Consider the following 42,711-nt stretch of genomic DNA (forward strand, 5'->3'; position numbering starts at 1 on the left):
AGAATGTTTAGGATGGTGCTACGACGGGATTCGAACCTGTGACCCCATCATTATGAGTGATGTGCTCTAACCAGCTGAGCTACGTAGCCATCTTTTGGAGCGAGACAATATAACTATTCTCTCTCTCAGTGACAACCCCTTTATGAAAGGTTTTCACTTAAATAGTTGGCAGGTCTACCTGGATTCGAACCAGGGAATGGCGGCATCAAAAGCCGCTGCCTTACCGCTTGGCGATAGACCTACTGAAAACATGGTGCGGAAGGAGAGACTCGAACTCTCACACCTTGCGGCGCCAGAACCTAAATCTGGTGCGTCTACCAATTTCGCCACTTCCGCAACTATTCCTAATAACTCTTTAAAAAAGTTCTTAGGGATGGTGGCTACGACGGGATTCGAACCTGTGACCCCATCATTATGAGTGATGTGCTCTAACCAGCTGAGCTACGTAGCCAAAACCATGTTTTCCGTTCCTTTCGTTTCATCGCTGTCTCGTTGGGAACGGGGCGCATTATGAGGAGTTGCGTCACAACCGTCAACAGTTTTTTTAAATAAATCGGGACAAATAAATCGTTCGCTTTCTTTTTAAACAAAGAGGCGTGTTTGTGATCGAAAAGTGCTAACAAATTGACTTGGTTTGAATAACTTAATGTGAACTTTTTTCTCAGCCAATAAAAAAAGCCAGCGATCTGGCTGGCTTTGTATTCGATTGAGTTGTTTAAAGTTTAAACAAATAATTAAACGTTGAAACGGAAATGAACCACATCGCCATCTTTAACGATGTACTCTTTGCCTTCTAGACGCCACTTACCTGCGTCTTTTGCTCCGTTTTCACCTTTAAATTGAATGAAATCATCGTAGGCAATAACTTCTGCACGGATGAAGCCTTTCTCAAAATCGGTGTGGATCTTACCTGCAGCCTTTGGTGCAGTCGCACCGATAGGGATAGTCCATGCACGAACTTCTTTCACACCCGCAGTAAAGTAAGTGTGTAGGCTCAGCAATTCGTAACCTGCACGGATGACGCGGTTTAGACCCGGCTCTTCAATGCCCATATCCGCTAGGAATTCTGCACGCTCGTCGTCTTCGAGCTCAGCCATCTCTGATTCGATCGCGGCACAAACTGGAACAACCACGTTGTTCTCTTTCGCTGCAAACTCGCGAACGGCGTCTAGGTATGGGTTGTTTTCGAAGCCATCTTCATTCACGTTAGCGATGTACATAGTTGGCTTCAGTGTTAGGAAGTTTAGGTAACCAACGGCGGCAAGTTCTTCTTTAGACAGTTCTACAGTACGTGCAGAGCCACCTTCAGTGAGGACAGGAAGCAGCTTTTCTAGAACAGTCAGTTCGAATTTGGCGTCTTTATCGCCGCCTTTTGCTTTCTTCGCTTGGCGCTGAATGGCGCGCTCGCAAGAATCAAGGTCAGCCATGGCAAGTTCAAGATTGATCACTTCAATATCTTCGATTGGAGAGACTTTGCCTGCAACGTGAACAATATTTTCGTTTTCAAAACAACGAACTACGTGACCAATTGCGTCCGTTTCACGGATGTTGGCTAGGAATTTGTTGCCCAGACCTTCGCCGCGAGATGCGCCAGCTACTAGACCTGCAATGTCAACGAATTCCATCGTTGTTGGCAGAATACGTTGTGGGTTTACGATTTTTGCCAATTCGTCTAAACGCAAATCTGGCACTGGTACCACGCCAGTGTTTGGTTCGATTGTACAGAACGGGAAGTTAGCGGCTTCAATACCCGCTTTAGTCAGTGCGTTAAACAGAGTTGATTTACCAACGTTTGGCAAGCCAACGATGCCACATTTAAAACCCATGATTGTAACCTTATTCAGCTTTGAACGTGTGGAGGCGGTTTTGTGCTTTGGATAGACCATCTTTGATCAAAATATCCAAGCAGCGAACAGATTCGTCGACGGTAGCGTCGAGTAAGGATTGTTCACTGGCAGGTGCTTTACCCAGTACAAAACCCGCTACTTTATCTTTGTGTCCAGGATGGCCAATGCCGATCCGTAGACGGTAGAATTCTTTATTGTTGCCCAGTTTACTAATGGTATCTCGCAAACCATTGTGGCCACCATGGCCACCACCTTTTTTGAACTTTGCGATACCAGGAGGAAGATCCAGCTCGTCATGCGCGACCATGATCTCTTCTGGTTGAATCTGATAAAACTTTGCCAATGCGGCAATGGCTTTGCCAGAAAGGTTCATAAAAGTAGTAGGAATCAGTAAACGCAGTTCCTGACCATTCATCACAATACGTCCTGTTAAGCCATAGAACTTTGCTTCATTCTTTAGCGTAATGTTGTGAACGCGTGCCAGTTCTTCTACTACCCAAGCGCCCGCATTGTGGCGAGTTTTGGCATATTCAGGCCCAGGATTAGCAAGGCCGACAAGAAGTTTGATCTGTTGACTCAAGGTTAGGATCTCTTTGGAATCTTCAAAAGCGCGGTATGATAGCACAGAAAAGTAACGATGGGCGAGGCTAAGCCCATCGCAAATAAAAACACCCCAATCAAGGGGTGTTCTAAAAATGGACTAATCGAAAAGGGTGATTAGTTAAACATCGCAGAGATAGACTCTTCGTTGCTGATACGACGAATCGCTTCAGCCAACATGCCAGATAGAGTCAGTTGAGTCACTTTACCGGTTGCGGCCATCTCTTTGCTCAACGTGATTGAGTCAGTGACGATCACTTGGTCAAGCACAGAGTTTTTAATGTTTTTCGCTGCGTTGCCTGAGAACACGGCGTGAGTTGCGTAAGCAAATACACGTTTTGCACCACGCTCTTTTAGCGCTTCAGCTGCTTTACATAGCGTGCCGCCAGTGTCGATCATGTCATCCACGATCACACAGTCACGACCTTCAACATCACCGATAAGGTTCATCACTTCAGAAACGTTGGCACGTGGACGACGCTTATCGACGATAGCGATGTCGATATCACCGAGCGCTTTTGCCGTTGCACGAGCACGAACAACACCACCAAGGTCTGGAGATACGACAACAGGATCTTCTAGGCCACGCGCGTGCATATCTTCAAGAAGCACTGGCGTACCGAAGATGTTGTCTACTGGCACATCGAAGAAGCCTTGAATTTGCTCTGCGTGTAGGTCAATCGTCAAAACGCGGTCAACACCTACGTTTGAAAGGAAGTCTGCGACTACTTTTGCAGTGATTGGCACACGCGCTGAACGCACGCGGCGGTCTTGACGAGCGTAACCAAAGTAAGGAATAACTGCTGTAATACGGCCCGCTGAAGCGCGGCGCATTGCATCAATCATTACGACCAGCTCCATTAGGTTGTCGTTGGTCGGCGCACAGGTTGATTGAATAATGAAAACGTCACTACCACGTACATTTTCGTTGATTTGTACCGCTACTTCACCGTCAGAGAAACGAGAAACAGTGGCATCACCAAGAGAGATGTAGAGACGATCAGCAATACGTTGGGCTAGTTCAGGTGTTGCGTTACCAGCAAATAGCTTCATATCAGGCACGGTGGAAACCTCAGGGTTGCGTCCAGTTTTTAAATAGGTCGGTTTTGGGCTGAAAGATGATCAGCCAACGTCTCTTTTAGCGGCGAAATATTGCGCCCTTGAGCGACAAATGCCGAGACATTGTCAGAGAGTTGGGCAAGGATTGATTCCGCTTCAGATCTGCTGTTAAATTCAGCGAAAACGCAAGATCCGGTCCCCGTCAATCTTGACGGCGCGTATTGTAGCAGCCATGAAAGTTGCTTATCAACCTTTGGGTGGATCATTCGGACAATTTTTTCGCAATCGTTTCCGTATTCGCTGTCAAGAAGCGTTTCCAGAGAACGCTTTGGCGTATTTCTCGTCAATTGTGGATGCGTGAAAATATCGACGGTGGCGATGTGCACATCGGGTCTCACCACCAAATACCACTTCTCTTCAGGTTGTGCTGGCGTCAGTTTTTCGCCAACGCCTTCAGCAAATGCCGCATGGCCGCGCACAAAAACGGGCACATCCGCGCCCAGTTTTAAGCCAATGTCGGCTAATTCATCATCAGAAAGACCAAGTTGCCAAAGAAAATTCAGCGCAACCAATGCCGTTGCTGCATTGGAAGAACCACCACCAATACCGCCGCCCATCGGCAATATTTTGTTCAGATGAATGTGGGCACCCAACGTACATCCGGTCTTTTGTTGAAGCGCATTAGCGGCTTTCCAAATAAGATTATCTTCAACAGGAAGCTCGGCTATCTCGGGTGTGATGGTGATGGCTCCGCTTTGGTTGGCGCTGATGGTCAGTTCATCGCCGTAATCGAGGAACTGAAATAACGTTTGCAGTTCGTGATAACCATTGTCAGTACGGCCATTGATGTACAAGAAAAGATTGAGTTTGGCAGGTGAGGGCCAAGTTGTTGGGCTGGTGATCATTATTTTAGCGTCCACTTACTCACAACGATGTTTAATTTGATGTCTTGCTGGGTCAGGCTAAGCTTGGCTGGCAGCGGTACAACTTGCTGATGAAATTCCACATCACGATACTGCGTGTAGGCGATATGCCAACGCTGGAAATTGAGATCTTTCTCTAATGAGCCGAGTGTATTTTGCTCATTGAGTTGAAAGTCGTCAGCGCCATTCGGCAAGCCGATGATCCAGTCACTCAGTTGTTCGACAGGTATAACCAACCCGGTTAACTGTTGAACCAAAGCAGTCGCATTCTCGGCGGTTAAAATTTGGTCATCGTAGGTTTCAACTCGAGCACCTTGCGGCGTCATGGTGAGATTTAATGCGGTTTGGCCAAGAAATGTCGTAAAACGCAGGTTGCTTTGCGCTGGTGAGTGTTTCCAGTAGAAGTTGAGGTTTTGTCGTTGTTCTGGCGAGATGTAACCCAGTTTGCCGACGGCTTGAAATGATTGAATTTGTGACAGTTTTGCTTGATGACTTTGCCACTCAACGCTGGTGGGATGTTCCGGAAGGCCAGTACAGCCAACCATAAACAGCGGCAAGAGCATTAACCAAAAATAAGTTCGTCGAAACATGGCGGATACTTTCTGTCTGATTTAAGTCTTTGAGCGCTCAACTATAGCATCGAACTCACGAAGTAAGGAAAACAAATCCGCTACACCCTTTTAATAAAGTCGTGCATAAAGTAAAATTCGCCTCCTAATTTTCCATTCTGTACAGAGAAAGCACTATCGATGTCTTTGCTTGCTATTGGCATAAATCACCACACCGCGTCGGTTGACTTGCGAGAGAAAGTGGCGTTTGGTCCAGACAAACTGGCCAATGCACTACAGCAGCTCAGCCAGCATGAAGCAGTCAATGGCAGCGTGATTCTCTCTACCTGTAACCGCACCGAGGTGTATTGCGATGTTAAATCGGGTGCACGCAGCAAGGTGATTGATTGGTTGAGTCAGTTTCATCAAATCGGTTTAGAAGAGCTCAAACCGAGTTTGTATGTGTACGAAGAACAAGCGGCAATTCGCCATCTGATGCGCGTTTCTTGCGGCTTGGATTCTTTGGTGCTGGGTGAACCACAAATATTAGGGCAGGTGAAACAGGCGTATTCCGACTCGCGTGAGCAGCAGGCGCTGGATGCGTCTTTGGAAAAATTGTTTCAGAAAACCTTTTCCGTTGCTAAGCGCGTCCGCACGGAAACCGATATTGGCGGTAACGCCGTTTCGGTCGCGTATGCCGCTTGTACGTTAGCCAAACACATTTTTGAATCGTTAGAGAAATCGACGGTTCTTTTGGTCGGCGCTGGTGAAACCATCGAATTGGTGGCGAAGCACCTTCACGCAAACGGGTGTAGTAAAATGATTGTTGCAAACCGTACTCGTGAGCGTGCACTGACCTTAGCAGAGCAATTTGATGCTCAGGTGATCAGCTTGCAAGAGATTCCCAATCACCTTGCCAAAGCAGACATCGTGATCAGCTCCACGGCGAGCCCGCTGCCGATCATAGGGAAAGGCATGGTGGAAACGGCGCTCAAGCAACGTCGCCATCAGCCAATGTTGTTGGTGGATATTGCAGTGCCGCGTGATGTGGAAGCGCAAGTGGGCGAATTGAATGATGCTTACTTGTATACTGTTGACGATCTGCAATCGATTATTGACAGCAATATTGAGCAGCGCAAAGTCGAAGCGATTCAAGCAGAAGCGATCGTGGCGGAAGAAAGTGCCGCGTTTATGAGCTGGCTTCGCTCGCTCCAAGCGGTGGACAGTATTCGTGAGTATCGTCAGTCGGCCAATGAAATTCGTGAGGATTTACTCAGCAAAGCGCTGTTGTCACTCGAAAGCGGTAGTGACCCAGAGAAAGTACTGCGTGAGCTGAGTAATCGCCTGACAAATAAACTCATCCATGCACCCACACGTGCGCTACAATTGGCCGCAGAGCAGGGTGAGCCCGCAAAATTAACCGTCATTCGCCAAAGCTTAGGGCTGGATGAACTCAAATAATTCTATCAATCAGTAAGATATATAAATGATGAAAGCCTCGATTCTAACCAAGCTAGAAATGCTGGTTGAGCGTTATGAAGAAGTGCAGCACCTTCTTGGTGATCCGGGAGTAATCGGTGACCAAGACAAATTCCGTGCACTGTCAAAAGAGTATTCTCAACTTGAAGAAGTCACCAAGTGCTTTACTGCCTATAAACAAGCGCAAGAAGATTTAGTTGCTGCGGAAGAGATGGCCAAAGAAGACGACGCAGAGATGCGTGAAATGGCACAAGAAGAAATCAAAGCGGCAAAAGTGGCCATTGAAGATTTGGCTGCAGAGCTGCAAATTCTTCTGCTACCGAAAGATCCGAATGACGATCGCAACTGTTTCCTGGAAATTCGTGCGGGTGCGGGCGGTGATGAAGCTGGTATCTTTGCTGGTGATCTGTTCCGTATGTACAGCAGGTTTGCAGAAAAACGTGGTTGGCGTATTGAAGTCATGTCAGCGAATGAAGCAGAACATGGCGGTTACAAAGAGATGATCGCGAAAGTGAATGGCGATGGCGCTTACGGTTTCTTGAAGTTTGAGTCGGGCGGTCACCGTGTTCAACGTGTGCCTGCAACCGAATCGCAAGGTCGCGTACACACCTCAGCGTGTACCGTGGCAATCATGCCTGAAATTCCTGAAGCGGAAATTCCAGAGATCAAAGCAAGCGATCTAAAAATCGATACCTTCCGCTCTTCTGGCGCGGGCGGTCAGCACGTTAACACCACTGACTCAGCAATCCGTATTACCCACTTACCAACCGGTACCGTGGTGGAGTGTCAGGACGAGCGTTCACAGCACAAAAACAAAGCCAAAGCGATGGCCGTTCTAGCGGCACGTATTGTTCAAGCTGAAGAGGCTAAGCGTGCAGCCGAAGTGTCTGATACGCGTCGTAACCTGCTTGGTTCGGGCGATCGTAGTGACCGTATTCGTACTTACAACTACCCACAAGGCCGAGTGTCAGATCACCGCATCAACTTGACGATTTACCGTCTTTCTGAAGTGATGGAAGGCGATCTTCAGTCTTTGATCGATCCTGTGATTCAGGAACACCAAGCGGATCAATTGGCTGCTTTGGCGGAAAACAACTGATCCCATGTCTGAGTTGATGACACTAGATGCCGCTGTTAAACAGGCGGCATCTCGCTTTTCTGAGTTAGGCAATGATTCGCCGTCTTTAGACGCCGCGGTATTGCTTTGCCATGTGCTTGATAAGCCGCGTAGCTATCTGTTTACTTGGCCAGACAAAATACTGACCGAACAAGAGCTGCAGCAGTTTGAAGCTTTAGTGGCACGTCGATTATCCGGCGAACCAGTGGCGTACATCATTGGCGAACGAGAATTTTGGTCTTTGCCTTTCAAAGTCGCGCCATCGACGTTAATTCCTCGCCCCGATACCGAGCGTTTAGTGGAGTTAGCGTTAGAAAAAACCGCTACGCAAACGGGCTCCATCCTCGACTTGGGTACCGGTACGGGCGCGATTGCCATTGCACTGGCGTCTGAACTGCCACATCGCACTGTGATGGGCGTGGATTTACAACAGGAAGCGAAGCTGCTTGCTGAGTCGAATGCGCTTGCGTTGAATATCAAAAATGTGACCTTTAAACAGGGCAGCTGGTTTGAACCTGTGGCTCAAGGCACAAAGTTTGCTTTAATCGTTTCCAATCCGCCTTATATTGATGAGAATGATCCCCATCTTAATCAAGGCGATGTGCGATTTGAGCCCAAAAGTGCTCTGGTTGCCGAAGAGTCTGGCCTGGCTGACATCCGTTATATCGCGCAACAGGCGCGCGACTATCTTGAGCCTCATGGCTGGTTGATGTTTGAACATGGCTACGATCAAGGTATCGCTGTTCGAGAAATCCTAGAAACGTTGGGATATCAAGAGGTAGCAACCGAGAAGGATTACGGTGGCAACGATCGAGTGACTTTGGGTTGCTTTGTTGCTTTACCAGAAAACACGGATCACTAGATCCAGATATCAAAGAGAACACTATGTACGAAGCTTTGAAATACTTTCATTTACTGACCATTGCCATTAGTGCATTGCTGCTTTCCGTTCGTTACGCATTAATGATGATGAACTCAAGTAAGCTGAAGCACCCATTTTTACAACGTTTTCCTCATATCAACGACTCGTTGTTGTTGCTCTCAGGTATTGCGCTGATTGTGATCACTGGTTTCATTCCTTTTACCCCATCAGCGCCTTGGTTAACTGAGAAGCTCACTTGTGTAATGGCTTACATTGCTCTTGGTTTCTTTGCGCTTAAATTGGGTAAAAATAAGCTGCTACGTACTTTCTCTTTCTTCGGTGCGCTCGGTTGGCTGGCGATGGCAGGCAAATTGGCGGTTTCGAAGACACCGATGTTTTTCGGTTAAGAATATTTAGTGTGAATTAAGGAAACGGATAACAAGTAATGCTGGAATTGTTTGACGAAGATTTTGACAACATGGAGCTGGTGGAAGGGGCGTTAGAGCTCAATAAAGCCATTAATCCAGAAACAGAAGATCTTTGGGTAAAGCATGAGTTGGCTCGTTTGTTAAAAGAAGCGGAAAACGAACTGTTTGTCGAGCGAGATGAAAAGCAACGCTTTGACGCCTTTCTACGCTTGTTTTTCATCCAATGGCAGTTTCAAGGTGATCGTGAAGCCTATTTTGATTCAGATAACAGCTTTATTGATAAAGTATTGCAGCGTCGGAAAGGCATCCCGGTCAGTTTGGGCGCGATACTGCTTTATCTAGGTCGCCAGCTTGGCTTCGATTTACATGGTGTCACCTTTCCAACCCAGTTTCTTTTGCGAGTGGATTGGTGCGAAGGGGGCGTTCAATACATTAACCCATTTAATGGTGAGTTTGTTGGCGAGCGCCTTTTACAAGCTTGGTTGATTGGCCATGAAGGGCCGTTAGCAAGATTGAAGCCTGAGCATCTTGAGGTGGCGGATAACCCCACAGTGATTGGCCGCTGGCTTGCCTTGTTAAAAGGCGCACTACTTCGAGAAGAGCGCTATACTCTGGCTTTACGTTGCACCAATTTGGCGTTAACGTTTGTGCCAGATGACCCTTATGAAATTCGTGATCGCGGCTTTATCTATCAACAACTAGAGTGTCATCAAATTGCGGTGTCTGATTTTCAGTATTTTATTGATCAGTGCCCAGATGACCCAGCGGCAGAGCTGCTAAAAAAACAAGTTAACGTTATGAGTGGCAAAGCGGTCACTCTACATTGATCAAATAAGAGACATAATGATGGAACAGAAAATTGTTCAGATTGGTGATATCCCAGTTGCCAACGATAAGCCATTTACTTTGTTTGCTGGCATGAACGTACTAGAGTCACGTGATTTGGCGATGCAGATCTGTGAGCACTATGTGAAAGTGACCGATAAGTTGGGTATTCCTTACGTATTCAAAGCGTCTTTCGATAAAGCCAACCGCAGTTCTGTTCACTCATACCGTGGCCCTGGTCTTGAAGAAGGGATGAAAATCTTCCAAGAGCTGAAAGACACGTTTGGCGTGAAGATCATCACAGACGTTCACACAGAAGCACAAGCGCAGCCAGTCGCGGATGTGGTGGATGTTATCCAGCTACCTGCGTTCTTGGCTCGTCAGACTGACCTTGTGGAAGCGATGGCCAAAACGGGCGCGGTCATCAACGTGAAGAAACCTCAGTTCATGAGTCCAGGTCAAGTGGGTAACATCGTTGAGAAATTTGCCGAGTGTGGCAACGATAAGATCATTCTTTGTGAGCGTGGTTCTTGTCATGGTTACGATAACCTAGTTGTAGATATGCTGGGTTTTGGCGTCATGAAAAAAGCATCAAAAGGCAGCCCAATCATTTTTGATGTGACCCATTCACTGCAAATGCGCGACCCATCAGGCGCGGCATCAGGCGGTCGCCGTGAACAGACTGTTGAGCTAGCGAAAGCGGGTTTGGCAACGGGTATTGCTGGTCTGTTTATTGAGGCGCACCCAAATCCAGAACAAGCACGTTGTGATGGTCCATCGGCATTGCCACTCGATAAACTAGAGCCGTTCCTTGCGCAAATGAAAGCACTGGACGATCTGGTGAAAAGCTTTGAGAGCATCGACATCCGATAATATTTGCGTGTTATCAAGATCAAAAAGGACCGAGAAAACGGTCCTTTTTTTGTTTTATCTGTTGGCTTCTTTTTTGTGAGGTGGTGGCTTTTTATTCTGACTCTGTTTAATTAGTGAACTGAATCACAACTTCAATCGATATCATCATTTCTTAGTCAAACGTTTGCCTGTGATCGCATGAGTTTTGTCACTGTAACTCTCAGGCTTTGTTACAGTTTTTCGTGGTTTTTATAGTGATCAATGCATCATAAATATGAAAACGCGCTGAAATGGTTTGGCCAGTTACTTTAAACTGTATCAAGTTTTACAGCCAACCTAACTCGGTTTAATAAATTGAGCTTATGTTTAAAAAGGCCTGTAGATATTTGCAGTGGAATCCCCAAAAAGTTCAAAAGGTATGACAATGAAGCAACGCCTGATTGTAAAAACCGCGCTTAGCGCAGCTATTCTGGCAACTCTGGCGGGTTGTGCAACTCAGCCAACTCAAGAATGGGCAGCAGATACAACTTACAAACTGACAGTACTGCACACGAACGACCACCACGGCCGTTTCTGGCAAAACAAATACGGTGAGTACGGTATGGCAGCTCGCAAAACTCTGATCGATGAGTTGCGTGCTGAAATCCAAGCGGAAGGCGGCAGCGTACTGCTACTTTCAGGCGGTGATATCAACACAGGTGTTCCTGAGTCAGATCTTCAAGATGCTGAGCCTGATTTCAAAGGCATGAGCAAAATCGGTTACGACGCAATGGCGCTGGGTAACCACGAGTTTGACAATCCTTTAGACGTACTGATGAAGCAGAAAGAGTGGGCTAACTTCCCAATGCTGTCTGCCAACATTTACGACAAGAAAACCGGCGAGCGCATGTTCCAAGCTTACGAGATGTTCGATAAGCAAGGTATCAAAATTGCGGTTATCGGTCTAACAACTGAAGACACGGCTAAGCTAGGCAACCCTGAATTCATCGGCGCCATTGACTTCCGCGATCCGAAGGAAGAAGCGAAGAAGCTGATTGCTGAGCTGAAAGAAACAGAAAAACCAGATTTGATTTTCGCAGTGACGCACATGGGCCACTACGAAGATGGTAAGCGTGGCATCAACGCTCCTGGCGATGTTGCATTGGCTCGTTACCTAAACGAAGGTGACCTAGACATGATCGTCGGTGGTCACTCGCAAGAGCCGGTTTGTATGGAAGCGCCAAATGTGGTGAAGAAAAACTTCAAACCAGCAGACGAGTGTAAGCCAGACCAACAAAACGGTACTTACATCGTGCAGGCGCACGAGTGGGGTAAATACGTTGGCCGTGCGGATTACGAGTTCCGTAATGGTGAACTACGCATGGTGAGCTACGATCTGATTCCAGTTAACTTGAAGAAGAAAGTGGAAGTGGATGGTAAGAGCCAGCGCGTATTCATCGAAAGCGAAATTAAAGAAGATGATGCATTGCTAGAGTTCCTACGTCCTTACCAAGAGAAAGGTCAAGAGCAACTCAACGTGAAGATTGCAGACACGAATGGCAAGCTTGAAGGTGACCGTAACGTGGTTCGCTTTCAGCAAACTAACCTAGGCCGTCTGATTGCCGTATCACACATGGAGCGTGCAAAAGCCGACTTCGCAGTGATGAACTCAGGTGGCGTGCGTGACTCGATTGAAGCAGGCGAAGTGACTTACAAAGACGTTCTTACCGTTCAGCCTTTTGCAAACATCCTGACTTACACTGATATGACGGGTAAAGAAGTGCTGGACTACCTAAACGTAGTTGCAACGAAACCTGTTGATTCAGGTGCTTACGCGCAGTTCGCTGGTATCTCCATGACAGTGGCTAACGGCAAAGTATCGAACGTATTCATTGGTGGCAAACAGCTTCGTCTAGACGAAACTTACCGCTTCACCGTACCGAGCTACAACGCCGCTGGTGGTGATGGTTACCCTAAACTGACTGGCCATCCTGGTTACGTGAACACTGGTTTTGTGGATGCTGAAGTACTGAAAGAGTTCCTAGAGAAGAACAGCCCAATCGATGTGAACAAGTTCGCGCCAAACGGTGAGATTGTTTACAAATAATCGATAAGAGAAAGAGTTTGACTCAATCTCGCTGATATCTTTAACTAAAGCGCTATTCCGATCTGGGATAGCGCTTTTTGTTTATACAGGAGAAAGACAATGACTCCGGCTATCAATCTTGCCAAGAAAAAGAAAGTTCCTCATACCATCCACGAATATCAGCACGATCCACGAGCGACAAGCTATGGTTTGGAAGCGGCAGAAGTGCTTGGGCAAGATCCAAAAAAAGTCTTTAAAACATTACTGTTTTGCTTAAATGGCGAAGCAAAAAATTTGGCGGTAGCGATCATCCCCGTTGATCAAAAACTCAATCTAAAATTGGCAGCGAAAGCCGCTAATGGCAAAAAAGCCGATATGGCGGACCCAGAAATCGCGCAAAAAACCACGGGATATGTCGTGGGCGGTATTAGTCCGTTGGGGCAAAAGAAAGCTCTGCCCACCTTTCTTCATAGGAGTGCAGAGCAACAAGAGACCATTTGTGTTAGTGCTGGTAAGCGTGGTTTAGAGATTGAGTTAGCCCCCCAAGATTTACTGATGCTCACTCGAGGGCATTTTGCTGAACTCTGTCTAGAGGCGTAGTTCCTTTGGTGAATGACACTTGATGCCTGAAACCGTGTGGTGATCAAAAAAGGACGCTCGTAGGAGCGTCCTTTTCAATGGTTGCGAGTAGCGTTATTTCTTCAGAGTCAAAGTGCCGCCGGTACGTTTGACGGGTTTTGCCGCGTTGGGATTATCATATCGCGGTGCTTTTCCAGCTTGCTCTTGGCGCTTTGGTTTTTCAAAACGCGCTTTATCGCCATCCTGCTGCTTTCTTTGCTGCGCTTTTTTTGAATTTGGCGCATGACGAAACTCATCGGCATTGTTGCCTTTGAAAGTCCGCTGTTTTTGGTTGCGACGTGCAGTAGAGGTTTGATTTTCCTCACGGCTGTCAAACAGTTTAGCGTCAGTGGCTTTGCGAATACGGCGGCCTTTGGCGTCAACGCGAGAGGCTTCTTCGGTGCCAACCGAGCCTTCACACATCGCAAGGATCTCAGTCACCTCATCGTCTGTGAGATAACGCCACTTACCATTCGGAATGCCGTCGAGTGAAATGTTCATAATGCGCACACGACGCAGTTTAAACACTTCATAGCCGAGTGCTTCACACATACGGCGGATCTGGCGGTTCAAACCTTGGGTTAAAACAATACGGAAGGAGAACTTGGTTTCCTGTGTGACTTTGCACGGCAAGGTTACGGTATCGAGAATATTGACACCGCTCGACATTGCTTTAATAAATTCAGGCGTAATGGGTTTATCCACTCGCACCACATACTCTTTTTCGTGGTGGTTACCCGCACGGAGAATCTTATTAACAATATCCCCATCATTGGTTAGGAAAATCAGACCGTCTGAAGGTTTGTCCAATCGACCAATTGGGAAAATGCGCTTCTTATGCCCAATAAAATCAACGATATTGCCCGGAATGTTGCGTTCAGTAGTGCAGGTAATGCCAGTGGGTTTATTCAGCGCGATGTAGACCGGTTTTTCCTTTGCCGCGACAGGCTTTCCATCTACACAAACGTCGTCACCAGGCAAGACCTTGGTGCCCATTTCTGGCTGTTTGCCATTGATGGTGACGCGACCTTGCTCGATGAGTTTATCGGCTTCGCGGCGTGAGCAAAAACCAGTTTCACTGATGTATTTATTAAGGCGTTTAGCGTTATCTTGGGACATGTTGTTCTCTCTTAACGTTTCACAACGGCGTTGTATTGTTCACTCCCTTACTGGTTGTAAGGGAAATTAGGGCGTGCATTCTAGCACTGAATAAATGTTAGCCTAAGCGTTTTTGATGACGTTCTCGATTCTCGAGTTTTTTATCGGCACTTTTCTGCAGCAAAACGTAGAGAGCGCCAGTTCCGCCATGAAAACGCTGCGCACTGTGGCAACATTGCACTTCTTTAATCTGCATTAACCATGTCGTGACAAAACTCTTCATCTTGGCTGGGGGAGCGGATAGTTCGCCTCGACCATGAGCGATCACGACGGTGCGAATGTCCATTTTCATGCATTGTTTGAGGAAGCGTACAAGTTCATCTCGTGCTTCTTTGAGCGATTTCTTATGCAGGTCTAGCCTGGCTTGGATGGGGTACTTGCCTAAACGCAATTTACGATAGACACCATCTTGTACGCCATCTCTTTTAAACTCCACCATGTCATCAGGTTTGAGCATTTCAGCGTGATCAAGACTGAGGTGTTCCGGATTATCCTCGGTGAGCCAAATCGCCGCTTCGCGCCGCGCCAATTGAGATTCGCTGACTTGGTGTTTTTTCTTGTGTTCAGCGGTGTCATGAGTGATGGGCTTTACATCCCCCATCATTTGTTGGAAAAGTTCGAAATCATCGTCGTGAGACATAACGGCATCTCAAAGCTTGATTAATGGTTGCAGGAGTATACCAACGGTTGGGGCGAAACGATCAACCCAGAGAATAAAAAACCGGAACAGGCAGAAAACCCATTCCGGTGCAAAGCGTTTCTATAAAAGATTATAGAGCTTGGCGATATCTAGTGAGGAGATTTGTCATTCATGACCTTGTAAACGATGAAACCGCCGTAAAACAGCATTAGACCTAGTGCACCAAATATGACAATCATTGAAGAAAGTCCTACCGCATTACCGAATAGCAAATCGAGCCAAAAGTCCATGGTTTCCTCCAAAGTGTGAAGACAGGGTAAAGTTAAAAGCTGGTGCTATTTTGCACACTGATCTGGATCAATTGTGTTGCATAAGTTAACGATATGTTTTTATTGGTGTGTTTCTGCTCACATTTTATGTGCTACTGATGGCGGAATGAGCAAACGGATAATTTATTACAAAAAAACTGCGCTTAGCTCTTGCGTCGTCAGTCAGAATCCGTAATATACGCATCCGTTGACGGAATAAAGTTTCTGTAAAACATCTCGGTGAATAGCGCAGCTTGGTAGCGCATCTGGTTTGGGACCAGAGGGTCGGGGGTTCGAATCCCTCTTCACCGACCACTTTAAGAAAGCCTGCTTTTTAGCAGGCTTTCGTCGTTTTGGCTTTAGACAAAGCTTGCTTACTGATGTTGAACCTCGTGGGGTTCGCCTGACGTTAGAATATGGCTCTTCACCGGCCATATTAAGAAAAGGCCCTGCAGAAATGTAGGGCCTTTTTGCAATGTTTTGGTTGTAGAGAACGGGGGCTGGAACGCCAGTCCGATCGAATTCCTCTTCACCGACCACTTTAAGAAAGCCTGCTGTTTAGCAGGCTTTCGTCGTTTTAGTTTTAGATAAAGTTTGCTTGCTGATGTTGAACCTCGTGGGGTTCGCCTGACGTTAGAATATGGCTCTTCACCGACCACATTAAGAAAGCCTGCTTTTTAGCAGGCTTTCGTCGTTTTGGCTTCAGATAAAGCTTGCTTACTGATGTTGAACCTCGTGGGGTTCGCCTGATGTTAGAACATGGCTCTTCACCGGCCATATTAAGAAAAGGCCCTGCAGAAATGTAGGGCCTTTTTGCAATGTTTTGGTTGTAGAGAACGGGGGCTGGAACGCCAGTCCGATCGAATTCCTCTTCACCGACCACTTTAAGAAAGCCTGCTTTTTAGCAGGCTTTCGTCGTTTTAGTTTTAGATAAAGTTTGCTCGCTGATGTTGAACTACGTGTTATGAGGCAGCCAACGTTAGAAATGGCATTGCGCAGGCTGGCTTTGGGTCAGTTGCTCTGCTTTAAAACCAGATTGCTCAAGTAGCGCAATGAGATTCTCTTTGCCCACCAAATGCAACGTTCCGACCACCACCGCATAATGCCCTGGTTCCTCTTGAGCAAGTTGAGAGAGCTTTTGCACCCAATCGTGATTTCTATCCGTCAGCATGGCTTTTTCCAACTCAGGGGAGATCTCTGACAGGTTAGCGAACTCCACCAGTTTTTGTTTGTCGCCTTTTTGCCAGCTCTCAACCAAACAAGCGAGTAACTGCTTACTTTCACTAAACTCTGACAGCGCACTAATCAGCAATTCTTTGCCATCTTGAGGTGTCTTGGTGAGTAGATCGATTTGAAATTGCGCACTTTCCAACGGATGAAGAGGAACACCATGTTGATGTGCTTTTTGAATGAGATAGGTGTCTACGCCAAGTTCTGAGTGGTACCCCAGTTTTTGTACTTGAGCCATTTGGATGGTTAAGGCGCTTGCCCACGGCGGAGCAAGCATCAATTGTTGATAGGGCAAGCCGAGCTCATTGGCGATTTGTTGCAGCTGCTGTTTCTGTGCATCGGTGAGGACTTGCTGACTGACATAGCGCTGAGATGGATAAGTTACTTGATTCAATTGTGATAAATCGGCCTCCACAATGAGGGCTTGGCTGTTAGCAATGGCGTTTTCTATCTCATTGGGTAGCGGGTACAGTGCATCGCTTCCTACATGAATCGAGCCTAATATTCTGAATTCCGTTTTATCTTTGGTCACTTTCCACACTAACGGTTCGGCAAGTGCTGTAGGAACTAGAGTAGCAATCGCAATAATAACGGTAACGAATTTGAGCATGTTTTACTTCCTGAAAAATGTTCCGGCAAATTTGTTGATTTGATAAAAATGACGAGCGTTAACGGAGCTAAAAGTGCGATCAAATACTCAATTTCAACGTCAAATTCTGATGATTTAAATTTTAAAGCACGTCGCTATTGTGGGAAATTTCTTTCAATAGTGTCCATTGTGTCGGTGTTTTTGTGATCTGTATTTGATAAAAAGTCGTCAAAAATGAAATTACAAATTTAACGTCTCTTTTAACTTGTTGAAATTAAAGTTTTTATATTTTCTGTTTTCGATCGCAGTTTGAAGTAGATCACTTCTCTTGCTTATTAATTTTACGCTTAGAAAAAACTCGCTGTATGTTGAATGCATTGGTAAGTAACAGCCGTTTTGGCTGGATTGGTTTTCTGAGTTTTAGGGTAAGTAAGATGTTGAAACAAACTTTAATTGCAGCTTCAGTTATCGCTTCTTTGGCGGGTTGCTCTACATTACAAAGCGATGAGCAACGTGTCGTCAATTCATTAGCGGATAATTTGGATATTCAATACCAAGTTATGACAAATCACGGTGCGAACGAGGGGCTAGCCTGTGGTGATATGGGGGCCGAGTGGGCTTCTTGTAACCGAGTGAATATGACGCTGGTGAATCAAGGTGACGCCGTCAATGCCAAAGATTGGGCCATTTACTTTCACAGCATCCGTCTGATTTTAGATGTGGAAAACGACCAGTTCAAAATCTCTCGTGTCACGGGTGACCTACACAAATTAGAACCGACAGATAAATTTGATGGTTTTGCTGCGGGTGAAGAAGTTGTACTGCCTCTAATTGGCGAATACTGGACGCTGTTTGAAACCGATTTCATGCCTGGTGCTTTCGTCACTGCACCAAACGCAGAGCCAAAGATGATTGCCTCTCTAAACACGGAAGATGTGGCGTCTTTCGTAGCCGGTCTTGAAGGTAACAACCTAAAACGTACGCCAGATGACAACAACGTCTTCGCGAGTGCCGTATCTCGCTTCGAGAAGAACGAAGATCTAGCAAAACAAGATGTATCAACCACCTTGCTACCAACACCACTGTTTGTGGAAGCAGGCAAAGGCACCGTTGATATCGCGTCGGGTATTGCGCTGCCTAAAGAAGTCTTTGATGCGGCGCAATTTTCGGCAATTCAAGATCGTGCAGAAGTGGTCGGTGTGAATGTGCGCGGTGATGTTCCTGTTAGCATCACGGTTGTTCCAGCGGACTTCACTGGTGAATTAGCAAAATCGGGTGCTTACGAGATGAGCATTCAAGGCGACGGTATTGCGATTAAAGCGTTTGACCAAGCCGGTGCTTTCTACGCAGTACAATCTATCTTTGGCCTGATAGATAGCCAAAATGCGGATTCTCTACCACAACTGTCGATGAAAGACGCGCCTCGTTTTGATTACCGTGGCGTGATGGTGGATGTGGCTCGTAACTTCCACTCTAAAGACGCCATTCTTGCCACGCTAGACCAAATGGCAGCGTACAAGATGAACAAACTACACCTTCACCTAACGGACGATGAAGGCTGGCGTTTAGAAATCCCGGGTCTGCCTGAGCTGACCGAAGTGGGTGCTAATCGTTGTTTCGACGTTGAAGAGAAAAGCTGTTTATTGCCTCAGCTTGGCTCGGGTTCAACGTCAGACAACTTTGGCTCTGGCTACTTTAGCAAAGCAGACTACGTGGAAATCTTGAAATACGCGAAAGCACGTAACATCGAAGTGATTCCAGAAATCGACATGCCAGCCCACGCTCGTGCTGCAGTGGTATCGATGGAAGCGCGTTACGACCGTCTCATGGCAGAAGGTAAAGAAGCACAAGCGAACGAATACCGTCTGATGGATCCTCAAGATACATCGAACGTGACGACCGTTCAGTTCTACGATAAGCAAAGCTTTATCAACCCATGTATGGAATCGTCAACGCGCTTTGTTGATAAAGTGATTTCAGAAGTAGCAGCCATGCATGCAGAGGCAGGCGCACCGCTAACAACATGGCACTTTGGTGGTGACGAAGCGAAGAACATTAAGCTAGGTGCTGGTTTCCAAGACGTTAACGCAGAAGACAAAGTTAGCTGGAAAGGCACGATTGACCTATCTAAGCAAGACAAGCCATTTGCACAGTCTCCGCAATGTCAGACGCTCATTACCGATGGCACAGTAAGCGATTTTGGTCACCTGCCAAGTCACTTTGCAGAGCAAGTATCGAAGATTGTGGCCGAGAAGGGCATTCCAAACTTCCAAGCGTGGCAAGATGGCTTGAAGTACAGTGAAGGTGAGAACGCGTTCGCAACAGAAAATACTCGCGTCAACTTCTGGGACGTTCTGTACTGGGGCGGTACATCTTCAGTGTACGAGTGGTCGAAGAAAGGTTACGACGTGATCGTGTCTAACCCAGACTACGTGTACATGGACATGCCATACGAAGTGGATCCGAAAGAGCGCGGTTACTACTGGGCAACACGTGCAACAGACACGCGTAAGATGTTCGGCTTTGCGCCGGAGAACATGCCGCAAAACGCTGAAACCTCTTTAGACCGTGATGGCAACGGCTTTACGGGCAAAGGTGAAATCGAAGCGAAGCCTTTCTACGGCCTATCAGCACAACTTTGGTCTGAGACAGTACGTAACGACGAGCAATACGAGTACATGGTATTCCCTCGCGTACTAGCAGCAGCTGAGCGTGCATGGCACCGTGCAGATTGGGAAAACGACTACAAAGTGGGTGTTGAGTACTCGCAAAGCTCTAACCTAGTAGACAAGGCTGCACTAAACCAAGACTACAACCGCTTTGCCAACGTACTTGGCCAACGTGAACTGGCGAAACTGGAAAAATCAGGTATCGACTACCGCCTACCTGTACCAGGTGCGAAAGTTGAAGAGGGTAAGCTAGTAATGAACGTTCAGTTCCCTGGCGTCACGCTTCAATACTCGCTAGACGGCAAGAACTGGCTAACTTACGCAGACAGTGCTCGTCCAGCAGTAGAGGGTGAAGTCTTTATCCGCTCTGTGTCTGCGACAGGCGAGAAAGCAAGCCGAGTAACAAGCGTGAAGTAATTCTTAGCGTGCACAGAAAGAAAAACCCAGCTCAGCTGGGTTTTTCTCTTTATCGTTCAATCGCTATTTTTGATTGCCTTCATGGCGGCGATACTCAAACACTTGACCTTGTTCGTTAAAGGCATACACAGAGTAGCTGTCTTTTTTGTCGCCATATTCCATGCCCGGAGAGCCCATTGGCATGCCCGGAACCGCAAGGCCTTTCGCGTTGCGAGGTGGGTTTTCTAAAAAGGCTTTGATATCGTCAGCCGGAATATGCCCCTCAAATACGTAGCCTTCAATTTCCGCAGTATGGCATGAATAGAGTTGCTCGTTCTTCAACCCTAGCTTCTGCTTAACGCTGTTCATATCATCGTGAAGCTCTTCTTTTACGGTGAAACCTGCCTCTTCCATGTGTTTAGTCCAATCACCGCAGCATCCACAGTAAGGTGATTTATGGTTGATGACGTCCGCTGCCAAAACGTTTGCTGACATACCTGCCAGCAGCATAAGAGTAAGTGTTTTTAGTTTCATAGTGACCCCTAAGAGCGTGTTGTCGTTTTAAATAAGCGTAGTCGATTGGCGTTGCTGACCACGGTAATGGAAGAGAGTGCCATGGCTGCGCCAGCCACCACAGGACTCAAAAGAAAACCTGACACAGGATACAGTACACCAGCCGCTACAGGAATACCCAAAGAGTTGTAAATAAAGGCGCCAAAGAGATTTTGCTTCATGTTTTTCACCGTCGCTTTGGAGAGTTCAATGGCGTTGAGAACGGCAAGTGGTGACGAGTTGAGCAGCGTCATCTGCGCGCTTTCAATCGCGACATCACTGCCACTGCCCATCGCAATGCCAATATCGGCCAAGACTAACGCTGGCGCGTCATTAATGCCGTCACCGACCATCGCCACTTTGCGACCTTGTGATTGAAGGCGTCCGATATGACTTGCTTTCTCATCGGGCAGCACTTGCGCGATGACTTCATCGATACCCAGCTCTTGAGCAATGGCATTGGCCACGCTTTGGTTGTCACCCGTTAGCATTACGGTGTGGATGCCTTCTTTCTTCAAGGCTTGCACAGCTTGCTTAGAATCGCCTTTGATTGGGTCTGAAATGGCGATCATGCCGATTAAACGCTGGTTAAGCACGGCAGCTACTGGTGTCCAAGCGTTTTGTGCACATTCGTCAATCGCCTCACTGGCGGCGCTCAAATCAAATTGTTGCGCTTGTAAGTGATTTAATGACACCACCAACAGCTCATCCCCCGCAATGACCGCGCGAACTCCTTTGCCTCGCATATTTTCAAACTGGCTCACCTCAAGCATAGGTGCTTTGTGTTGCTGGGCGTCTGCCACAATTGCTTTGGCGAGTGGATGCTCTGATTGCTGTTCCGCACTCACCAGCAGTGAACGTAAATGCTGCTGATCGTGGTCAAAGGCATAGAGCGCTTGAACTTTAGGAGCTCCTTGGGTCAAAGTGCCTGTTTTGTCGAAGACCACTGTGTCAATTTTGCTGGCAGATTGCAGTACATCCGCATCTCGGATCAAAATGCCCATTTCTGCGGCTTTGCCAACCCCCACCGTCACTGACAACGGGGTGGCAAGGCCCAGTGCGCAGGGGCAGGCGATGATCAGTACGGTAGTCGTGACCACCAACATGTAACTGGCTTTTGGCTCTGGGCCAACGAAAAACCAAATTGCCGCAGAGAAAAGGGCAATGGCCACGACAACAGGCACGAAGACCGATGAAATCTGATCCGCCAGTTTGGCGATAGCGGGTTTACTGCTTTGCGCCTGACGCACCATACGGATAATACGAGCCAGCATGGTATCAGCGCCGATCCCAGTTGCTTGAATAATTAAGCTGCCGTCATTATTTAGGGTGCCAGCAGAAACGTTATCTTGCGCTTGTTTGAAAACCGGAACGGGTTCACCTGTGAGCATGGATTCGTCGAGATACGACTCGCCAGAAATCACCAAACCATCAACGGGGATTTTTTCTCCCGGCTTGATGCGCAGCTTCATCCCCAATTGAATCTGTTTAACGGCGATGGTTTGCTCGCCTTGGTCGGTGATCAAACTTGCGGTTTGAGGCTGAAGGTTGATCAGCGATTGCAGCGATTGGGTTGTGCGCGCTTTGGCTTTTGCTTCGATATAGTGTCCCAGTGAAATCAAGCCGACAATCATCGCACTGGCTTCAAAATAAACGTGGCGCGATTCCATTGGGAACCAAGTCGGGAAAATCACTACTAACATCGAAAAGAGCCACGCGGCACCCGTTCCCAATGCAACCAATGTATCCATAGTGGCGCGTTTGTGAGTGAGTGCTAACCACGCATTGGTAAAGAAGCTTCTTCCCGCGGTAGCAAGCAACAATAGGCAGACTAAGCCGACCACCCCCCAGGCGATCTGATCTTGAGTGTTTGCGATACTCATGCTGCCACCCAATACACCCCACAACATGAGTGGTGCACCAAGGGCTATTCCTGCGAAGGCACTGGCTTTGTGTTTTCGTTGTGCTTGAGCCAGTTGCTCAGCCTGTTTTTGTTGAGTGAGTTCTGCGTCTAGTACCACTTCAGCTTGATAACCGGCTTGTTTGACCGAAGAGATCACTGCCTCTATCAAGTTTGCCTCATTACTCTCTGCAAAAATAATTGCGCTTTGTTCGGCAAGGTTAACTTGCGCTTTATTCACACCACTGACAGCCAACATCGCTTTTTCAACGGAAGAAACACAGCTCGCACAGGTCATGCCCTGAATCAATAGGTTGATTGTTTCGGTTGAAGGCGCTGTTGAAGCGGTAGCTAAAGTAGTGTCTAAAGGTGTTGAATCAGACAAAACAGGGGATGGTGTGGTAAGCGATTCGACGTTTTGAGCGGCCTCTTCACCTGCGGTGTGTAGACGTGCCTGGTATCCAAGCGTCGCGATGAGGGTGATCACCTCTTGCTCATTCAAGCTGGTGGTGATTGTAAGTTCTGTTTTACTTGCGGTGAAGCGAATCACCTCGCTGTGCTCACCGAGCAATGCGTTCACTTTACTCACGCAGCGACCACAGTTAAGTCCTTCAAGATCAAAGTTGAACTCATTGCCTGCACGGTAACCCAACTTTTCTATCGTTTCAGCAATCTCGGCCAGAGTGGACGGGGTCTCTAAGCTGATTTCGTTGGGAGAAAGCGCTTGAATCGTGACACTGTGATCGGCGTGCAGTGCTTTCTCGACCTTATGAGCACAACCCATGCAGTTGAGGCCAGAGAGCGCAAGGGTAAATTGGTTCATCTTTTTATCTCCCACGAAATAATGTGGTAATAACGATAAACCTTGCCGCCGGGGGAAGGTCAAGCATTGGTTCGTGCAATCAATTACGTCAAAATGGCTTTGCCGTACCGATGTTTTGCCTTATTTCCTTGCGAGGCACTTCAATCTTTTTTCTTTGGAAATATAAAGTTCCGTTAATTGAGCTAAAAGTTGCGTGAGTCGCTTCACGATACGGCAACATATTTGCCGCCATGGCACTATGAAAAGCTAAATTTGACGTTTTTTATATTTTTTGTTTGCGATTAAGTTGTTGTTTTTATTGTTTTTATATTATTTTTTATTGGTTGACTTTGAAGTGGCTCAGGTTGTTGGTGTCGCCATTTTTTAAAGAAAAAAAAGTCTGAGATATTTGCCCCGTCCAAAATTTAGTTCTCCAAAAAATCAGATGGTTACTAGGAATAGCAATTAGTCGAGTTTGGCGAAGAACAAGGAAAAACATAATTCTAAATAGGGGTTAATCTTATGTCTCACTTTAAAAAAACGCTTTTAGGTGCAGCAATTGCAGTGGCCGCAACTGGTGCAACCGCTAAAGAAGTTGGTGTGAACTCTGACTTTAATGTCGAAGTTTACGGTGTTGCAGCTATCTCATTGGTGAACTACAACGTCACTGACAACAATGATGCCAGCAGTGGCTTTGTTGTAGAAAACGAATCTCGTATCGGTTTCCGTGCCCACAAAGAAATGTTTGATAACGTATTGATTACAATGCAAATTGAATCGGGTTACGTTGACAGCACTGACTGGGGCCATGGCGGCGTTTCAGGCGGTGTGCTTGGTTTCCGCGATACTTTCATCGGTGCATCTGGTGATTGGGGTAACCTTCGTGTTGGTCGCGTTCTAACGCCACTATACGAAATTGTTGACTGGCCATTCTCTAACCCTGGTCTAGGTTCTGTATTCGATTGGGGCGGTATCAATGGTCACTACGATCGTCAATCTAACCAAGTTCGTTACGATTCACCTAAGTTTGGTGGCTTCTCATTCGCAGCGTCTGTTGGTCGTGACGATGACAAAAACGGCGGTGGTAACGCTACTCGCGATGCTAACTTCTTTGGTGCAAGCGCTAAATACGGTTTCGAAAAAGTAACATTGATGGGTGCTGTTGAAAGTGGTACTCGCGTTGTTGGTGCAACAGGCGGTGATTGGGAGCTTGATAATACAGGTACGCCAGTTCAAAAACCGGTAGTTCCTGGTTATGAAGATGATACATTTGCCTACATTGTCGGCTTCGAAGCGAGCTTGCCAGCAGGCTTTGGTATCGCTGCTGCCTATAAAGGTGAAGAGCTAGATAACGGTGCGCGTAAAGTGACTCAAGACTCTTTCTCTGTCATTGGTCAATACTGGAATGGTCCAATTGGTTTCAAAGTGGGTTACGCAGCGAACCTTGAATCTGAAACTAACGGCAAAACAGACGCAGACTCAGACAGCAACACCATTTCTGCTCAGTTGATGGCGGTGCATAACGGTTTCGTACCTTACCTACGTATTGCAGGCCGCACAGTTGGTGATGCAGATACCGATATCGTAACTCGTATTGGTTTAGAATACGGCTTCTAAGTGAACGTCTTCTGAGTTAAAAAAACGCTAGCAGTACACTGCTAGCGTTTTATCGTTCTAGAAATCTAAGAAATAAGGTGTATCAAATGTACAAAAAAATGTTGGTTGTAGGATTAGTTTTGCTAAATGGATGTACTACCTTATCGAGTGATGACGATTTTAGTAATGCGATTGGTTCTGTCAGTCAGAAAGCGAACTATATTACTGTAGAAGCGAAAGGAGTTACTCCAATAGAGAGTGATTCTAAAGGTGGATTTGCGATAAAAAACGTGTCGAAAGTAATCGCGAGTTTTCCAACGAATGAGAGCTCAACCGCTCCCGATTCCTACGTCGCGGTTGAACTGAGCTACTTCAAATCAAACAATGAGTATACTTCGGTCTCTATTAAGAATAAGCAACGCGCCATTACAATGACCGCACCAACCGATGAAACATGCTCTGAGCACTGCACTGTTACACAGCATTTTTCATTTCCTATTTATGAAAACGAGTTGTTGTCTGCCGCAGAAAATGGACTTCACTATTCTGTGAATGCAAGAAACAACAGCTCCCAGCTTAATTTTTTAATTCCAGCAGGGTATTTTGAAGCAATCCTTGGGGAGCAAAAACAGAACGTTACCATCGTTAAGAATGAGAACAATGTCCCTAAACAGCCTGCTGTAATGGCTTCTAAGCCTGTAGAAATGGCCCAATATTGGTATAACGAAGCGAATGTCGAAGACAAACAACGTTTTGCTCAATGGGCTTTTGAGAACAGAAAATCCATATCAACTCAGCTACCAGCGACCTCTAAATCTCTAGATATGCTGAGTTATTGGTATGAAAAGGCAACGGCTGAAGAAAAAACGCAAATCTTAACTTGGTTACTAAACAATTAACCGATTTGAGCGGGGAATCGACCCGAAGTGTTGGGCTTGGCAAAATGTCTTTTGTATGGTCATTGTAGATTTACCTCATAGTGCTAAAATGTCGCACATTTCTTAGTGGTGCTAGTCTTATCAGCACGCTTCTTCCAAAAGGTAAAAATTGATGACGGTTAAAACTCGTTTTGCTCCTAGCCCAACTGGCTACCTACACGTTGGTGGTGCTCGTACAGCACTTTACTCTTGGTTATACGCGAAAAGCCAAGGTGGTGAGTTCGTTCTACGTATTGAAGATACGGACCTAGAGCGCAACTCTCAGGAAGCGGTAGATGCCATTATTGAAGGTATGCAGTGGCTAGGTTTGGAATGGAACGAAGGTCCTTATTTCCAAACTCAGCGTTTTGATCGTTACAACGAGATGGTTGATAAGCTGCTTGCGGAAGATAAAGCGTACAAATGTTACGCATCAAAAGAGCTGCTTGATGAAGTTCGTGCAGAGCAAGAAGCCAACAAAGAAATGCCTCGCTACGATGCTGAACACCCAAAAATCAAAGCGGCAAATGAAGTGGCAAAAGATGGCGATCCATGCGTGATTCGTTTCCGTAACCCGAAAGAGGGTAGCGTTGTATTCGAAGATCAAATCCGTGGTCGTATCGAAATCAGCAATAGCCAAATGGATGATCTCATCATCCGTCGTACCGATGGTTCACCAACCTACAACTTCTGTGTGGTGGTTGACGATTGGGATATGGGCATTACGCACGTTATCCGTGGCGAAGACCATATCAACAACACGCCTCGTCAAATCAACATCTATGAAGCACTAGGTGCGCCAGTTCCTACGTTTGCGCATTGTGCCATGATCCTCGGTGACGATGGTGCGAAACTGTCTAAGCGTCATGGTGCGGTGTCAGTGATGCAATACCGCGATATGGGTTACTTGCCAGTGGCATTGAACAACTACCTCGTACGCCTTGGGTGGTCTCACGGTGACCAAGAAATTTTCTCTCAAGAAGAGATGATCAACCTATTTAGCTTGAATGCTATCTCAAAGTCAGCGTCTGCGTTTAATACCGACAAGCTGCTATGGTTGAATAACCACTACATCAAAACATCGGATCCTGAATACGTAGCTGAACATCTTCAGTGGCATTTAGATCAGAAGGGTATCAAGACCGAAAATGGTCCAGCCATCACTGACGTGATCAAACTGGTTGGCGAGCGTTGCAATACGTTGGTTGAGTTGGCCGATCAAATTGGTTACTTCTACCAAGATTTTGACGCATTTGATGCTGATGCAGCGAAAAAACACCTACGTGGTGTGGCGAAGCAGCCGCTAGAAGTCGCTCTGGCTAAAGTGGAAGCCCTTACTGAGTGGACAACAGAAAACCTACACCAAGTGATTGCCGATGTGTGTACTGAGCTTGAAATCGGTATGGGCAAAATCGGTATGCCTCTGCGTGTTGCTGTTACTGGTGGTGGTCAGTCTCCTTCTGTAGATGCAGTGATGCAGCTCATCGGTAAAGAGCGTGTTGTTGCGCGTATTAAGATGGCGTTGGCGTTTATTGCAGAGCGTGAAGCAAACGCATAATTGGCCAGCGAGAATAATAAAACCGCAGCTCAGTGCTGCGGTTTTTTTTTGGACTTTGTTTGAGTGTGAAAAAGAGCACGCGTTATTTGAGACCGATGCTGTTCAGCCGGCCCATAAAGGTGAGGATCTCTAAATTCTCTTTGTGCGCTTCCAATAGCGCTTTTTTGGTCTGTGAGTAGGCGGCAAGTTTGCCGTATTTGCTGATGGAACGAACGACGGTTTTGTACTTGTATTCGCCTTTGTCATTCATCACACGCCATTTGGCAATGTAGCAGGTATCTCGGTTGTTAGGATCCGCCAGAGTAGGGTTGGGTTTGTGCACGATCTTTGGCTCTAAACTATGAGGCAGGCGAGTCATTAAGTACGGATCTTTCATTAGGCGTCGCCAGAATTTCCCCCACATCTCTCTTCCCAGTTCATTGCGCATTTTAATCGCTTTTTGTAGCGCTTTCTTTTCCCCAAGTTTTACAAATCCAATCGAACGATGCAGCACCTTATCGTCAGGTGTATGGATATGAATTTTAAAGGCAGTTTTGCCTTTTGAAATGAAACGATGCCCAGTGTTAGTTATCAGATTGCTCTTAGTCATAACGGTAACTAATAATTTTATTAATATGGGTTAGAGTAAGGAAATATTAGTAATAATTAAAGTAGCAAAATGAAAAGTTGCCCATTTTTTTCTGAACAATAGGAAAGCACTTGACGAAAAAAAAGCTAAGCATCGTTGACGCTTAGCTTGAGTAAGATGGCGCTCCCAACAGGATTTGAACCTGTGACCTGCCCCTTAGGAGGGGGCTGCGCTATCCAGCTGTGCCATGGGAGCAGGCTTGTTATCTTACGGAAATGGACGCAAATGTTAAGCCTTAACTTTTGATATTAAAGCGGTTTGTGCATTACGTCGCCAATCTGGATACTGGAGGCTAAGTTCGGTTGATCCACCGTCAACTCGGCTTCGTTTTCATAAACTCGAGAAACCGTTAAGGTAATTTCGCTTTGAGAAACTTTATTGCGTGGCAAGCCATACTGATCAATAAACGAAGCCGTGTGCCAAAGTTGCAACCTGTCGCCTTCGCGCACACCATGAATTCGGCCAAGATCCATCGTGACGGTATTGCCAAAAACAGCCACAACCTCTGGCAGGGTGATCTTGCACGACACTTCCGATTCCATATCTAACATGATATTACGGCTGACTCGCAGCATCATCTCACCATAGGTTGAAGCCCAGAAGCGCGCACTGCGAGTGTCAATCTGGCTGGTTTTTGCAAACGGCCACTTCGCCACTTCACGGTAGCTTCTTGAATACACTTCATTACCCGTTTTGCCATCGTACACCTGCATTTCGAGGGCAAACTGGCGATTGATCACGTCATCTACAAGTAATTTCGATTCGATCGTCGCGGTTAAGTCGGTGATGACACCACCGATGATGTATTGAGCGCCAGTGTCTTGGGCAATCATCTTGATACGTTCGGGATTGCGTCGATCAATATCGTAATCAGTGGTGCCGACCGAAACAAAACTTCTTGATTCCTGATCAAACTGTCGGTTAATGACGTGGCTGAAATCATCCCCCACTTTGTAGATTTGCCCCATCACCGCTTGTTGAGGCGAGGCAACATCGATATTGCCGACCAAAATGGTCTTTTTATATTGGCTAACGTGGCAACCTGTTGCCGATGGATAAATATCAATTCTGGCACGTACTTCGACCTTATTCCCTTTGGATCGTTGAGACTGAACTAGGATGTAGCGGACTTCGTGGTTAGTGAATTGATACTCTGTGCGGCTCTCTTCAAGAAATGGGCGAAGATTACTGAGGCTGCCAATATCTGCCCCAGAAAAGTTGACGGCTTTATATAACGCGTCCTCTAAGGCGTGAACTCTTGCCACTTCTTCAGATGAAACAATGGTGGCAACTCCCGTCGCTTCATACCATGCGGCATGAGCATTTAGAGAGATGAATGTCATCCAAATTGTTGAAAATAGGCCAAAAGTAATTTTTTTCATCGTGAATTTCCCAAGTGGGTATAGATATTGCTTTGCATTTATCAGCTGTATATGGATGTCGCTTTTAACTTGTTGCAGAGATACAAAAGCAAAGACTGTTCCAAGATTGTAAACCAGTCGGAAAACAAAAGCAGTCTTAATGGACATCTGAGATTATCTGGAGATTAACCCCATGAAAAAATGGATTGTTGTAGCGTCCGTCATGGCTTTGAGTTCATGCGCCTACTCACCGATTTACAACGGTAAAGAACCGTACTCGGGCAGCCAGTTTATGCTGATGGAAAGCCCGCGTCATACGATGGACTTCTTTGTCGAGAGCCTGACGGAAGATCTGATTCTGTCAAATACCAGTGTGTCTGCTCGTACACCGATTGCCGTCACCTCGTTTGTTGATTTGCAGAACATGGATTCAACCAACTGGCTTGGAAACTCCGTGTCTGAAGGTTTTATTTACCAACTTCAGCGTCGTGGTTTCAAAGTCGTGGATTTCAAAACCACGGGATCGATTCAAGTGACGCAACAAGGCGATTTTGCTTTGAGCCGTGATTGGAAAGATCTCGCACAAGAACAAGAAATCCAATATGTACTCACGGGGACCATGTTACGACAAGAAGGTGGCGTGTTAGTCAACGCTCGCGTGGTGGGTATGCAAACCCGAGTGGTAGTGGCTTCAGCTCAAGGCTTCTTACCTGCTGAGCGTATTGGCCGCGACTTGGATACATTGAACAGTATTCGCACTCAAGATGGGGTGATCATTCGTTCAGATCCGACCATTCGTCAACCATATACCGTGATCTTACGTCCATAGGGGGAGCTATGAAAAAGTCTCTTATCGCTTTCGTTATGCTCCTTATGGTGGGGTGCCAACCGCTACAGCAGATGCGTCAAGACGATATGCTGGTGGCAGTGGGGTATGCCAGTATTAGTGAACAAACAGGCCGCACAGATGAAGAAAAACGCGTTCGTGCCATGCGTGCTTCTAAAATTGACGCGTATCGTGAACTTGCCGAGCAGGTTTATGGTATGCGAGTGAGTGGCAGAGCGCATTTGGAGGATCAACGTTTGGGTGTTGAAAATACCTCAGGTGCCGTTGATGGTGTGATCCGTGGTGCAGAAGTGGTGCGTAGTTACCCTGTGGGCGATAGCTATGTAACTGAACTGCGTTTAGATATCCGTAAGATGGATAAGCTGCGTGACTACGGTGAAGTTCAGCAGATCCCTGAAAAAAGGCAGCAAACACTTTTCTAATCTCATTCAGTTTTCCAGATAATCAGAATCAAGCGGCCACGGTTGGCCGCTTTTCTTTTATTCGTTTTTTTAGCGCAGCGTTAGTGATCTTTTGACGTGATGTTATCGAAGGAGAAAAGGAGGATTTGATTTAGTGTTGCATGAGAAAGGGGCATTAAGTTTGGACTCATACCGTAAAAAGGCGTTATCCGGTCTGATTACGCTTTGATATTCGTACCAAGGGTAGAAATGGTATGCGTTTTACCACCGGCATTATAGGTCATGCCTATTTTTCCGTGGCTATGTTGCAGCATATTATTGAGTTTGTTGAAGCTAGATTGAGCGCGCGTAAGCGCTTCGCCGTTGATTTGGTTGATTTGTTGGCAATCAAGAATAATCGATTGAATACTGGCAACCGTTTCTCTTAAGTAAGTATCTTCGGTAAGTTGATTGACATGCGGGTGAGAGGCAATTCGCTGGTCTGTTTGTTGTAAACGACCAATGAGCGTCATCTTTTCTTTGGCAATTTTCTCGATATCTGCAGAAACACGGCTAGCAATGATCTTGCTTTCCTTTTCTAACACAATAGAGAGAGCTTTAGCATTTTCAAACTGGAAATTTACTAAATCAACTAAAGCAGCCATAACTACTACCTACCTAGACCTTATGCTTTAACGCGGTCTGCCAGTTCGTTTTCAAATTTCATCATGTTATCTGCAAGCTTTTCAGGATCGACACGATAAGAACCGTTTGCGATCGCTTCTTTGATCGCGGCGACTTTAGCGGCATCGAATGCTGGCTTAGACGCCATTTCCTGATGAAGTTGCTCGATATCACGACTTTGTTGACTCAAAGAAACAGCATCTTGCCCGACGTTGCTTTTTTTCGCTTCGTTACGGGTATCAGATACCGAATTTGAATCGGAACGCGCAGGACCACGACTGTTTGTCGTCATGATTTGACCTGAACGTATGTTATCGATACTTGCCATATATAAACCTTACCTACACAGTACGGGATTTGTACTCTCAGTATCGACCACGTCAGCCAATACTTTAGAAAAAATTTCCATTTTCTTTCTAGCAGGATTCGGGCCTAAAACTTAGACGAGCCCCGATAGGAAGCATGAGGAACATGTTAAAACGAAACAGTCACTTCAGCAATGCCGGTCACAATTCCTTCGATTATACGCTGAGACTTGTCATTTTTCACCCGAACTTGTTCCCCTGTTGCGCCATCTTGTAATGAGGTGCCTTGAGTTGTGATTGTCATCCCATCCTTTGTTGCTTTTATCACCACTTTTTCATTGCGGCATACAACACAGATGTCTCCTCGCTCCACTACATCACCAGGACGCAAAACGCGTTTTACTTTCGCCCCAACGACTTGAGTGATGTCCGAGTACCCTTCTTTGCGAAAGCGTTGTAACTCTATCAAATTGGTACTCACATCTGAGAAGGAGATGATTTCTCCCCGGCTAAGGGAGCGATTTGCCGTCACTAGAGAAACGGCAATCGACAGTCTCACAGGGACATAGATCTGCCATTCATCTGGTGGACACTCCACAAGAACATTAATATTACTTCGAGTGCTATTGGTTGAATTGGAACTGGTTACCAAAGCAATCGGGCAATCGGTCGCTTTTATTCTACTATCTATATTAGCGGCACTGACAGTCAACTGGCCTCCCATTGGGGCCTCCACATTGGCTAAAATGTGTTCTTCTGCAGCTAACTGTATCTGTTTTATTTGATTTTCTGTCGCGCCATGCGCAAAAAAACTAAACAAAGTTAGCAAAATGCCGATAGACTTAGCGTAACTTTTATAGAAAGCTCTACACTTATAGATGGTAAATGAAGATAAATAAGTATTAGAATACGCCATTCTGTTTCTCTGGTGTTATGCAGCTGTAATTAGATTATCACTTTTAATCAAAAAGTTTGAGATGGAGATGAGCTTATGACGGGGATTCTTGATTCAGTGAATCAGCGGACGCAACTCGTAGGTCAAAATAGACTTGAGTTGCTGACCTTTCGTTTAATGGGCCGACAACGTTATGGTATTAACGTATTTAAAGTCAAAGAAGTGCTACAGTGCCCTAAGCTTACTTCAATGCCTAATCTGCACCCACTGGTAAAAGGTGTCGCTCATATTCGTGGCCATACCGTGTCGGTGATTGACCTAAGCCTAGCAATTGGTGGACGTCCAACTCAAAATATCGATAAGTGCTTTGTGGTTATCGCAGAGTTCAACCGTTCCATTCAGGCGTTCTTGGTGACTTCTGTTGAGCGTATTATTAATATGCATTGGGAGGCTATCTTGCCACCACCAGATGGTGCTGGTAAAGCGAACTACCTAACTGCAGTGACCAACATTGATAATGAGTTAGTTGAAATTCTCGACGTTGAGAAAATTTTGGCTGAAATCGCGCCAGTGGATGAAACAATGGATTCTTCGATTGGTGAAGAAATTGCCAAAGTCGAAACTGCAAAAGCGCTTGTACGTCGTATCTTGATTGCTGACGACTCCACCGTTGCTCGTAAACAGGTAGAGCGCGCCATTACCAATATTGGTTTTGAATGCGTTGCGGTTAAAGATGGCAAAGAGGCTTACGAGAAGCTGGTTGAAATGGCCGCAGATGGCCCGATTAGAGACCAGATTTCTCTTGTGATTTCGGATATCGAAATGCCAGAGATGGATGGTTATACTTTAACGGCGGAAATTCGCCGCAATGCAGAGCTAAAAGATCTGTATGTGATCCTGCACTCCTCTCTCAGTGGTGTCTTTAACCAAGCCATGGTTGAACGAGTCGGCGCAAATGCGTTTATCGCGAAGTTCAATCCAGACGAGTTGGGTAATGCAGTGAAAACTGCACTAACAAACTAATAAAGAGACGTTAATGACTGCTATTACAATCAGTGACCAAGAGTATCGAGACTTTAGCCGTTTTCTAGAGTCCCAGTGCGGCATCGTATTGGGTGACAGTAAGCAGTATTTGGTTCGTAGCCGTCTCAGTCCATTGGTCACCAAATTCAAACTAGCTTCACTCTCGGATCTGCTAAGAGATGTGGTCACTGGCCGCAATCGCGAACTTCGAGTGGCAGCAGTCGATGCAATGACGACAAACGAAACCTTGTGGTTTCGTGATACCTATCCTTTCACCGTATTGGCAGAAAAGCTTTTGCCTGAGGTAGCGGCAAGCCGTCGCCCTATTAAAATTTGGTCAGCGGCAAGTTCTTCAGGTCAAGAGCCTTATTCGATGGCAATGACGGTGCTAGAGACTCAACAACGTAAGCCGGGTATGTTAACCAGCGTGGCGATTACCGCGACGGATATCTCAGCCAGCATGTTGGATATGTGTCGAGCCGGTGTTTATGACAACCTAGCTCTAGGCCGTGGTCTTTCTCCTGAGCGACGCCGCACGTTTTTTGAAGACGCAGGCGATGGCCGTATGAAAGTCAAAGACAACGTAAAGCGTTTGGTGAACTTTAGGCCACAAAACTTGATGGATAGCTACGCGTTACTGGGTAAATTTGACATCATTTTCTGCCGAAACGTATTGATTTACTTTTCACCAGATATGAAATCAAAAGTACTGAACCAGATGGCGAACAGCTTGAACCCAGGTGGTTACTTGCTGCTAGGGGCATCAGAGTCTCTAACTGGATTGACAGACCGATTCGAAATGGTTCGTTGTAATCCTGGTATCATCTACAAGTTGAAGTAACTTGCAAAGCAACAGACAACATTCAAACAGCTCGATATTCTCGAGCTGTTTTTTTATATCTAGTTTGCTAGTCCCTAGTCCCCTTAACTCTTCTGTCATTTTCCTTCGAACTCTCAGGTTCATTTCCACGAAACGAGCGCCTTCAGATTGTTTGGGTGTATAATTTTAAAGCCAGTCATGTTGGTGAAGCTTTATGACATTCCCTTCACTGACATGGCTTAGTTATTGCTATTCCAATATCGGCTAAAACAAATTTTGTTAGTTTTGTCTTTTGGCACACTAATTGCTTTTGTTTAACCAATAACGGTCAGTTCTATTTGTAGAGGCAAGTTATGACTATCTCTTTTGACAAGGCACTAGGTATCCACCAACACACGGTGGGCGTGCGTGAACGCAATGCAGAGGTTATCTCTACTAACATTGCGCAAGCAAACACACCTGGCTACAAGGCAAGAGGGTTAGATTTTTCTAAGGAACTGCAAGCGGCAAGTTCGGGGGCAAGCATTGGTCTTAGCCGTACGGATGGTCGGCACATTCCTGCCACTACAACGGTAATGGGTGAAAAACTTTATCGTTTACCGACTCAACCAGATACCGGAGATGGCAATACGGTCGATTTGGATCTCGAGCGTAATTTGTTTATGCAGAACCAAATTCGTCATCAAGCGTCTCTCGATTTTCTGGGCGGGAAATTTAAGAACTTAACGAAAGCGATCAAAGGGGATTAATTAGATGAGCTTATTTAATGTGTTCAATGTGACTGGTTCTGCAATGAGTGCTGAATCTGTTCGTCTAAATACGACCTCAAGTAACCTAGCCAACGCGGATAGTGTCAGTAGCTCTGCTAAAGATACATACAAAGCCCGCCACGCGGTGTTTGGTGCTGAGTTAAGTAATGCGATGTACAACCGCGGCGACACGGTTCCGGTGAAAGTACTTGGCATTGTGGAAAGCGATAAGCCGCTGAGCGCGGAATACAACCCAGAACATCCACTCGCAAACGATGAAGGCTATATTTACAAGCCTAATGTCAATGTGATGGAAGAAATGGCCAACATGATTTCTGCTTCACGAGCGTATCAAACAAACGTTCAAGTTGCAGATGCAAGTAAACAAATGCTGCTGCGTACGCTGCAGATGGGTCAATAGGGATAAGGAGGTAGCGTATGGCCGGAATCAATAACGTTGGTCAAAGCGGCTTGTCCTATATCGACCAGCTTAAGAGTTTGCAAGAGAGCAAGAAGCCAACAGAAACAACAGGTAAACAAGAGCTTAAACAAGAAGACTTTTTATCGTTGTTGACCAAGCAGCTTGCTCAACAGGATCCTTTTAAGCCGGTGAGTAACGACCAGATGATTGCGCAAATGGCGTCATTTGCGACCGTCGATGGCATCGGAAAGATGAACTCTCAGTTCGAGAGCCTCAACTCATCGATGACGTCAAACCAAGCATTACAAGCTTCTTCTTTAGTGGGTCGTGATGTTTTGGTTCCAGGAGCGGCGGGGCTGAAGCAAGAAAATACGGGTATGCCTGCAATGGTCAAACTTCCACAAGCCATGGATAACGTGATTGTCCGTGTGGAAAATGAAATTGGCCAACTGGTTCGTTCTTTTGAGGTAGGAGCGAAACCTGCGGGAGATAACCGTGTTGAATGGGACGGCAACGACGAAAACGGTAATCCATTGCCGGCTGGCAAATACAAAGTGAAGGCATCAGGTTTATTGGATGGTCAGTCAAGTGACTTCCCAGTATCCACTTATGCCAACGTAAACAGTGTATTGCTAGGTAAAGGTGATGGTAACGTACTGCTCAATCTGGCTGGCTTTGATTCGCCAGTTCGACTTGCTGAAGTACTAGAAGTTGGCAAAGCGTAATTACGCTGGCTAGATTCAGGAGATTTTGGAATGTCATATGTATCTTTAAGCGGTTTGTCCGCAGCTCAGTTAGATCTGAATACCACGAGTAACAACATTGCTAACGCCAATACCTACGGCTTTAAAGAGTCGCGTGCGGAATTTGGTGATGTTTACTCTAACTCACTCTTTACCAATGCGAAAACCACTCCGGGTGGTGGTGTACAAGCAAACCAAGTGGCACAACAGTTCCACGAAGGTTCAAGTATTTACACCAACAACCCTATGGATTTGCGCATTAGCGGCACCGGTTTTTTTGCCGTAGCGAAAGACCGCATGGTACCCAACCAGAACGAACTAACACGTAATGGTGCATTTCATCTAAGCAAAGACAACTACATGGTGACGGCGAATGATGAATACTTACTGGGTTACCAAGTGGACCCGTTGAGTGGCGATGTGGCTTCTTATGAACCCCAGCCTCTGAACATCCCTGCGGAGTTTGGTAAGCCAAAACAGACCTCTAACGTTACGGTAGGTGTTAACTTACCTGCCAGTGGTGCGCTTAAAGATCCACAGGCATTTGATTTCGAAGATCCAGATACTTATAACCGTTCTACTTCTTCGACGATCTATGACTCAATGGGTCAATCTTACAAATTAACCACTTACTATTTGAAAGATCAGACTCAACCCAATACTTGGCAGACGTACTACACAGTAACAGATAGCCAAGGCGAGAAACCATTGAACATTACTGGTGGTGATGCGACCAATGCGACAGGGCATATTGGCCACACCGTTAAGTTCAATAATGATGGTACGTTGGCGAGTCTTAACAATGGTCAGCCGATCATTTCAGATCCGCTTGGTGCTGGTGCAGTGCCGATTGATATGAACGGTGGCGATCCAACGCAAACCATCGCGTTCGATTTAAACTCATCAACCCAGTTTGCTGCACCGTTTGAACTGACAAAGTTCGATGAAGATGGTGCAACCACGGGGTTCTTGACCAAAGTTGATATCGACGAAAACGGCAGTGTTTACGGGACATACTCTAACGGTGAAAACGTGACTCTAGGCCGTGTTGCCTTGGTACGTGTTCCAAATGAGCAAGGTTTGGATAAGAAAGGTGGTACGCAGTGGAATTCAACCAATAACTCAGGCGATAAAATCTGGGGTGAATCAAACAAAGGTTCATTTGGTACGGTTTCCAGCGGTGCGCTTGAGCAGTCGAATATCGATATGACTCAAGAGCTGGTGGATCTGATTTCTGCTCAGCGAAACTTCCAAGCAAACTCACGTGCGCTAGAAGTTCACAACCAGCTACAACAGAACATTCTGCAGATTCGTTAATCGTTTTTATATGACATTCATCTGGTGCTTAGCCTGAACGACCTCACTCAGGCTAAGCATTATTCCTATCTATCATACTTTGCCTCTCTGATTGCCGATCGGCATCTTTTCCACCTACGGTTTGCCTCTATCTGATTGCCACTTTCGTGATTTTATTTCTATGTCATTGAATTTATTGAGTAAAATAAATTGGCATGATGCTTGCTTTTAACGTCTTAGATTAAGATTTTTGGAGCGGATTATGGATCGTGCACTCTTTCTTGCTATGAGTGGTGCCAAGCAGAATATGCAGGCTCTGCAACTACGAGCGAACAACCTAGCCAACGTGAGCACAACAGGGTTTCGTGCAGATTTAGCGCAAGCTCGTTCAATGCAAGCGTACGGTGACGGGCTACCTACTCGAGTTTTCAGCATGACAGAGCGCCCAGGACATAATTTTGCTCAAGGCAGTGTGATCACCACAGGCCGTGAACTCGATATTACGATTGAGGGAAATGGTTGGATTGGGGTGATGGATAAACTAGGCAAAGAAGGGTTAACCCGTAACGGTAATCTGAAAGTCGATCAAAATGGACTACTGAGCAATGCCAGTGGACATTTGGTCCTTGGGGAAGGTGGTGCACCCATTACCATTCCTCTTCCTGTGAGCAAAATTGAAATCGGCCGCGATGGTACGATCTCGGTCTTACCTCAAGGAGCGCCAGCGGAAGAGATGGAAGAAATCGATCGTATTAAGCTGGTCAAGACCAATGACAGTGCTTTGTTTAAAGACACCAATGGCCTGTTCCGCCACAAGGAACCCAATCAGCCGTACGAAGCGGATCCAACCGTGCAAATCATGACAGGTGCCATTGAGGGCAGCAACGTGAATGCTGTTGGTGAAATGACGGCTCTGATTGACCTGCAACGTCAATTTGAGATGCAGGTAAAAATGATGAGCACAGCAGAAGAGATGGACAAGTCGTCTGATTCTCTGCTTCGTATGAGCTAATAGAATTAGAGGTCACAGATTATGCATCCGGCACTATGGGTAAGTAAAACGGGCTTAGACGCTCAACAAACCAATATCGCGACAATTTCAAACAACTTAGCGAACGCCTCAACCATCGGTTTTAAAAAGGGTCGAGCGGTGTTTGAAGATCTGTTCTACCAAAATATTAACCAACCTGGTGGTCAATCTTCTCAGAATACTCAACTGCCCAGTGGTTTGATGTTAGGTGCGGGCTCAAAAGTGGTCGCAACACAAAAAGTGCATACACATGGTAACGCCCAAACCACCACCAATGCGTTGGATCTCATGGTAGAAGGGGATGGCTTTTTCCAAATCACCATGCCCGACGGCAACATTGGTTACTCCCGCAATGGCCAGTTCACTCTGAACGGTGAAGGTGTCGTGGTCACATCCGGTTCGGGTTACCCATTAGAGCCTGAAATTGTGATCCCTGAAGACGCGATTTCCATTACTGTTGGTACGGACGGTGAAGTTTCTGTGCGTATTCGTGGCCAGCAGAATAACCAAGTGGTTGGACAAATCACGATTACCGACTTCGTTAACCCTGGTGGTCTAGAGCCAATCGGTCAAAACCTCTACTTGCCGACAGGGGCGAGTGGTGACCCACAAGAAGGGGTACCTGGCCTTGATGGCTTGGGCGAAGTGCGCCAATCCATGCTAGAAACATCCAACGTGAACGTAACGGAAGAATTGGTCAACATGATCGAAGCGCAACGTGTTTACGAAATGAATTCAAAAGTCATCTCATCGGTCGATAAGATGATGAGTTTTGTGAACCAGCAGCTTTAAGCGCTGGTTGGCTAAACGAGTAGGAGAGAATATCGCCATGAAACGCATCAGTCTGATTGCTTTAGTCACCATCATGAGTGGCTGTACCATGCTTGAGCCAATCGAAACCCCAGAAGTGGTCAACGCGACGACGGTGGTGGATGCGGTTGAAGGGGATAAGTCGAAAGACGAAAGCTCGGGTATTGTCGATACTTTGCGTGGACGTAGCGATCCTGTGGCAGGCGATCCTGCATGGGCTCCCATTCATCCGAAACAGCAGCCAGAGCACTATGCTGCGGAAACGGGCTCGCTATTTAGCGTGAATCATTTGTCGAATCTTTATGATGACTCGAAGCCTCGCGGCGTTGGTGACATCATTACCGTCACTCTGGATGAAAAGACCAATGCTTCCAAAAGTGCCAATGCGGACCTGTCGAAAAGCAACGATTCAAGCATGGACCCCCTTGAAGTGGGTGGACAGGAGCTCCAAATCGACGGTAAGTATAATTTCTCTTACAACCTGACCAACTCAAACAATTTCACTGGCGATGCGTCGGCAAAACAGAGCAACAGCATCAGTGGTTACATCACCGTGGAAGTGATTGAAGTGCTGGCCAATGGCAACCTCGTGATTCGTGGTGAGAAGTGGCTGACGTTGAATACGGGTGATGAGTACATTCGCCTCAGTGGCACAATTCGTCCAGACGACATTAGTTTCGACAACACTATTGCGTCAAATCGCGTTTCCAACGCAAGAATTCAATATTCTGGCACTGGAACACAACAAGATATGCAAGAGCCTGGATTCTTGGCACGATTCTTTAATGTCTCTCTATAAGCGGCAAAGCCGATGGCAATTTGACGGCTTGATCCTGCACTAGAGAAAGGTAAGTTAAGATGAAAAAGTTCACCCTACTGTTGTTATGCTTTGTACTGCCGATGACCTCGGCCTATGCGGCGCGTATTAAAGATGTTGCTCAGGTGGCAGGTGTAAGAAGCAACCAATTGGTAGGTTACGGGCTTGTCTCTGGCTTGCCTGGCACGGGCGAATCCACACCCTTTACCGAGCAAAGTTTTGCCGCAATGCTACAAAACTTCGGCATTCAGTTGCCTGCGGGTACCAAGCCAAAAATCAAAAACGTGGCCGCTGTAATGGTAACGGCAGAACTTCCTCCTTTTTCTAAACCCGGTCAACAGATCGATGTGACGGTCTCCTCTATTGGCAGTGCCAAGAGCTTACGTGGCGGCACCTTGCTGCAAACCTTCTTGAAAGGTTTGGATGGGCAAGTTTATGCCGTGGCACAAGGCAACTTAGTGGTGAGCGGTTTTAGCGCAGAAGGGGCGGATGGCTCCAAAATCGTCGGCAATAACCCGACCGTCGGTATTATCTCTAGCGGTGCCATGGTTGAGCGTGAAGTGCCAACCCCATTTGGCCGTGGCGACTTCATTACATTCAACTTACTTGAATCTGATTTCACCACCGCACAACGCATGGCCGATGCCGTCAACAATTTCCTTGGTCCTCAGATGGCCTCTGCGGTCGACGCGACTTCGGTGCGTGTGCGAGCGCCCCGCGACATCAGTCAACGTGTCGCTTTTCTTTCTGCGATTGAAAACCTCGAGTTTGATCCAGCAGACGGCGCAGCCAAAATCATTGTCAACTCACGTACGGGTACCATTGTGGTGGGTAAACATGTTCGATTAAAACCTGCGGCCGTGACTCACGGTGGCATGACGGTTGCGATTAAAGAAAACTTGAGTGTGAGCCAGCCAAATGGTTTCTCGGGTGGCGAAACCGTCGTTGTTCCCAATTCAGACATTTCAGTAACCGAAGAACAAGGCAAGATGTTCAAATTTGAGCCGGGCTTAACCTTGGATGATCTTGTTCGTGCGGTTAACCAAGTCGGTGCTGCACCGTCAGACTTGATGGCCATTCTACAAGCGCTTAAACAAGCGGGTGCCATCGAGGGACAACTGATCATCATCTGATCGGTTTGGAGGCAATATGATTAACAATCCAAACGACATCGGTTTTATTCACGACATTAGCAATCTTGATAAGCTACGTCAGCAAGCCGTGAACGATAAAGATGGCGGTGAACAAAAAGCACTAGAAGCGGCAGCAAAACAGTTTGAGTCGATTTTTACTTCCATGTTGTTTAAATCGATGCGTGAAGCCAATAGTGGTTTTGAATCAGATTTGATGAACAGCCAAAACCAGCTGTTCTATCGTCAAATGTTGGATGAACAGATGGCCAGTGAGCTCAGTTCTTCCGGTTCACTTGGCTTAGCGGACATGATTGTGGCGCAGTTAAGCAGTGGAAAAGGCATCGATCAAAAAGAGTTAGCAATGCGTGAAGCGGGGCAAGAAGCGCCACAACGTATGCCAATCAATCGCTCGAAAGCACGAGAAACCGAGCAGCGCCTGATTGAGTCAGGCCAGCTCGCTCGCAGTGACAAGGCAAGGTTTGATTCACCAGAGTCGTTCATTACTTCGATGAGACCTTACGCGGAAAGGGCGGCAAAATCCTTAGGGGTTGAACCTTCACTATTGCTCGCACAAGCGGCCTTGGAAACAGGCTGGGGGCAGAAAGTGGTGAAAAATGCTCGTGGCAGCAGCAATAACCTCTTCAACATTAAAGCGGATCGCAGTTGGGCGGGTGACAAAGTTACCACGCAAACTTTAGAGTTCCACGACAATACGCCAGTGAAGGAAACGGCAGCGTTTCGTTCATACGATTCGTTTGCCGACAGCTTTAATGATTACGTGGCGTTTTTAAATAACAATCCACGTTATCAGACCGCACTTCAGAACAATGGCGATTCTGAAAGCTTTATTCGCGGTATTCATCGTGCAGGTTATGCGACGGATCCTGAGTACGCCGACAAAGTGCTCAAAGTGCAGCAACGTATCGACAACATGTAATTCCCCAGCGGCCTACTTAAAAGTAGGCCGTTCAGACTGCTGACAAAGGTCTAGCTTTCGAGCTAGACCTTTGATCTAATAGGGGTATCGAAATATGGATACTCCGATATGCTTCAAGAACCCACCCCGCAACAATACGAACTGGAAATGGTGACGATGGAACAGTTAGTTCCTAAAGACCATTTAGTGCGCAAAATCGATAATGCTATCGACTTTGAATTCATTCGTGATGAAGTCGCTCATCTTTATTGTAAAGATAATGGGCGTCCACCTGTTGACCCTGTTCGTCTCTTC

The 42,711-nt window shown here is 46.5% G+C and carries 41 protein-coding genes, 6 tRNA genes and 1 pseudogene; 27 read left to right on the top strand and 21 right to left on the bottom strand.

Going from position 1 to position 42,711, the window contains the following annotated elements:
• Positions 1 to 13: 13 nt before the first annotated feature.
• The 9 genes from CIK04_RS10870 to lolB all read right to left on the bottom strand — a co-directional run bounded on the left by CIK04_RS10870 (position 14) and on the right by lolB (position 5,019).
• Positions 14 to 88, bottom strand: a tRNA-Met gene (locus CIK04_RS10870).
• A 78-nt stretch (positions 89 to 166) separates the two neighbouring features.
• Positions 167 to 241, bottom strand: a tRNA-Gln gene (locus CIK04_RS10875).
• 10 nt (positions 242 to 251) lie between these two features.
• A tRNA-Leu gene (locus CIK04_RS10880) sits at positions 252 to 336 on the bottom strand.
• Between the two features lie 38 nt (positions 337 to 374).
• Positions 375 to 451, bottom strand: a tRNA-Met gene (locus CIK04_RS10885).
• A 283-nt stretch (positions 452 to 734) separates the two neighbouring features.
• Complete coding sequence (ychF, locus tag CIK04_RS10895) at positions 735 to 1,826, bottom strand: redox-regulated ATPase YchF (protein ID WP_011149723.1); 1,092 nt, start codon at positions 1,824 to 1,826, stop codon at positions 735 to 737.
• A 10-nt stretch (positions 1,827 to 1,836) separates the two neighbouring features.
• Complete coding sequence (pth, locus tag CIK04_RS10900) at positions 1,837 to 2,427, bottom strand: aminoacyl-tRNA hydrolase (RefSeq protein WP_011078372.1); 591 nt, start codon at positions 2,425 to 2,427, stop codon at positions 1,837 to 1,839.
• A gap of 137 nt (positions 2,428 to 2,564) precedes the next feature.
• The gene (locus CIK04_RS10905) at positions 2,565 to 3,509 is read right to left on the bottom strand and encodes a ribose-phosphate pyrophosphokinase (protein WP_011078371.1); all 945 of its coding nucleotides are present in this window, start codon (positions 3,507 to 3,509) and stop codon (positions 2,565 to 2,567) included.
• Between the two features lie 29 nt (positions 3,510 to 3,538).
• Positions 3,539 to 4,426, bottom strand: a complete 888-nt coding sequence (gene ispE, locus CIK04_RS10910; RefSeq protein WP_097353346.1) for a 4-(cytidine 5'-diphospho)-2-C-methyl-D-erythritol kinase — start codon at positions 4,424 to 4,426, stop codon at positions 3,539 to 3,541.
• Positions 4,411 to 5,019, bottom strand: a complete 609-nt coding sequence (gene lolB, locus CIK04_RS10915; RefSeq protein ID WP_038939383.1) for a lipoprotein insertase outer membrane protein LolB — start codon at positions 5,017 to 5,019, stop codon at positions 4,411 to 4,413. Before lolB ends, ispE begins: the two co-directional genes overlap by 16 nt.
• 159 nt (positions 5,020 to 5,178) lie before the next feature.
• Here lolB and hemA point away from each other — a divergent pair, with 159 nt between their 5' ends.
• The 8 genes from hemA (at position 5,179) to ybaK (ending at position 13,205) form a co-directional block, all read left to right on the top strand.
• Entirely contained in the window at positions 5,179 to 6,438 is a 1,260-nt protein-coding gene (gene hemA, locus CIK04_RS10920; RefSeq protein ID WP_097353345.1) for a glutamyl-tRNA reductase, read from the top strand.
• Between the two features lie 28 nt (positions 6,439 to 6,466).
• On the top strand, positions 6,467 to 7,555 hold the full coding sequence (gene prfA, locus CIK04_RS10925) for a peptide chain release factor 1 (RefSeq protein ID WP_038969625.1): 1,089 nt from the start codon (positions 6,467 to 6,469) through the stop codon (positions 7,553 to 7,555).
• 4 nt (positions 7,556 to 7,559) lie between these two features.
• Entirely contained in the window at positions 7,560 to 8,435 is an 876-nt protein-coding gene (prmC, locus tag CIK04_RS10930) for a peptide chain release factor N(5)-glutamine methyltransferase (protein ID WP_017420901.1), read from the top strand.
• A 23-nt stretch (positions 8,436 to 8,458) separates the two neighbouring features.
• Positions 8,459 to 8,842, top strand: a complete 384-nt coding sequence (locus CIK04_RS10935) for a SirB2 family protein (protein WP_045591673.1) — start codon at positions 8,459 to 8,461, stop codon at positions 8,840 to 8,842.
• A gap of 38 nt (positions 8,843 to 8,880) precedes the next feature.
• Positions 8,881 to 9,690, top strand: a complete 810-nt coding sequence (locus CIK04_RS10940; RefSeq protein WP_017420903.1) for a SirB1 family protein — start codon at positions 8,881 to 8,883, stop codon at positions 9,688 to 9,690.
• A gap of 19 nt (positions 9,691 to 9,709) precedes the next feature.
• Complete coding sequence (gene kdsA / locus CIK04_RS10945) at positions 9,710 to 10,561, top strand: 3-deoxy-8-phosphooctulonate synthase (protein ID WP_039449835.1); 852 nt, start codon at positions 9,710 to 9,712, stop codon at positions 10,559 to 10,561.
• 403 nt (positions 10,562 to 10,964) lie between these two features.
• Positions 10,965 to 12,626, top strand: coding sequence for a bifunctional UDP-sugar hydrolase/5'-nucleotidase UshA (gene ushA / locus CIK04_RS10950; RefSeq protein WP_026050438.1), 1,662 nt, complete (start codon positions 10,965 to 10,967; stop codon positions 12,624 to 12,626).
• A 99-nt stretch (positions 12,627 to 12,725) separates the two neighbouring features.
• Positions 12,726 to 13,205: a Cys-tRNA(Pro) deacylase gene (gene ybaK, locus CIK04_RS10955; RefSeq protein WP_017420906.1), complete on the top strand. Its 480-nt coding sequence runs from the start codon at positions 12,726 to 12,728 to the stop codon at positions 13,203 to 13,205.
• Positions 13,206 to 13,298: 93 nt separating this feature from the next.
• Here ybaK and rluF read toward each other — a convergent pair whose 3' ends face one another.
• The 3 genes from rluF to CIK04_RS10970 form a co-directional block, all read right to left on the bottom strand.
• A complete protein-coding gene (gene rluF, locus CIK04_RS10960) occupies positions 13,299 to 14,342 on the bottom strand; it encodes a 23S rRNA pseudouridine(2604) synthase RluF (RefSeq protein ID WP_046028220.1) in 1,044 nt (347 codons plus the stop codon).
• 97 nt (positions 14,343 to 14,439) lie between these two features.
• Entirely contained in the window at positions 14,440 to 15,021 is a 582-nt protein-coding gene (gene smrA / locus CIK04_RS10965; RefSeq protein ID WP_013572265.1) for a DNA endonuclease SmrA, read from the bottom strand.
• 149 nt (positions 15,022 to 15,170) lie between these two features.
• On the bottom strand, positions 15,171 to 15,311 hold the full coding sequence (locus CIK04_RS10970) for a DUF3149 domain-containing protein (protein WP_011078358.1): 141 nt from the start codon (positions 15,309 to 15,311) through the stop codon (positions 15,171 to 15,173).
• Between the two features lie 256 nt (positions 15,312 to 15,567).
• Here CIK04_RS10970 and CIK04_RS10975 point away from each other — a divergent pair.
• Positions 15,568 to 15,644: transfer RNA gene (locus CIK04_RS10975), tRNA-Pro, on the top strand.
• Positions 15,645 to 16,308: 664 nt separating this feature from the next.
• Here CIK04_RS10975 and CIK04_RS10980 read toward each other — a convergent pair.
• A complete protein-coding gene (locus CIK04_RS10980) occupies positions 16,309 to 17,169 on the bottom strand; it encodes a TraB/GumN family protein (RefSeq protein ID WP_097353344.1) in 861 nt (286 codons plus the stop codon).
• Between the two features lie 413 nt (positions 17,170 to 17,582).
• Between CIK04_RS10980 and CIK04_RS10985 the strand changes: the two genes are divergently transcribed.
• Positions 17,583 to 20,234: a beta-N-acetylhexosaminidase gene (locus tag CIK04_RS10985; protein ID WP_097353350.1), complete on the top strand. Its 2,652-nt coding sequence runs from the start codon at positions 17,583 to 17,585 to the stop codon at positions 20,232 to 20,234.
• Between the two features lie 63 nt (positions 20,235 to 20,297).
• On the opposite strand, the gene CIK04_RS10990 is transcribed toward CIK04_RS10985, so the two are convergent.
• Both CIK04_RS10990 and CIK04_RS10995 read right to left on the bottom strand, forming a co-directional pair.
• The gene (locus tag CIK04_RS10990; protein ID WP_017420912.1) at positions 20,298 to 20,747 is read right to left on the bottom strand and encodes a DUF411 domain-containing protein; all 450 of its coding nucleotides are present in this window, start codon (positions 20,745 to 20,747) and stop codon (positions 20,298 to 20,300) included.
• An 8-nt stretch (positions 20,748 to 20,755) separates the two neighbouring features.
• Positions 20,756 to 23,488: a cation transporter gene (locus CIK04_RS10995; RefSeq protein ID WP_176463322.1), complete on the bottom strand. Its 2,733-nt coding sequence runs from the start codon at positions 23,486 to 23,488 to the stop codon at positions 20,756 to 20,758.
• 501 nt (positions 23,489 to 23,989) lie between these two features.
• Between CIK04_RS10995 and CIK04_RS11000 the strand changes: the two genes are divergently transcribed.
• The 3 genes from CIK04_RS11000 (at position 23,990) to gltX (ending at position 27,538) form a co-directional block, all read left to right on the top strand.
• Complete coding sequence (locus tag CIK04_RS11000; protein ID WP_039538993.1) at positions 23,990 to 25,084, top strand: porin; 1,095 nt, start codon at positions 23,990 to 23,992, stop codon at positions 25,082 to 25,084.
• An 86-nt stretch (positions 25,085 to 25,170) separates the two neighbouring features.
• The gene (locus CIK04_RS11005; protein ID WP_058667524.1) at positions 25,171 to 25,962 is read left to right on the top strand and encodes a hypothetical protein; all 792 of its coding nucleotides are present in this window, start codon (positions 25,171 to 25,173) and stop codon (positions 25,960 to 25,962) included.
• A gap of 151 nt (positions 25,963 to 26,113) precedes the next feature.
• On the top strand, positions 26,114 to 27,538 hold the full coding sequence (gltX, locus tag CIK04_RS11010; protein WP_097353342.1) for a glutamate--tRNA ligase: 1,425 nt from the start codon (positions 26,114 to 26,116) through the stop codon (positions 27,536 to 27,538).
• Between the two features lie 82 nt (positions 27,539 to 27,620).
• On the opposite strand, the gene CIK04_RS11015 is transcribed toward gltX, so the two are convergent.
• From CIK04_RS11015 to CIK04_RS11025, 3 genes are all read right to left on the bottom strand, one after another.
• The gene (locus CIK04_RS11015; protein ID WP_011078350.1) at positions 27,621 to 28,127 is read right to left on the bottom strand and encodes a hypothetical protein; all 507 of its coding nucleotides are present in this window, start codon (positions 28,125 to 28,127) and stop codon (positions 27,621 to 27,623) included.
• Between the two features lie 157 nt (positions 28,128 to 28,284).
• A tRNA-Arg gene (locus CIK04_RS11020) sits at positions 28,285 to 28,361 on the bottom strand.
• A 53-nt stretch (positions 28,362 to 28,414) separates the two neighbouring features.
• Positions 28,415 to 29,548 (bottom strand): flagellar assembly protein FlgT, encoded by a 1,134-nt coding sequence (locus tag CIK04_RS11025; protein WP_097353341.1) that lies wholly within the window; start codon positions 29,546 to 29,548, stop codon positions 28,415 to 28,417.
• Between the two features lie 172 nt (positions 29,549 to 29,720).
• Between CIK04_RS11025 and CIK04_RS11030 the strand changes: the two genes are divergently transcribed.
• Together CIK04_RS11030 and flgP are read left to right on the top strand one after the other, a co-directional pair.
• Positions 29,721 to 30,356, top strand: coding sequence for a FlgO family outer membrane protein (locus CIK04_RS11030; RefSeq protein WP_011078348.1), 636 nt, complete (start codon positions 29,721 to 29,723; stop codon positions 30,354 to 30,356).
• Between the two features lie 8 nt (positions 30,357 to 30,364).
• Entirely contained in the window at positions 30,365 to 30,796 is a 432-nt protein-coding gene (flgP, locus tag CIK04_RS11035; RefSeq protein ID WP_017420918.1) for a flagellar assembly lipoprotein FlgP, read from the top strand.
• A 197-nt stretch (positions 30,797 to 30,993) separates the two neighbouring features.
• Here flgP and CIK04_RS11040 read toward each other — a convergent pair whose 3' ends face one another.
• The 3 genes from CIK04_RS11040 to flgA form a co-directional block, all read right to left on the bottom strand.
• Positions 30,994 to 31,419 carry a flagella synthesis protein FlgN gene (locus CIK04_RS11040; RefSeq protein ID WP_011078346.1) on the bottom strand — a complete coding sequence of 142 codons (426 nt, stop codon included), beginning with the start codon at positions 31,417 to 31,419 and terminating at the stop codon, positions 30,994 to 30,996.
• A gap of 20 nt (positions 31,420 to 31,439) precedes the next feature.
• A complete protein-coding gene (flgM, locus tag CIK04_RS11045; protein ID WP_038939391.1) occupies positions 31,440 to 31,766 on the bottom strand; it encodes a flagellar biosynthesis anti-sigma factor FlgM in 327 nt (108 codons plus the stop codon).
• A gap of 146 nt (positions 31,767 to 31,912) precedes the next feature.
• Complete coding sequence (flgA, locus tag CIK04_RS11050; protein WP_039452057.1) at positions 31,913 to 32,659, bottom strand: flagellar basal body P-ring formation chaperone FlgA; 747 nt, start codon at positions 32,657 to 32,659, stop codon at positions 31,913 to 31,915.
• Positions 32,660 to 32,734: 75 nt separating this feature from the next.
• Here flgA and CIK04_RS11055 point away from each other — a divergent pair, with 75 nt between their 5' ends.
• From CIK04_RS11055 to CIK04_RS11110, 12 genes and pseudogenes are all read left to right on the top strand, one after another.
• A complete protein-coding gene (locus CIK04_RS11055) occupies positions 32,735 to 33,661 on the top strand; it encodes a chemotaxis protein CheV (protein WP_097353340.1) in 927 nt (308 codons plus the stop codon).
• Positions 33,662 to 33,674: 13 nt separating this feature from the next.
• Positions 33,675 to 34,502: a protein-glutamate O-methyltransferase gene (locus CIK04_RS11060; protein ID WP_017420923.1), complete on the top strand. Its 828-nt coding sequence runs from the start codon at positions 33,675 to 33,677 to the stop codon at positions 34,500 to 34,502.
• A 332-nt stretch (positions 34,503 to 34,834) separates the two neighbouring features.
• On the top strand, positions 34,835 to 35,230 hold the full coding sequence (gene flgB / locus CIK04_RS11065; RefSeq protein WP_017420924.1) for a flagellar basal body rod protein FlgB: 396 nt from the start codon (positions 34,835 to 34,837) through the stop codon (positions 35,228 to 35,230).
• Positions 35,231 to 35,234: 4 nt separating this feature from the next.
• Positions 35,235 to 35,651 (top strand): flagellar basal body rod protein FlgC, encoded by a 417-nt coding sequence (gene flgC, locus CIK04_RS11070; RefSeq protein ID WP_011078340.1) that lies wholly within the window; start codon positions 35,235 to 35,237, stop codon positions 35,649 to 35,651.
• A gap of 17 nt (positions 35,652 to 35,668) precedes the next feature.
• On the top strand, positions 35,669 to 36,376 hold the full coding sequence (gene flgD / locus CIK04_RS11075) for a flagellar hook assembly protein FlgD (protein WP_011078339.1): 708 nt from the start codon (positions 35,669 to 35,671) through the stop codon (positions 36,374 to 36,376).
• 30 nt (positions 36,377 to 36,406) lie between these two features.
• Entirely contained in the window at positions 36,407 to 37,711 is a 1,305-nt protein-coding gene (gene flgE, locus CIK04_RS11080) for a flagellar hook protein FlgE (protein ID WP_017420925.1), read from the top strand.
• Positions 37,712 to 37,952: 241 nt separating this feature from the next.
• A complete protein-coding gene (flgF, locus tag CIK04_RS11085) occupies positions 37,953 to 38,702 on the top strand; it encodes a flagellar basal-body rod protein FlgF (protein ID WP_017420926.1) in 750 nt (249 codons plus the stop codon).
• 21 nt (positions 38,703 to 38,723) lie between these two features.
• Entirely contained in the window at positions 38,724 to 39,512 is a 789-nt protein-coding gene (gene flgG, locus CIK04_RS11090) for a flagellar basal-body rod protein FlgG (protein ID WP_011078336.1), read from the top strand.
• A 37-nt stretch (positions 39,513 to 39,549) separates the two neighbouring features.
• Positions 39,550 to 40,329, top strand: coding sequence for a flagellar basal body L-ring protein FlgH (gene flgH / locus CIK04_RS11095; RefSeq protein ID WP_017789273.1), 780 nt, complete (start codon positions 39,550 to 39,552; stop codon positions 40,327 to 40,329).
• 59 nt (positions 40,330 to 40,388) lie between these two features.
• Positions 40,389 to 41,480: a flagellar basal body P-ring protein FlgI gene (locus CIK04_RS11100; protein ID WP_011078334.1), complete on the top strand. Its 1,092-nt coding sequence runs from the start codon at positions 40,389 to 40,391 to the stop codon at positions 41,478 to 41,480.
• 16 nt (positions 41,481 to 41,496) lie between these two features.
• Entirely contained in the window at positions 41,497 to 42,417 is a 921-nt protein-coding gene (flgJ, locus tag CIK04_RS11105) for a flagellar assembly peptidoglycan hydrolase FlgJ (protein WP_039538980.1), read from the top strand.
• Positions 42,418 to 42,525: 108 nt separating this feature from the next.
• Positions 42,526 to 42,711: pseudogene (locus CIK04_RS11110) on the top strand (IS5/IS1182 family transposase); the annotation flags it as partial.

The organism is Vibrio sp. 03_296 (genome assembly GCF_002265885.1).

What these genes read in the sequence shown, in the direction of transcription:
- gltX (WP_097353342.1), top strand. Translation starts at nt 26,114, where the DNA reads ATGACGGTTAAAACTCGTTTTGCTCCTAGCCCAACTGGCTACCTACAC.
- flgG (WP_011078336.1), top strand. Translation starts at nt 38,724, where the DNA reads ATGCATCCGGCACTATGGGTAAGTAAAACGGGCTTAGACGCTCAACAA.
- ushA (WP_026050438.1), top strand. Translation starts at nt 10,965, where the DNA reads ATGAAGCAACGCCTGATTGTAAAAACCGCGCTTAGCGCAGCTATTCTG.
- flgD (WP_011078339.1), top strand. Translation starts at nt 35,669, where the DNA reads ATGGCCGGAATCAATAACGTTGGTCAAAGCGGCTTGTCCTATATCGAC.
- hemA (WP_097353345.1), top strand. Translation starts at nt 5,179, where the DNA reads ATGTCTTTGCTTGCTATTGGCATAAATCACCACACCGCGTCGGTTGAC.
- CIK04_RS10990 (WP_017420912.1), bottom strand. Translation starts at nt 20,747, where the DNA reads ATGAAACTAAAAACACTTACTCTTATGCTGCTGGCAGGTATGTCAGCA.
- CIK04_RS10940 (WP_017420903.1), top strand. Translation starts at nt 8,881, where the DNA reads ATGCTGGAATTGTTTGACGAAGATTTTGACAACATGGAGCTGGTGGAA.
- CIK04_RS10985 (WP_097353350.1), top strand. Translation starts at nt 17,583, where the DNA reads ATGTTGAAACAAACTTTAATTGCAGCTTCAGTTATCGCTTCTTTGGCG.
- ychF (WP_011149723.1), bottom strand. Translation starts at nt 1,826, where the DNA reads ATGGGTTTTAAATGTGGCATCGTTGGCTTGCCAAACGTTGGTAAATCA.
- ybaK (WP_017420906.1), top strand. Translation starts at nt 12,726, where the DNA reads ATGACTCCGGCTATCAATCTTGCCAAGAAAAAGAAAGTTCCTCATACC.
- flgJ (WP_039538980.1), top strand. Translation starts at nt 41,497, where the DNA reads ATGATTAACAATCCAAACGACATCGGTTTTATTCACGACATTAGCAAT.
- CIK04_RS11055 (WP_097353340.1), top strand. Translation starts at nt 32,735, where the DNA reads ATGACGGGGATTCTTGATTCAGTGAATCAGCGGACGCAACTCGTAGGT.
- flgP (WP_017420918.1), top strand. Translation starts at nt 30,365, where the DNA reads ATGAAAAAGTCTCTTATCGCTTTCGTTATGCTCCTTATGGTGGGGTGC.
- CIK04_RS11100 (WP_011078334.1), top strand. Translation starts at nt 40,389, where the DNA reads ATGAAAAAGTTCACCCTACTGTTGTTATGCTTTGTACTGCCGATGACC.
- flgH (WP_017789273.1), top strand. Translation starts at nt 39,550, where the DNA reads ATGAAACGCATCAGTCTGATTGCTTTAGTCACCATCATGAGTGGCTGT.
- flgF (WP_017420926.1), top strand. Translation starts at nt 37,953, where the DNA reads ATGGATCGTGCACTCTTTCTTGCTATGAGTGGTGCCAAGCAGAATATG.
- CIK04_RS10995 (WP_176463322.1), bottom strand. Translation starts at nt 23,488, where the DNA reads ATGAACCAATTTACCCTTGCGCTCTCTGGCCTCAACTGCATGGGTTGT.
- flgB (WP_017420924.1), top strand. Translation starts at nt 34,835, where the DNA reads ATGACTATCTCTTTTGACAAGGCACTAGGTATCCACCAACACACGGTG.
- flgM (WP_038939391.1), bottom strand. Translation starts at nt 31,766, where the DNA reads ATGGCAAGTATCGATAACATACGTTCAGGTCAAATCATGACGACAAAC.
- lolB (WP_038939383.1), bottom strand. Translation starts at nt 5,019, where the DNA reads ATGTTTCGACGAACTTATTTTTGGTTAATGCTCTTGCCGCTGTTTATG.
- smrA (WP_013572265.1), bottom strand. Translation starts at nt 15,021, where the DNA reads ATGTCTCACGACGATGATTTCGAACTTTTCCAACAAATGATGGGGGAT.
- prfA (WP_038969625.1), top strand. Translation starts at nt 6,467, where the DNA reads ATGAAAGCCTCGATTCTAACCAAGCTAGAAATGCTGGTTGAGCGTTAT.
- CIK04_RS11015 (WP_011078350.1), bottom strand. Translation starts at nt 28,127, where the DNA reads ATGACTAAGAGCAATCTGATAACTAACACTGGGCATCGTTTCATTTCA.
- CIK04_RS11060 (WP_017420923.1), top strand. Translation starts at nt 33,675, where the DNA reads ATGACTGCTATTACAATCAGTGACCAAGAGTATCGAGACTTTAGCCGT.
- CIK04_RS11030 (WP_011078348.1), top strand. Translation starts at nt 29,721, where the DNA reads ATGAAAAAATGGATTGTTGTAGCGTCCGTCATGGCTTTGAGTTCATGC.
- rluF (WP_046028220.1), bottom strand. Translation starts at nt 14,342, where the DNA reads ATGTCCCAAGATAACGCTAAACGCCTTAATAAATACATCAGTGAAACT.
- CIK04_RS11040 (WP_011078346.1), bottom strand. Translation starts at nt 31,419, where the DNA reads ATGGCTGCTTTAGTTGATTTAGTAAATTTCCAGTTTGAAAATGCTAAA.
- CIK04_RS10980 (WP_097353344.1), bottom strand. Translation starts at nt 17,169, where the DNA reads ATGCTCAAATTCGTTACCGTTATTATTGCGATTGCTACTCTAGTTCCT.
- prmC (WP_017420901.1), top strand. Translation starts at nt 7,560, where the DNA reads ATGTCTGAGTTGATGACACTAGATGCCGCTGTTAAACAGGCGGCATCT.
- CIK04_RS11000 (WP_039538993.1), top strand. Translation starts at nt 23,990, where the DNA reads ATGTCTCACTTTAAAAAAACGCTTTTAGGTGCAGCAATTGCAGTGGCC.
- flgE (WP_017420925.1), top strand. Translation starts at nt 36,407, where the DNA reads ATGTCATATGTATCTTTAAGCGGTTTGTCCGCAGCTCAGTTAGATCTG.
- CIK04_RS11025 (WP_097353341.1), bottom strand. Translation starts at nt 29,548, where the DNA reads ATGAAAAAAATTACTTTTGGCCTATTTTCAACAATTTGGATGACATTC.
- CIK04_RS11005 (WP_058667524.1), top strand. Translation starts at nt 25,171, where the DNA reads ATGTACAAAAAAATGTTGGTTGTAGGATTAGTTTTGCTAAATGGATGT.
- flgC (WP_011078340.1), top strand. Translation starts at nt 35,235, where the DNA reads ATGAGCTTATTTAATGTGTTCAATGTGACTGGTTCTGCAATGAGTGCT.
- CIK04_RS10970 (WP_011078358.1), bottom strand. Translation starts at nt 15,311, where the DNA reads ATGGACTTTTGGCTCGATTTGCTATTCGGTAATGCGGTAGGACTTTCT.
- flgA (WP_039452057.1), bottom strand. Translation starts at nt 32,659, where the DNA reads ATGGCGTATTCTAATACTTATTTATCTTCATTTACCATCTATAAGTGT.
- kdsA (WP_039449835.1), top strand. Translation starts at nt 9,710, where the DNA reads ATGGAACAGAAAATTGTTCAGATTGGTGATATCCCAGTTGCCAACGAT.
- CIK04_RS10935 (WP_045591673.1), top strand. Translation starts at nt 8,459, where the DNA reads ATGTACGAAGCTTTGAAATACTTTCATTTACTGACCATTGCCATTAGT.